Source organism: Planomonospora sp. ID67723, assembly GCF_015711605.1.
Lineage (GTDB): Bacteria > Actinomycetota > Actinomycetes > Streptosporangiales > Streptosporangiaceae > Planomonospora_A.
This window is the reverse complement of record NZ_JABTEZ010000001.1, coordinates 228763-284911: the sequence shown is the minus strand read 5'-3', so window position 1 is coordinate 284911 and position 56149 is coordinate 228763. Positions and strand designations below refer to the sequence as shown.

The 56149-nt window shown below is 71.8% G+C and carries 50 protein-coding genes and 1 pseudogene (2 of these 51 running past the window's edge); 25 read left to right on the top strand and 26 right to left on the bottom strand.

What is annotated here, in order from left to right:
* Positions 1-13: the beginning of an alpha/beta fold hydrolase gene (locus HS041_RS01295; protein ID WP_196438686.1), read on the bottom strand. The gene continues 851 nt to the left of window position 1, outside the view; only the first 13 of its 864 coding nucleotides appear in the window; it begins with the start codon at positions 11-13; its stop codon lies off the left edge, out of view.
* Positions 14-180: 167 nt separating this feature from the next.
* Between HS041_RS01295 and HS041_RS01290 the strand changes: the two genes are divergently transcribed.
* Entirely contained in the window at positions 181-1866 is a 1686-nt protein-coding gene (locus HS041_RS01290; RefSeq protein WP_196438685.1) for an RNA/DNA-binding domain-containing protein, read from the top strand.
* Between the two features lie 574 nt (positions 1867-2440).
* Positions 2441-3172, top strand: coding sequence for a 23S ribosomal RNA methyltransferase Erm (erm, locus tag HS041_RS01285; RefSeq protein WP_230878587.1), 732 nt, complete (start codon positions 2441-2443; stop codon positions 3170-3172).
* A gap of 331 nt (positions 3173-3503) precedes the next feature.
* Here the strand turns inward: erm and HS041_RS01280 are convergent, their stop codons facing one another.
* Both HS041_RS01280 and HS041_RS01275 read right to left on the bottom strand, forming a co-directional pair.
* Positions 3504-4751, bottom strand: a complete 1248-nt coding sequence (locus HS041_RS01280) for an ATP-binding protein (RefSeq protein ID WP_196438683.1) — start codon at positions 4749-4751, stop codon at positions 3504-3506.
* Positions 4752-4991: 240 nt separating this feature from the next.
* Positions 4992-5624, bottom strand: a complete 633-nt coding sequence (locus HS041_RS01275) for an IclR family transcriptional regulator (RefSeq protein WP_196438682.1) — start codon at positions 5622-5624, stop codon at positions 4992-4994.
* A 195-nt stretch (positions 5625-5819) separates the two neighbouring features.
* Between HS041_RS01275 and HS041_RS01270 the strand changes: the two genes are divergently transcribed.
* From HS041_RS01270 to HS041_RS01250, 5 genes are all read left to right on the top strand, one after another.
* Positions 5820-7601: a fatty acyl-AMP ligase gene (locus HS041_RS01270; protein WP_196438681.1), complete on the top strand. Its 1782-nt coding sequence runs from the start codon at positions 5820-5822 to the stop codon at positions 7599-7601.
* Entirely contained in the window at positions 7601-11485 is a 3885-nt protein-coding gene (locus tag HS041_RS39695) for an MMPL family transporter (RefSeq protein ID WP_196438680.1), read from the top strand. The genes HS041_RS01270 and HS041_RS39695 overlap by 1 nt, the downstream gene beginning before the upstream one ends.
* Positions 11482-12873, top strand: coding sequence for an MFS transporter (locus tag HS041_RS01260; RefSeq protein ID WP_230878380.1), 1392 nt, complete (start codon positions 11482-11484; stop codon positions 12871-12873). The genes HS041_RS39695 and HS041_RS01260 overlap by 4 nt, the downstream gene beginning before the upstream one ends.
* Positions 12870-14192, top strand: a complete 1323-nt coding sequence (locus HS041_RS01255; protein ID WP_196438679.1) for a glycosyltransferase — start codon at positions 12870-12872, stop codon at positions 14190-14192. Before HS041_RS01260 ends, HS041_RS01255 begins: the two co-directional genes overlap by 4 nt.
* A gap of 115 nt (positions 14193-14307) precedes the next feature.
* Positions 14308-15651: an ICP22 family protein gene (locus tag HS041_RS01250; protein WP_196438678.1), complete on the top strand. Its 1344-nt coding sequence runs from the start codon at positions 14308-14310 to the stop codon at positions 15649-15651.
* A gap of 53 nt (positions 15652-15704) precedes the next feature.
* Here the strand turns inward: HS041_RS01250 and HS041_RS01245 are convergent, their stop codons facing one another.
* Positions 15705-16823, bottom strand: coding sequence for an alpha/beta hydrolase (locus tag HS041_RS01245; RefSeq protein WP_196438677.1), 1119 nt, complete (start codon positions 16821-16823; stop codon positions 15705-15707).
* A 259-nt stretch (positions 16824-17082) separates the two neighbouring features.
* Here HS041_RS01245 and HS041_RS01240 point away from each other — a divergent pair, with 259 nt between their 5' ends.
* Both HS041_RS01240 and ccrA read left to right on the top strand, forming a co-directional pair.
* Positions 17083-23394: a type I polyketide synthase gene (locus HS041_RS01240; protein ID WP_196438676.1), complete on the top strand. Its 6312-nt coding sequence runs from the start codon at positions 17083-17085 to the stop codon at positions 23392-23394.
* Positions 23391-24701: a crotonyl-CoA carboxylase/reductase gene (gene ccrA, locus HS041_RS01235; RefSeq protein ID WP_196438675.1), complete on the top strand. Its 1311-nt coding sequence runs from the start codon at positions 23391-23393 to the stop codon at positions 24699-24701. Before HS041_RS01240 ends, ccrA begins: the two co-directional genes overlap by 4 nt.
* Before the next feature lie 96 nt (positions 24702-24797).
* Here ccrA and HS041_RS01230 read toward each other — a convergent pair whose 3' ends face one another.
* The 4 genes from HS041_RS01230 to HS041_RS01215 all read right to left on the bottom strand — a co-directional run bounded on the left by HS041_RS01230 (position 24798) and on the right by HS041_RS01215 (position 29478).
* Positions 24798-26051 (bottom strand): PucR family transcriptional regulator, encoded by a 1254-nt coding sequence (locus HS041_RS01230; RefSeq protein WP_196438674.1) that lies wholly within the window; start codon positions 26049-26051, stop codon positions 24798-24800.
* A gap of 118 nt (positions 26052-26169) precedes the next feature.
* A complete protein-coding gene (locus tag HS041_RS01225) occupies positions 26170-26415 on the bottom strand; it encodes an EF-hand domain-containing protein (RefSeq protein WP_196440712.1) in 246 nt (81 codons plus the stop codon).
* Between the two features lie 199 nt (positions 26416-26614).
* Entirely contained in the window at positions 26615-29008 is a 2394-nt protein-coding gene (gene secD / locus HS041_RS01220) for a protein translocase subunit SecD (protein ID WP_196438673.1), read from the bottom strand.
* 68 nt (positions 29009-29076) lie between these two features.
* Positions 29077-29478, bottom strand: coding sequence for a hypothetical protein (locus HS041_RS01215; RefSeq protein WP_196438672.1), 402 nt, complete (start codon positions 29476-29478; stop codon positions 29077-29079).
* Between the two features lie 111 nt (positions 29479-29589).
* Between HS041_RS01215 and HS041_RS01210 the strand changes: the two genes are divergently transcribed.
* The 3 genes from HS041_RS01210 (at position 29590) to HS041_RS01200 (ending at position 32403) form a co-directional block, all read left to right on the top strand.
* Complete coding sequence (locus tag HS041_RS01210) at positions 29590-31248, top strand: alpha-amylase family protein (protein WP_196438671.1); 1659 nt, start codon at positions 29590-29592, stop codon at positions 31246-31248.
* 82 nt (positions 31249-31330) lie between these two features.
* Positions 31331-31837 (top strand): SRPBCC domain-containing protein, encoded by a 507-nt coding sequence (locus tag HS041_RS01205; RefSeq protein ID WP_196438670.1) that lies wholly within the window; start codon positions 31331-31333, stop codon positions 31835-31837.
* Positions 31837-32403 carry a TetR/AcrR family transcriptional regulator gene (locus HS041_RS01200; protein ID WP_196438669.1) on the top strand — a complete coding sequence of 189 codons (567 nt, stop codon included), beginning with the start codon at positions 31837-31839 and terminating at the stop codon, positions 32401-32403. The genes HS041_RS01205 and HS041_RS01200 overlap by 1 nt, the downstream gene beginning before the upstream one ends.
* 201 nt (positions 32404-32604) lie before the next feature.
* On the opposite strand, the gene HS041_RS37985 is transcribed toward HS041_RS01200, so the two are convergent.
* Positions 32605-33372, bottom strand: coding sequence for an RNA polymerase sigma factor (locus HS041_RS37985; protein ID WP_307845122.1), 768 nt, complete (start codon positions 33370-33372; stop codon positions 32605-32607).
* 188 nt (positions 33373-33560) lie between these two features.
* Between HS041_RS37985 and HS041_RS01190 the strand changes: the two genes are divergently transcribed.
* The gene (locus HS041_RS01190; RefSeq protein WP_196438668.1) at positions 33561-34421 is read left to right on the top strand and encodes a CPBP family intramembrane glutamic endopeptidase; all 861 of its coding nucleotides are present in this window, start codon (positions 33561-33563) and stop codon (positions 34419-34421) included.
* Positions 34422-34461: 40 nt separating this feature from the next.
* Here the strand turns inward: HS041_RS01190 and HS041_RS01185 are convergent, their stop codons facing one another.
* On the bottom strand, positions 34462-35001 hold the full coding sequence (locus HS041_RS01185; protein ID WP_196438667.1) for a DUF4262 domain-containing protein: 540 nt from the start codon (positions 34999-35001) through the stop codon (positions 34462-34464).
* 77 nt (positions 35002-35078) lie between these two features.
* The gene (locus HS041_RS01180) at positions 35079-35912 is read right to left on the bottom strand and encodes an NAD(P)H-binding protein (RefSeq protein ID WP_196438666.1); all 834 of its coding nucleotides are present in this window, start codon (positions 35910-35912) and stop codon (positions 35079-35081) included.
* A 125-nt stretch (positions 35913-36037) separates the two neighbouring features.
* On the opposite strand from HS041_RS01180, the gene HS041_RS01175 reads away from it, so the two are divergent.
* Positions 36038-37006: an AraC family transcriptional regulator gene (locus HS041_RS01175; RefSeq protein WP_196438665.1), complete on the top strand. Its 969-nt coding sequence runs from the start codon at positions 36038-36040 to the stop codon at positions 37004-37006.
* Between the two features lie 22 nt (positions 37007-37028).
* On the opposite strand, the gene HS041_RS01170 is transcribed toward HS041_RS01175, so the two are convergent.
* Positions 37029-37427, bottom strand: coding sequence for a hypothetical protein (locus HS041_RS01170; RefSeq protein WP_196438664.1), 399 nt, complete (start codon positions 37425-37427; stop codon positions 37029-37031).
* A gap of 194 nt (positions 37428-37621) precedes the next feature.
* Here HS041_RS01170 and HS041_RS01165 point away from each other — a divergent pair, with 194 nt between their 5' ends.
* Together HS041_RS01165 and HS041_RS01160 are read left to right on the top strand one after the other, a co-directional pair.
* The gene (locus HS041_RS01165; protein ID WP_196438663.1) at positions 37622-37948 is read left to right on the top strand and encodes a Scr1 family TA system antitoxin-like transcriptional regulator; all 327 of its coding nucleotides are present in this window, start codon (positions 37622-37624) and stop codon (positions 37946-37948) included.
* Positions 37941-38159: a DUF397 domain-containing protein gene (locus HS041_RS01160; protein ID WP_196438662.1), complete on the top strand. Its 219-nt coding sequence runs from the start codon at positions 37941-37943 to the stop codon at positions 38157-38159. The genes HS041_RS01165 and HS041_RS01160 overlap by 8 nt, the downstream gene beginning before the upstream one ends.
* A gap of 326 nt (positions 38160-38485) precedes the next feature.
* Here HS041_RS01160 and HS041_RS39875 read toward each other — a convergent pair.
* The 4 genes and pseudogenes from HS041_RS39875 to HS041_RS01140 all read right to left on the bottom strand — a co-directional run.
* A pseudogene (locus HS041_RS39875) lies at positions 38486-38605 on the bottom strand (very short patch repair endonuclease); the annotation flags it as partial.
* A gap of 389 nt (positions 38606-38994) precedes the next feature.
* Complete coding sequence (locus tag HS041_RS01150; protein WP_196438661.1) at positions 38995-40653, bottom strand: caspase, EACC1-associated type; 1659 nt, start codon at positions 40651-40653, stop codon at positions 38995-38997.
* Positions 40650-41000 carry an effector-associated constant component EACC1 gene (locus HS041_RS01145; protein ID WP_196438660.1) on the bottom strand — a complete coding sequence of 117 codons (351 nt, stop codon included), beginning with the start codon at positions 40998-41000 and terminating at the stop codon, positions 40650-40652. The genes HS041_RS01150 and HS041_RS01145 overlap by 4 nt, the downstream gene beginning before the upstream one ends.
* 273 nt (positions 41001-41273) lie before the next feature.
* Positions 41274-41864 carry a dihydrofolate reductase family protein gene (locus HS041_RS01140; RefSeq protein ID WP_196438659.1) on the bottom strand — a complete coding sequence of 197 codons (591 nt, stop codon included), beginning with the start codon at positions 41862-41864 and terminating at the stop codon, positions 41274-41276.
* On the opposite strand from HS041_RS01140, the gene HS041_RS01135 reads away from it, so the two are divergent.
* Entirely contained in the window at positions 41842-41988 is a 147-nt protein-coding gene (locus tag HS041_RS01135) for a hypothetical protein (protein ID WP_196438658.1), read from the top strand. The two genes, HS041_RS01140 and HS041_RS01135, sit on opposite strands and share 23 nt — an antisense overlap.
* Here HS041_RS01135 and HS041_RS01130 read toward each other — a convergent pair.
* Positions 41967-42161: a hypothetical protein gene (locus tag HS041_RS01130; protein ID WP_196438657.1), complete on the bottom strand. Its 195-nt coding sequence runs from the start codon at positions 42159-42161 to the stop codon at positions 41967-41969. The two genes, HS041_RS01135 and HS041_RS01130, sit on opposite strands and share 22 nt — an antisense overlap.
* Before the next feature lie 391 nt (positions 42162-42552).
* Between HS041_RS01130 and HS041_RS01125 the strand changes: the two genes are divergently transcribed.
* A complete protein-coding gene (locus HS041_RS01125; protein ID WP_196438656.1) occupies positions 42553-42777 on the top strand; it encodes a hypothetical protein in 225 nt (74 codons plus the stop codon).
* A gap of 77 nt (positions 42778-42854) precedes the next feature.
* Here the strand turns inward: HS041_RS01125 and HS041_RS01120 are convergent, their stop codons facing one another.
* Positions 42855-43490, bottom strand: coding sequence for a flavin reductase family protein (locus HS041_RS01120; protein ID WP_307845121.1), 636 nt, complete (start codon positions 43488-43490; stop codon positions 42855-42857).
* 327 nt (positions 43491-43817) lie between these two features.
* On the opposite strand from HS041_RS01120, the gene HS041_RS01115 reads away from it, so the two are divergent.
* The gene (locus tag HS041_RS01115) at positions 43818-44408 is read left to right on the top strand and encodes a class I SAM-dependent methyltransferase (protein ID WP_196438655.1); all 591 of its coding nucleotides are present in this window, start codon (positions 43818-43820) and stop codon (positions 44406-44408) included.
* 31 nt (positions 44409-44439) lie between these two features.
* On the opposite strand, the gene HS041_RS01110 is transcribed toward HS041_RS01115, so the two are convergent.
* The 3 genes from HS041_RS01110 to HS041_RS01100 form a co-directional block, all read right to left on the bottom strand.
* Positions 44440-45006, bottom strand: a complete 567-nt coding sequence (locus tag HS041_RS01110) for a GNAT family N-acetyltransferase (protein ID WP_307845120.1) — start codon at positions 45004-45006, stop codon at positions 44440-44442.
* An 88-nt stretch (positions 45007-45094) separates the two neighbouring features.
* Entirely contained in the window at positions 45095-45430 is a 336-nt protein-coding gene (locus HS041_RS01105) for a hypothetical protein (protein WP_196438653.1), read from the bottom strand.
* An 86-nt stretch (positions 45431-45516) separates the two neighbouring features.
* Positions 45517-46419 carry a LysR family transcriptional regulator gene (locus HS041_RS01100; protein WP_196438652.1) on the bottom strand — a complete coding sequence of 301 codons (903 nt, stop codon included), beginning with the start codon at positions 46417-46419 and terminating at the stop codon, positions 45517-45519.
* Between the two features lie 77 nt (positions 46420-46496).
* Here HS041_RS01100 and HS041_RS01095 point away from each other — a divergent pair, with 77 nt between their 5' ends.
* The gene (locus HS041_RS01095; protein ID WP_230878379.1) at positions 46497-47201 is read left to right on the top strand and encodes an aspartate/glutamate racemase family protein; all 705 of its coding nucleotides are present in this window, start codon (positions 46497-46499) and stop codon (positions 47199-47201) included.
* A gap of 43 nt (positions 47202-47244) precedes the next feature.
* On the opposite strand, the gene HS041_RS01090 is transcribed toward HS041_RS01095, so the two are convergent.
* The gene (locus HS041_RS01090) at positions 47245-47616 is read right to left on the bottom strand and encodes a VOC family protein (RefSeq protein WP_196438651.1); all 372 of its coding nucleotides are present in this window, start codon (positions 47614-47616) and stop codon (positions 47245-47247) included.
* Between the two features lie 58 nt (positions 47617-47674).
* On the bottom strand, positions 47675-48646 hold the full coding sequence (locus tag HS041_RS01085; RefSeq protein ID WP_196438650.1) for an NAD-dependent epimerase/dehydratase family protein: 972 nt from the start codon (positions 48644-48646) through the stop codon (positions 47675-47677).
* Between the two features lie 319 nt (positions 48647-48965).
* Here HS041_RS01085 and HS041_RS39690 point away from each other — a divergent pair, with 319 nt between their 5' ends.
* Positions 48966-49958 carry an anti-sigma factor RsbA family regulatory protein gene (locus HS041_RS39690; RefSeq protein WP_307845119.1) on the top strand — a complete coding sequence of 331 codons (993 nt, stop codon included), beginning with the start codon at positions 48966-48968 and terminating at the stop codon, positions 49956-49958.
* A gap of 28 nt (positions 49959-49986) precedes the next feature.
* Here the strand turns inward: HS041_RS39690 and HS041_RS01075 are convergent, their stop codons facing one another.
* Genes HS041_RS01075 through HS041_RS01065 form a run of 3 tightly spaced genes read right to left on the bottom strand, consistent with a single transcriptional unit; the run spans position 49987 to position 53267 of the window.
* Positions 49987-51342 (bottom strand): sugar ABC transporter permease, encoded by a 1356-nt coding sequence (locus tag HS041_RS01075; protein ID WP_196438649.1) that lies wholly within the window; start codon positions 51340-51342, stop codon positions 49987-49989.
* A complete protein-coding gene (locus HS041_RS01070) occupies positions 51335-52147 on the bottom strand; it encodes an ATP-binding cassette domain-containing protein (RefSeq protein ID WP_230878378.1) in 813 nt (270 codons plus the stop codon). Before HS041_RS01070 ends, HS041_RS01075 begins: the two co-directional genes overlap by 8 nt.
* Positions 52148-52151: 4 nt before the next feature.
* The gene (locus HS041_RS01065; RefSeq protein WP_196438648.1) at positions 52152-53267 is read right to left on the bottom strand and encodes a sugar ABC transporter substrate-binding protein; all 1116 of its coding nucleotides are present in this window, start codon (positions 53265-53267) and stop codon (positions 52152-52154) included.
* Positions 53268-53607: 340 nt separating this feature from the next.
* Between HS041_RS01065 and HS041_RS01060 the strand changes: the two genes are divergently transcribed.
* The 4 genes from HS041_RS01060 to HS041_RS01045 form a co-directional block, all read left to right on the top strand.
* Positions 53608-54315 carry a hypothetical protein gene (locus HS041_RS01060; RefSeq protein ID WP_196438647.1) on the top strand — a complete coding sequence of 236 codons (708 nt, stop codon included), beginning with the start codon at positions 53608-53610 and terminating at the stop codon, positions 54313-54315.
* Positions 54316-54338: 23 nt separating this feature from the next.
* Entirely contained in the window at positions 54339-54791 is a 453-nt protein-coding gene (locus tag HS041_RS01055) for a phage holin family protein (protein WP_196438646.1), read from the top strand.
* Positions 54767-55435 (top strand): DUF3618 domain-containing protein, encoded by a 669-nt coding sequence (locus HS041_RS01050; protein WP_196438645.1) that lies wholly within the window; start codon positions 54767-54769, stop codon positions 55433-55435. The genes HS041_RS01055 and HS041_RS01050 overlap by 25 nt, the downstream gene beginning before the upstream one ends.
* Before the next feature lie 118 nt (positions 55436-55553).
* On the top strand, positions 55554-56149 hold the 5' portion of the coding sequence (locus tag HS041_RS01045) for a YihY/virulence factor BrkB family protein (RefSeq protein ID WP_196438644.1). 415 nt of this gene lie beyond the right edge of the window; 596 of the gene's 1011 nt are visible here — the first part of the coding sequence; the start codon lies at positions 55554-55556; its stop codon lies beyond the right edge, outside the window.

Genomic DNA, 56149 nt, shown 5'->3' with positions numbered 1-56149 from the left:
CGATCATGGCCATGCCCGCAACCTAACGCGGGGCATCTCGCTCGAAGCGGACGTTCGCCCCCGGCGCACAGCGGTGCCGGAGGGGCGGCCGGTGGGAAGACGACTGAGAGCAACTGAGAAACGTTGTTTGGATACCACTTCTCAGTTAGCCTCAGTGGCGTGATGCCGGATGAGGTGGAAATGGCCCTGCGGGTCCTTGGGCGGGGTGTCACCGCCGACGCCCTCGAGACGGACACGCTTGATTTCAAGCTCGTGGCGGAGTCGCCGAAGGCGACGCTCAACCTGCTGGCCGACGCCCTGGTCTGTTTCGCCAACGCCCAGGGCGGCACGGTGGTGCTGGGAGTCGACGACAGGGCTCGCGAGCGTGCGGACGCGCTGCGCGGCGTGCCGGTCGGCTACACCGTCGATCAGATCCGCAAAGGCGTGTTCGACCGTACGAGGCCGCACATCACTCCGTTCGTCGGGGAGAAGGTCGTTGACGGCATCCGGCTGATCCTGCTCAGTGTTCCCCCGGGGGTGCTTCCGCACAGCAACGCCGCAGGTCTCGCCACTCGCCGGCTGGGGAAGGAATGCCTGCCGTTCCCACCGGACCAGCAGCGCGAGGTGATGATCGCCCGGGGTCAGGTGGACTGGTCGGCGGACGTCTCCGTTGCCGACATCACCCATCTGAGCACGGTCGAGCTCGCCAGGCTCCGCCGCCTGCTGACCGCGAGCGGCCGGGATCACCTCGCAGATCTCGGTGACCGTGCCCTGCTGGAAGCCCTGCGGCTGGTCACCGCCGACGGGGGCGTCACCAACGCGGCGGTGCTTCTGCTCGCCGAGGAGCACGTGCTCCAGCGGATCGTGCCGAGCTACGGCTACTCCTATCAGTTCCGGCCGAGCCTGGGAGCGGAGGCGACCGGCAGGATGCGCGCCGGACGGCCGATGCTGGCGGCGATCCAGTCCCTGGTGGACGCCGTTGAGGCACGTCGCGAGGTGCACCCGCTGAATCTCGCCGGAGGGGTGCAGCTCCAGCTCTCGGACTATCCCGAGCAGGCCGTGCGGGAGCTGATCGTGAACGCCTTCATCCACCGGTCGTACGAGACCGGTGGGACGGTGGACATCGAGCACTCGCCCGAACGGCTGGCGATCATCAGTCCGGGCGGCCTGGTCAGTGGTGTGACCGCGCAGAACATCCTCACCCACCCGTCGACGCCCCGCAACCGCCTGCTCACCGAGACGGTCGCGGGCCTGCAACTCGCCGAGCGGACCGGGCAGGGTGTGGACCGGGCCTACCGTGAGATGCTCCGCCTCGGCAAGGAGCCCCCTCAGTTCGAGGACAGCGGCACCCTCGTGCGCGTCACCCTCGCGGGAGGCATAGGCAACGACTCCTTCGCCCGCTTCGTCGGCGGTCTTCCCCCGAAGGCCGCGAGGGACGTCAACGTGCTGCTGGCGCTGTCCTCCCTCCGGCACAGCGCGAGCGTCGACGCGAACCGGCTGGCCGGCGCGATCCAGCGTTCCGCAGCCGAGGCGCAGGACGTCCTGCGGACGATGGCGGACGAGCATAACCTGGTGGAGCCGACCCGCCGGACGGCGGCCAAGGCATTCCCGGCCTACCGGCTCCGCTCGGAGAGCGTGGCCGCGATGGGCCGGGCGGTCACGTACCGGCGTCGCGGCCTGGACGAGACCGATCAGAAGATCATCGACCATGTCCGGGAGTACGGCTTCGTCACGAACCGGACGATTCAGCGGCTGTTCGACATCCACGTGTTCGCCGCAAGGGACATCCTCAACTCCCTCCGGGAGCGCGAACTCCTCGGCAAGATCGGAGAGGCCCGGGGAGGGAAGGGGGTCCGTTACGGACCGGGACCGAAGTTTCCGAGGTGACCCGGTCTCCCGTGCGGTGATCGGCGGACCCCGCCCGGCCTCGTCGTACGCCGGCCTCGCCCCGTTGCAGTCGATCATGGCCATGCCCGCAACCTAACGCGGGGCATCTCGCTCGAAGCGGACGTTCGCCCCCGGCGCACAGCGGTGCCGGAGGGGCGGCCGGTGGGAAGACGACTGAGAGCAACTGAGAAATGTCGTCCAGCTACCACTTCTCAGTCGGCGTTAGTCGTGCCGGTGGAAAACCGTTTGCGAGCCGGTACGGCACTGCATAGCGTGAGCCGCATGTCCGTCACGTGCCCCGCGCCGCTGTTCTTCGTCCGCCTCCGCCGCGGCCCGGTCCTGGGCCGGTAGAGAGGCGATCCACTCGACCAGGGGACCCGTTCCGCGGGAACCCTGTCTTCGGGGAATCCGCCCCGTCTCTGCGCGTGCCCCGGGCCTTCCGAGACCATTTCCTCTCGGACCCGAAAGGGCGACACCTGTGGCGCAGTCCTTCGCTCACGGAAACTACTCGCACACCCAGAAGAAAGCCCGCGCCGGCGGCGGCAGAACCGATCGCGACCGGGCACGGCGTGTCCTGTCGCAGAACTTCCTCGTCGACCCCGGCGCCGTCGCCCGGATCGTGGCGGCCGCCGGCTCACATGACCTGGTCCTGGAGCCCGGCGCGGGGGAGGGCGTCCTGACCCGGGCGCTCGCCGGGACCTGCGGCCAGGTCGTCGGCTACGAGATCGATCCGCTGCTGGCGGGGAAGCTGGCCGCCCGGACCCGGGCCGAGTCCCGCATCCGCGTCGTCCGGGGGGACTTCCTGGTCGCCCGCGCGCCGCGCGAGCCGTTCGCGGTCGCCGGGAACATCCCCTACGCGATCACCTCGAAGATCGTCGACTGGTGCCTGCGGGCACCCGGGCTCACCTCGGCCACCCTGCTCACCCAGCTGGAATACGCGCGCAAGCGCACCGGCGACTTCGGACGCTGGAGCATGCTGACCGTGCAGACCTGGCCCTGGTACGGCTGGCGCCTGATGGACCGCATCGGCGGTGAGGCGTTCCGGCCGGTGCCCGCGGTCGACTCCGCCGTCCTGCGGATCGACCGCCGCCCGCACGGGCCCGACCTGCCCGGCTACCAGGAGTTCGTGGCCTACGGCTTCACCGGGCTGGGCGGCTCGCTGCACGCGACCCTGCGGCTGCGCCACCCGGTGGCGCAGGTCGACGCCGCCTTCGCCGAGGCCGGGATCGACCCCGCGACGGTCGTCGCGCACGTCCACCCCGACCGCTGGCGGATCCTCTTCGACCGTCTCCACCCCACCATCTGACCGCACGGCCGGGGGCCGCACCCCGCGGCTCCCGGCCGTACCCGCTTCCCTGATATCACCACATCAAATATCTTGATATCGAGATAGAGGTGGGGAGTCGTGATGCTGCATCATGTGCAACTGACCTGCCCGCAAGGCCAACCCCGGCCTCCTGGTCCACGACCTCGACGCCTGGGCCCGCCGCCTGACCGACGCCGGCCACCCGGGCGCCTTCGCCGGCGACATCCCCGGTATGCGCCGCTTCCACAGTGAGGACTGCCACGGCAACCGCCTGGAGTTTCTCGAGCCGCTTTCCTGATGGGCGGATCGGTGGCGGCGGACCGGCAACGGGTTACGGGCGCGGGGTGGTCCAGAGGGCGGAGATGGGAAGGCAGGTGAGGCCGTCTCCGAAGCTCAGCGACTGCGACCCGCAGTGCAGGACGAACCCCGCCAGGAACCGTGATCCAAGACGGCCCTGGAGCAGACGCAGTCCCTTGAAGTCTGCAGATCGTACGGTCTCCGACGCTTTCACCTCGATGCCGATGACTCGGCCGGCGTTGTCCTCGATGATCGCGTCGACCTCGTGTTTATCGCGATCACGATAGTGATAGATGCTCGCTCCGAGGTCAGACCATGAGAGCTGCCGGGCGATCTCGCCGAGCACGAAATTCTCTACCAGTCCGCCGACGGAGAGGTCCGCCAGCGGTCCTGCGGTGAGGTGGGCGGCGAGGCCGGTGTCGATGAAGGTGACTTTGGGAGTCGCCAGCGCACGGGTGGTCGCGTTGGTCGACCATCCGGGGATGAGGCGGATCAAATAGATCGTCTCTAGAATCTCCAGATATCTCTGGACGGTTGAGCGAACGATGCCCAGTTCGTTGGCAAGTCGGTTGGCGCTCAGCAGCCCTCCGGTCTGAGCCGCGAGCAGCGAGATCAGCCGCCGCATGTCTCCGGCGCGCTGGATGTCCGCCACCTGCTTGACATCATGCGAGATGAGATCGTCGATGTAGTTCTGGAAGAAACGATGACGCTGCCGCGGTGTTTCCCGCTGGACCGCTTCGGGGAACCCCCCTCGTTCCGCTCTCGTCAGGTAGTCCTTCCGGCGCAGGTCTTGGGATTCCGCCCGGAGGTCGGCGCCGTGCGTGAACGCTGCATCAACGAAGCCGTCCGGTTCGCCGTCGATCTCTCCTTGGGAGAGCGGCCAGAGCTCGATCGTCTCAGATCTGCCCGGCAGGCTGTCGGGCAGACTGCTCAGGCTGAGTAGCCGTGCGGACCCCGTCAGGAGAAACCGCCCCGGGCGCGGGTCCCGGTCGACCAGGTACTTGATGGCAAGCCAGAGATCTGGAACGCGTTGAACCTCGTCGATGAGCATCAGTCCGTCGTGGTCGATGAACCGGATCGGGTCTTCCACCGCCGCGCTGCGCGTCAGAGGGTGGTCCAGGAACCTGGCTGCTGCATCGGGATGCTCCCGGACGACGAGTTCGGCGAGCGTGCTCTTTCCCACCTGGCGGGCACCGTTGACGACGACGACGCGCGTGTCGAGGAGCGCTTCCGTGACAAGATCGAAGGCCCTACGAGGACGGTAGTCGATGGCTCTCCGCATCCTCCCATCCTCGCTGGATCGGCGATTTGCCGCTGTGTCTGTGCGCAATCTGCCGATAAGATCACGAGCAATTTGCCGATGATCGCATGCGCAGATTGCCGACAAGACAGTGCGCAGTTTGCCGATGGGCGCGTGGTCATCCTGCCGACGGTCGTGGTCGATCCGCCGAAGATCCATGCCTGTCCCATCGGAGAATCCGCGGACGATCTACCACGGGCGCCGGTGGTAAACGGAGCGGGGTCAGGACAGGGAGAGCGAGAGGGATCCGGCGGCGGCGGTGATGAGGGGACCGACGTCGGCGGGATCGAGGGGGGTGAAGGAGATGACGCCGACGGAGGCCTCGAGCCAGGGGAGGCCCGGGACGGGAGCGGCGATGCCGTGGGCGCCCTCCTGGAGCTGGCCCTCGGTGGCGACGTAGCCGGTACGGCCCTCGCGGAGGGCGAGGATGGCCAGGCCCGCGGCGCCCCTGCTCAGGGGGTGCCGGGAACCCTCGCGGTAGGCGACGTGCATGTCCGTCCAGGAGGGCTCGACCACCGCCACCGCGAGCCCGTCGTCGCCCTCGGCGATGGTGAGATGGGCGGTGGCCCCGACCTCCTCGGCGAGCCGGCGCAGGGCGGGCAGCGCCCCCTCCCGGAGCAGGGGATGGACGGCGCGCGCCAGGACGAGCACGCCGAAGCCGAGATGCGCCCGGCCCTCGCCGTCCCGGCGGACGAACCCCCCGTCCTGCAGGGTCGTGAGCAGCCGGTAGACGGCAGGCCGGCTCAGCCCCAGCTCGGCCGCGAGCTCGGTGGGGGTGCGCCCCCGGTGGCCGTCGGCGAGCAGGCGGAGCAGGCGCAGGCCGCGTTCGAGGGTCTGCGAGGACTCGGCCGCCATCAGGACGTCCCAGGGGTGTGGCGCATGCTCCTGATTATCGAGGACGACGGAAGACGGCCGTCTGACCGGCCGATTGTCAGTTGTCATGCCGGTAATAACCGGCGACGAGGAATGTGCAGGTGTTTGGCAAGAACTACGCGGATCACCTGCCGTAGGTTGCTAGGTCCCTGTACTCCGGCGAGGGGACCTCCGAGCATGAGCGAGCCGCTGATCGTCCGAGTCGCGCGGTGGGCGAGGGAGATCCCGGACGCCCCGGCCTACACCTTCCTGGACTACGCGGACTCCCCCGAGGGGACCCGGAACACGCTCTCCTGGGCCGGGGCCGACCTCAGGGCGAGGGCGCTGGCCGTACGGCTGCGCGAGGTGGCCCGGCCCGGGGAGCGGGCGGCGATCCTGGCGCCGCAGGGGCTGGAGTACGTGGTCGCGATGCTCGGGGCGATGTACGCGCGGGTGATCGCGGTGCCGCTGTTCGCCCCCGACCTGCCCGGCCACGCCGATCGGCTGATCCGGGCCTACGCCGACGCCGACCCGGTCTGCGTGCTCACCACGAGCTCCGCGCTGGAGAGCGTCAGGGCGTTCATCGACGGGTGCCCCGCACCCCGGCCCAAGGCGGTCGTCACCCTGGACACGGTCTCCGGCCTGCTCGCCGACGAGTGGGAGCCCGAGCCGGTCGGTCCCGGCGATCTGGCCTACCTGCAGTACACCTCGGGCTCCACCCGCGCCCCCGCCGGGGTCGAGATCTCCCACGGAAACTTCACCGCCAACGCCGAGCAGCTCTGGAAGGCCTTCCGCGCCACGCCCCGCACGTCCACGGCGGCGCTGTGGCTGCCGCTCTTCCACGACATGGGGCTGATCGCGACGATCGCCGCGCCGATGGTCGGCGGCAACCACGCGGTGTTCATGGACCCGGTGGCCTTCGTCATGCACCCGGTCCGGTGGCTGCGCATGCTCAGCGCGTACGACGACGTGTTCACCGGCGGCCCCAACTTCGCCTACGAGTACACGGCGAGCCGGGTCACCGAGGAGGAGAAGGCCACGCTCGACCTGTCCGGGGTCACGGTCATGCTCAACGGTGCCGAGCCGCTCCGGGGCAGCACGATCAACCGGTTCTCCGAGGAGTTCGCCGTGTGCGGGCTCCGGCCCGAGGCGCACACCCCCGCGTACGGCCTGGCGGAGGCGACCGTCTTCGTCACCGCGATGGACCGGGACCTGCCCGCGCGGGTGACCGTCTTCGACCGGGACGAGCTCACCGCCGGGCGGGCCGTACCGGTCGGCGGAGCGTACGGCGGGCACCCGCGGGCCAGCGAGCTGGTCTCCTGCGGGGTGCCGACCGGTCAGGACGTGGTCGTCGTGGCCGCGGACGGCACGGTCAGGCCGGACGGGGAGGTCGGCGAGATCTGGGTGCGCGGGCCGAACGTGGCGCGGGCCTACTGGCGCGACGCGGAGCGCACCGCCGAGACCTTCGGCAACGTGCTGGAGGGCGAGGAGGGGACCTGGCTGCGCACGGGGGACCTGGGCGTGATCCACGAGGGCGAGCTCTACATCACCGGACGGATCAAGGACCTGATCATCGTCGACGGGCGCAACCACTATCCACAGGATGTGGAAGTGACCGTGCAGGAGGCCGACGCCGCCGTCCGCCGGGACCACGTGGCGGCGTTCGCGGTGCCGGGTGAGGAGACCGAGCGGCTGGTGGTGGTGGCCGAACGCTCCCGCAAGGCCGCGGGCCGGGACCCGGCCGAGGTCGAGGCCAGGGTCAGGGCCGCCGTCGCGAAGAACCACGACCTGAGCCTGCACGAGTTCCTGCTGGCCGAGGCCGGTGCCGTACCGCGCACGTCGAGCGGGAAGATCGCCCGGCGCGCGTGCGCGCAGGCGTACCTGGACGGGGTCTTCGGTACGGCGGGGGCGGGACGCCCCGAAGGGGCCGTCGCGGGGAACGACGCCGCGGAGAGCGCCGTGGCGGGTGCCGGGGCCTGATGTTCGAGTCGCTTGGGCGGATGGTCTACCGGGGCCGCTGGTCCCTGCTCGTGCTCGGGACGGTCTTCGCGGTCCTGGCCGGCTACTTCGGGCTGGGGTTGTTCGGCCGGATGGCGGACGGCGGGTTCGAGGATCCGGGAGCCGAGTCGACCTCGGCGGCGGAGTGGGGCGGGAAGTGGTTCGGCGGCAGCTCGCCGGACGTGGTCGTGCTCTACACCAACCCGAAGATCGACGCCGACGACGACCGGTTCAGGGACGCCGTGCACGCGGCTCTGAAGGCGCTGCCGTCCGAGCACGTCGGAAAGTTCTCCACCTACTGGACGACCGACGCCGGGGAACTCGTCTCCACCGACAGGCACTCCACCTACGCGCTGGTCAGCCTGCGCGGCGGGGAGATCACCGCACGACACGGCTACGAGGCGATCAAGGACCGGCTCCGGCAGGCCCCCGCCGGGTACACTGTCCAGGTCGGCGGGCGCATCCCGCTGCTGAAGGACCTCAACACGCAGACCGGCCTCGACCTGCAGCAGGCCGAGGCGATCTCGATGCCGGTCCTGCTCGTCCTGCTGGTCCTGGTCTTCGGCAGCCTGGTCGCCGCCGGCCTCCCGCTCGTCGTCGGCCTGCTCGCGGTGATCGGCGCGCTCGCGCTGCTCCGGCTGCTCACCGAGGTCACCGAGGTCTCGGTCTTCTCCCTGAACGTCGTCACGATGCTCGGCCTCGGCCTGGCCATCGACTACTCCCTCTTCGTGCTGAACGCCTTCCGCGAGGAGATGCGCCGGGGAGCGCCGGTGGAGACGGCGGTCGTGCGGACCATGGCGACGGCCGGGCGCACGGTCGCCTTCTCCGGGCTGACCGTGGCGACCTCGCTCTGCGGGCTGCTGCTGTTCCCGCAGATGTTCCTGCGCTCGATCGGGCTGGGCGCGGCGGCGGTGGTGCTGGTCGCGATGGCGGCGGCGCTGGTCGTGCTCCCCGCGCTGCTGGCCGTACTGGGCCCGAAGGTGGACGCGATCAGGATCGCCCCCGATTTCGGCACCCGCAGGGGCGGGACCTGGCACGCCATCGCCTCCAGCGTGATGCGGCGTCCGGTGCTCTACCTGGTCGGCGTCAGCGTGCTGCTGCTCGCGCTGGCCGCGCCGTTCACCGGGGTGCGGTTCGGCAGCGTGGACCACCGGGTGCTGCCCGACCGGTTCGAGAGCCGTCAGGTCGCCGAGCGCATCGACCGGGACTTCGCCAGGAACGCCATGGCCCCCATCGACGTCATCGTGCTCGTCGAACGCGACCTGGTCGGGCCGATGACCGCCACCGCGCCGGGGGCGCTCACCTCGGAGGTGGGCGGGCGCATCGGTCCGGTGGGGGTCGGCGACTCCGGGATCACCCCGGTCACCGAGGTCGGCCCGCTGGACGTCAAGCCCTTCATGGACCGGCTGAAGCGGCTCGACCACGTCACCGGGGTCGACGTCACGGGCGTCTCGCAGAACAACGGCGCGGTACGGCTGGCGGTCCGCTACGACAGGGACCCGATGTCGGACGAGGCCCGCGCACTGGTCGAGGAGATCCGCGACCTCACCCGGGAGCCGAACTTCCAGGACGTCGTCGTCGGCGGCCCCACCGCGGCCCAGCTCGACCTGGAGGCCAGCCTCACCGCCACGCTCCCGTGGACCGCGCTCGTCGTCTGCCTGATGACCGGGCTGCTGCTGTTCGCCGCGTTCGGTTCGATCGTGCTGCCGGTCAAGGCGATCCTGATGAACGTGCTCTCGCTGGGCGCGTCCTTCGGCGTGATCGTCTGGGCGTTCCAGGACGGGAACCTGGCGGACTTCCTCGGATTCACCCCGACCGGGAGCATCGAGGCGACCATCACCGTGCTGATCCTGGCGGTGGTGTTCGGCCTCTCCATGGACTACGAGTTGTTCCTGCTCAGCCGGGTCCGGGCGGAGTGGCTGCGCAGCGGGGACAACACCGCCGCGGTCGCGGCCGGCCTGGAGAGGACCGGAGGGGTGATCACCAGCGCCGCCCTGCTGCTGCTGGTGGTCATCGGAGCCTTCTCCACCGCCGGGATCACGATCGTGAAGATGCTCGGCGTCGGCATGTTCGTGGCCATCGTGGTCGACGCGACCCTGGTCAGGGCGCTGCTGGTGCCCGCGACCATGCGGTTGATGGGCAACGCCAACTGGTGGCTCCCGGACGCCCTGAAGGGCTTCCACCGGCGCATCGAGATCCGGGAACGCGATCTGAACCCCGTCGGGGAGCTCCCCCCCGGCGGCACCTACGTGACGGTGGAGCGCGAGGGCGGCGCCGTCGGCTCGCACCGCGCCTCCCGGCATCTGACGGCTTCCTCGCCCACCCCGCAGATCTCCGCCGGGACCGCCTCCGCACCGCGCCAGGAGACCGCCGCGCCCGCACCGCGCCCGGAGGTCCCGGCCCGCCGCTCCCGGCCGGAGACGCCGCCCCACCAGGCCCCGGCCCGACCGCGCCGCCCGGAGACCCCGTCACGTCCTCCGCAGGTCCCCGCCCCCGAACCGCCCCGCCCGGCGACCGGGGCGCCGGTCCGTGTGATCCGGGCCACTCCCGACGGCACCGGCTGGCAGTGGGCCGAGGAACCGGCCCCCGCACCCCGCGACCGTCCCGCACCCGCGTCCGCCAACGGCGCCTCGCCTCCCGGGGTCACCGGCGTGCCCGCCACCCCTCCGGCCGCCGGTCCTCCCGTCGTGAACGGCGCGGGCGTTCCTCCGGCCGTGAACGGCGCGGGCGTCCCCCCGGTCGCCGGTCCTCCCGTCGCGAACGGTTCGGCCGCTCCCGCGACCGGCGGCGTCTTCGCTCCGCACGCCCCCAACGGCGCCCCGGCTCCGCCGAAGCCCTCCTCCCGCCAGCACCGGTCGAACCCCTACCCCCGGCCTCCGCTGGACTTCCCGCCGCCGGTCCCTCCGGCCTCGGGCCCCACCCGGCCCTCCCCGGAACCCGCCCCCGCGCCCCCTGCCACGCCCGAGCCCGGCCGGGCGCCCGCCGCACCGGCCGGCCCGCAGGGTCCGCCGCGCAAGCGCAAGAAGGTGGTCAAGCCCAATCTGAACGGCCCCGGCTGGCACTGGGCCGAGGAGGACGAGGAGCAGCCCTCCCCGCCGCCGCTCCCGGCCGGCCCGGATCCGGTACGGCCTGCGCCGCCCGCTCCGGTACGGCCTGCACCTCAGCACCCGGTACGGCCTGCGCCGCCCGCTCCGCCTCCCCAGGTGTCTCCGGCTCCGCAGGCTCCGGCTCCACAGGTGTCTCCGGCTCCCGCCCGCCCCTCGGAGCCGGTAGCGCCGGCCGTTTCCGCGGCACGGGCACGGCCGCCCCTTCCCGCGGCTCCCGCCCGGCCGGTCCCCCCGGTCCCGCGGGACCCCGCGCCCGCACAACGGGCCCCGGTGGTCAGCAGCCATCTCATCGACCAGCTGGAGCCGCCGGTACACCGCCAGGACAGCCGGCCGATCGTGCCGATCACCGGACACCCGGAACCCGTCACGGAGCCGATCGAGGAGGTGACGGCCGCTCTCCCGGTGGTGCCCCCGGTCGTCCCCCCGATCGTTCCGCCGATCGTGTCCCCGGTCGTCCCTGCGGCCCCGCCGGTGACCGGTCCGCCGCATCACCGGGAGCCCGCGCCGGCCGCACCGGTTCCGGAGCCCGTGCCGCAGCCGCGGGCCGTACCGCGTCCGGAGCCGCCGCGGCCACAGCCGGAGCGACGGCCACCGCCACAGCCCGCACGGCGGCCTGCGCCGGAGCCGGTTCCGGAACCCGTCTCCGCGTCACGGCCGGAGCGGGCGGGCGGCTGGGTGCCCGTCGAGCGGCGGACCACCCGCGTCGTGCGGCTCCGGCCGGACGGGTCCGGGTGGATGTGGGTGGAGGTGGAGGATTGAGCGAGCTCGCCGGGACGGCCGTGGCCGGTCCCACCGGCACGACGCCGGTCCGGGCCGGGCCCGAGCGGCGCGGCCTGCTGCTGCTGGTCGTGGGGCTGGCGGGGTTCGTGACGACCCTGGACAACACGGTCGTCACGGTCGCGCTGCCCACCATCCAGACGGAACTGCGCGCCTCGCTGGCCGCGCTCGAATGGGTCGTCACCGGGTACGTCCTCACCTTCGCCGGGCTGATGCTCGCCGGAGGCCGCCTGGCCGACGTCTACGGGCGCCGCAGGGTCCTCGTCGCCGGGCTCGCGGTCTTCACCGCGGCCTCCCTCGCCGCCGGACTGGCCGCCTCGGCCGGGATGCTGGTCGCGGCCCGCCTGGTCCAGGGAGCCGGTGCCGCGCTGATCCTGCCCGCGATGCTGGCCGTGGTCTCCGCCGGCGGCGACGACCGCCGGCGCTCGGTCGGCGTCGCCGTCTGGATGGCCTCCGGCGCGGGCGCCCTCGCGCTCGGCCCGGTGGTCGGCGGCTATCTCACCCAGCACGCCCACTGGAGCTGGGTCTTCCTGATCAACGTTCCCCTCGGCGTCCTGGTGATCGCTCTCGCCGCCGTCGCCGTACCCGAGTCCCGCGACGAGACCGCCGCCCGGGTGGACGTCCCGGGGGTGGTCGCCTCGGTCGTCGTGCTCTCGGCCGGCACGTTCGGGCTGACCTTCGGCGCCGAACTGGGCTGGACCTCACCGTTGATCGTGGCGGCGCTGACGGTGTCCGTGGTCGCGGCGGCCGTCTTCGTCACCGTGGAGCGGCTGGGCCGGGACCCGATGATCCACATGGCGCTGTTCCGGGCGCGGGCGTTCACCGGCGGGGTGGTCGCCCAGGTGCTCTGGGGGCTCGGCGTCAACGGTGTGTTCTTCTTCACCGCCCTGTTCCTCCAGGGCGTCCTCGGCTTCGACCCGACCGCGTCGGGGCTGGCCTTCGTACCGCTCGCCCTGCTCGTCGTCGTGGTCACACCGCTGGTCCCCGCTGTGGAGACCCGCCTGGGAGCGGGCCGTACGGTCGCGCTGGGACTCGTGCTGGTGGCGGCGGGCATGGTCGCGGTGGCGTTCCTGCGGCCGGGGGACGGCTGGGCCGAGCTGCTGCCCGCCGTGTCGGCGATCGGGATCGGCTCGGCGCTGACCATGCCGCTGGGCTCGGCCGTGCTGGGCGCGGTCCCCGAGGCGCGGGCGGGCGTCGCGGGAGGGGTGTTCAGCGTCGCGCGAGAGGTCTCCGGCCTGTTCGGCATCGCGGTCATCGGAGTGATCGTCAGCGGCTCGGCGAACTTCACCGCGGGCTACTCCGTCGGTCTGCTCACCGCCGCCGGGCTCGTCGCGGTGGGAGCCGCTGTCAGCCTGGTGAGCCTCCGGTGAGGGTCGCGATCCTGGCGTTCGGCTCGCGCGGGGACACCCAGCCCTGCGTGGCGCTCGGCGCCGGGCTCGCGGCGCGCGGCCACCGGGTGACGGTCGTCGCGGCCGGGCGGTACGGCGGGCTGGTCGAGGAGGCGGCCGGGAGGCGCGGCGATCTCCGGGAGGCCGGGCGGGACGGCGCGGCGGCGCAGGGCGCCGGCCGCCCGGACGGGGGAGAGGCCGGCGGCCCGGGCGCGCGGGGAACGCTGGAGCTCAGCCCGATCAGCGTGGACCCGCTGCGGATCGTGGAGTCGGAGGAGGGTCAGGCGTGGCTGCGCAGCGGGCCCGCCGGGTTCGTCCGGGGGTTCCGCCGGATCGTGGAGCCCCTCGCCGAGCGGCTCGTCACCGAGGTGGACGCGGCCTGCGCCAGCGCCGACCTGGTGCTCTCCCCGGCCCTGGGCGGGCTCGGGCACCACCTTTCCGAGCGGTACGGCATGCCGTACGCGCTCCTGCACTTCCAGCCCGGCGAGCCCACCCGGGCCTTCCCCAACCCGCTGGTCCCCTTCCGCACGCTGGGATCGGCGGGCAACCGGGCCAGCTACACGCTCGTCGAGGGGCTGAGCGGGCTGCTGCTCGGCCGGATGGTCGACCGCCTCCGCGGGCGGGTGCTCGGGCTGGGGCCCATGCGGGGCGGCATGTTCCGGCGGGCGCGGGCCGACGGGGTGCCGGTGCTGTGCGGGGTGAGCCCCTCGGTCGTCGCCCGCCCGGCGGACTGGCCGGACTGCGTGGACCTGACCGGCTACTGGTTCATGGACCGCCCGTGGAGCCCGCCGGCGGAGCTGGAGGACTTCCTGGACGCCGGACCGCCCCCGGTTTATGTGGGTTTCGGCAGCATGGTCCCCGCCGACCCGGCCGCGACCGCCCGGACGGTGGTGGCGGCGCTGCGCGCGGCCGGGATGCGCGGCGTGCTCCAGGGCCTGCCCTGCGACGGGGCGGACGACATGCTCGTGATCGGCGACGCGGACCATGCGCGGCTGTTCCCCCGGATGGCCGCCGTGGTGCACCACGGCGGCGCGGGAACGACGGGGACGGCGCTGCGGGCCGGGGTGCCGGGGGTGGTCTGCCCGTTCTTCTCCGACCAGCCGTTCTGGGGTGCCCGGGTGGCCGCGCTGGGCGCCGGGCCCGATCCCCTGCCGGTGCGGCGGCTCACCGCGGAGGGCTTGGCCGGCAGGGTGGCGCGGGCCGTACGGGACGCCGGGATGCGGGCGGCGGCGGCGCGGCTGGGCGAGCGGCTGCGGGCCGAGGACGGCGTCGCGCGGGCGTGTCAGACGCTGGGAGCCTGAGGTCCGGGCGCCGGAGGTGAGCCGTTGATCTCCTGACAGGCCCTGTTCGGGGAGTTGCGATCTAGGTAAAGTTCAAAAGATTGTTTCTGCCGCCTTTACCGGGAAGTTTCAGAACATGCGACTTACTCTGCGGCGGGCTGTCGCCGTCGGCTCGATGCTCACGCTGATCGGTGTCGTCGCCCCCGCGGCGGCGGCCCATTCCGAGGACGACCCGCGCAGCTGCAGGGACCTGATGGGGGCCGACGCGCCGGCGTTCATCCAGTGCCGGTGGCTGGCCAAGCCCGACGAGGCCTTCGACGTCGTGAGGTTCTGGGCGGAGAACGACAACGCCCGCCTCAAGGAGGCCGGTCCGTACGACGGGCTGTTCTTCGACTGCACGGCTCCGGGGAACTCCTGCCCGGAGGCGGACGGCGACGGCACCGTCGGCGACGAGAACACCCCGCTGCCGGAGGGCGCGGAGGACGGCGGCGCGCCGGAGTGCGAGACCGGTCAGGAGTGCGCGGTCGACGGGCACGCCGAGGGCGGCGACGGCACGGTGAGCGAGCCTGAGCCGGGCAGCCCCGCCGACCCGGGATCGGGCACCGGCAAGACGGTGACCCCGCGGGGTGCCGTCCCCGCGGCGGAGATCGAGGCGGCGGCGCAGACCCCCGCCGGGCAGGCCGTCACCGCGGCCAAGACCACCGGGCTGCGGGTCTGGCTCGACACCGAGCTGGCCGACGACTGGAAGGCCGGTCCCGAGGCGTTCGCGGCGGCCGTCAGGCGCGTCGGCGCGCTGGCCGCGCGGCCCGAGGTCGCCGGGATCCGGTTCACCGCGCAGCTCGGCTACAACGCGACCTTCACGACCGGTGAGGAGATCACCTCCTTCGTCACCGCCGCCTCCGCCGCGCTGCGCCAGGCGGCCCCCGGCAAGCGGCTGGGGGTGCACACCGTCGTGCCCGTGTTCGCCTGCGGCGCGGACGAGGCGTGCAAGACCGAGATGGCCAAGCGCCACCCGCTGCTCGCCCCGGAGAAGATCGAGCCCCACCTGGTGGCCGGGCGGGTCGACCAGGTCACCCTCGACACCGGCCTGCTGTACGGCGGCTACACCGACTGGGACATCGACGCCGCGGCGGCCCACCGCAACCAGTGGATCCAGGTCCGCGCCCGCGCCTGGGACGTGCTGGCCCAGGTCGCCGCGGAGGAGACCGGCCTCGTCGGCGACGTCACCGCCGAGCAGGTCGCCACCCGGGTCTCCACCCCGGTCATGGACGGCGCCGCCCAGCAGATCAACCTGTGGACCCGCGTCCAGGACGCCCAGGGCGTGAAGCACCTGACGGCCTGGGACGAGCTGGCGAAGCTCGGCCCGATCCAGCGCCGCATGGCCGCCGTCTACAACCCCGCCACGCCGGAGAAGGACCTGGCGACCGACCTGAAGAAGATCCGCGAGGCGTTCGGCCAGATCTACCTCACCGTCGCCTGATCGCCCGCCCGGTCGCGGGGACGTCCCCGCGACCGGCCGGTCCCCGTCTCCGGCTAGTTCACCAGGCCCCAGTCGCCGCCCTCGTCCTCGGCGGGCGGCGGGGGAGCCTGCGTGTCCTGCTCGGCCGGGGGAGCCGAGGCCCGTGCGCCGAGGGCCTTGAGGATCATGGGGAAGGAGCGCTTGAACTCGCGCTCCCAGTACGGCCAGCTGTGGGTGCCGTTCTTGTAGAGGTTCACCACCGGCTTGATCCCGTACAGGCGGAGCTTGGCGACCAGGTGCCTGGTCGTGTAGGCCGAGACCGGCTCGCCCAGGTGGGCCGGGTGCCACGGGGTGCCGGGCGGGTCGAGCTCGCCGTTGAGGCTGGTCGTGCCGCTGGAGATGTAGATGCTCACGCCGCGCAGGTTCCTGGCGTGGGCGGAGGGGTCGTTGGCCTTCCAGACGTCCCGGTTCTTCAGCGGGTCCCCCCACATGGCCTTCGGGTCCTGCTTGGCGTTGGCCTGGGCGCTCATGATGATGTCGGGGATGCCCGGCAGCCGGGTGGACATGATGCCGCTGTGGGCCCCGACGAAGCGGAACATGCCGGGATGCCGCGCGGCGTACTTCATCGCCCCGTAGGCGCCCATCGACAGGCCGGAGACGGCCCGGCGGGTCCCGGCACGGTAACCGACCTCCAGCAGGCGGCGCACCTCGTAGGTGTGGAAGGTCTCCCACCCGGGCGGGCCGCCCTTGCCGTAGTTGTACCAGTCGGTGTAGTTCCCGGCGCCGCCGGCCTCGGGCATCACGACGATGGCGTCGACGTTCTCGGTCAGCTCCTCGACGCCGGTCATCCTGGTCCACGCGGTGTAGTTGTCCACCCCGCCGTGGAGCAGGTAGAGCACCGGCCAGGTGCGGTTCGCCTGCTTCGACCAGCCCCTGGGCAGCAGCAGCCGGACCGGCAGGATCGCGTCGACCGACGGGGAGGAGACCATGACGTCGACCGTGCGGGAGTCGAGCCACTTCTCCTGCACCACCTGCGCGCCGCCGGGCAGCGCGGCCGGCCAGGGCCCCGACGGGCTCCTCCCGGCCGGGGAGGCCGCCTCCGGCTGACCGGTCGGGGCCGCGTGCGCCGCCGTCGGCAGGCCGACGGCCACCGCGGTCGCGATCGCCAGGAGTCCGCGTCGGACAGCTCGCATGGTCATTCCCTTCACCCGGCCCGACGACAGGAGGGCCGTGGCAGGCGACCCTAGAGCGGGTGACCGGGCGGTCGCTACACGCGTTCACAACGAAACGGCGGGCGCCGCTTGAGCCCCGCGGACAAATCCCCTCCCGCCTGTGGCCGTTATCACAACCATGACAAAACGCCCTGGTGGATTGTGGTCTGCCAGGACTCCTTAACAGCGATGAGGGTCGGTAAGTTAACCGGTCACTTCGGCTGTTGTTGGGAGTCACCCCGTGGACCTGCTCGGCGAAGACGAGATCCGCCGCTTCCTCACGGAACGGATCGCCACCCGTTGCCGCCTTCCCCTCTCCGGCGTCGACCCGGACCGGCCCCTGGAGGAGTTCGGGCTCTCCTCCCGGGACGCGGTGGCCGTCGCCGGAGAGCTGGAGGCCCTGCTGGGCAGGGAGCTGGGGCCCACGCTGGTCTGGGAGTACCCCACGATCAACCGTCTGGCCCGGGGACTCGCCTCGTCCCCGGCCCCCGCTCCGCGGGCCGTACGGCCGGCCGGCCCGGACGAGCCGATCGCGGTGATCGGGGTCGGCTGCCGCCTGCCCGGATCCGTGCACGGGCCCGAGGAGTTCTGGCGGCTCCTCATGGCGGGGGGAGACGCGGTCGGGCAGGTGCCCGAGGGGCGGTGGGAGGCCTTCGACGACGGCTCCCCGCACACGGCCGAGGCGCTGGCGGGCGCCACGAGGCACGGCGGCTTCCTCGACGACGTGGCGGGGTTCGACGCCGACTTCTTCGGGATCGTCCCCGGCGAGGCCGAGACCATGGACCCGCAGCAGCGGCTGCTGCTGGAGACGGCCTGGGAGGCGCTGGAGCACGCCGGGGTCGCGCCCCGCTCGCTGCGCGGGAGCCGTACCGGGACGTTCGTCGGCATCTCCGGCAACGAGTACGCCTACCTGACCACCGCGGACCTCACCGGCGTGGACGCCTGGACGGCGACGGGGGCGGCGTTCAGCATCGCGGCGAACCGGCTCTCGTACGTGCTCGACCTGCGCGGGCCGAGCATGTCGGTGGACACCGCCTGCTCGTCGTCCCTGGTCGCCACGGATCTGGCGGTCCGCAGCCTGCGGTCGGGGGAGAGCGACCTGGCGCTGGCGGCCGGGGTCAACCTGCTGCTCTCGCCGGTGGTGACGATCGCGTTCGACCGGGGCGGGGGAACCGCGCCCGACGGGCGGTGCAAGGCGTTCGACGCCTCCGCCGACGGGATGGTCCGGGCCGAGGGCTGCGGCGTCGTGGTGCTCAAGCGGCTGTCGGACGCGCGGCGCGACGGGGACCGGGTGCTCGCGGTGGTCCGCGCCACCGCGGTCAACCAGGACGGCCGCTCCAACGGCCTGGTCGCGCCCAACCCGGAGGCGCAGGAGGAACTGCTGCGCGCGGCCTACGCCGGGCTGGAGCCGCCGGACTACATCGAGGCCCACGGCACCGGCACCTTCCTCGGCGATCCCATCGAGGCCCGGGCGATCGACGCCGCGCTGCCCCCCGGGCACCGGGTGCTGCTCGGCTCGGCCAAGAGCAACCTCGGCCACCTGGAGGCCGCCGCCGGGATCACCGGCCTGATCAAAACCGTGCTCGCGCTCCACCACGGGGTGATCCCGCCGAGCATCCACTTCCACGAGCCCAACCCGCACATCCCCTGGGAGCGGCTGGAGGTCGTCACCGCCCCCACGCCGTGGCCGGGCGCGCGGGCGCGGGCCGGCGTCTCCTCCTTCGGATTCGGCGGCACCAACGCCCACGTCGTCCTCGACCGCGCCACGCACGACGCGGCCGGTGGCGGGACGGAGCCCGCGCCCCGGGACGGCGCCCGGGTGTTCCTGCTGACGGACGTGTCGGCGGAGCGGGTGCGGGCCCACGCCGGGGTGCTGGCGGACTGGGCCGGGGACGGCGCGCCACGGGTCGGGGCGGCGCAGGGCGGGACGGGCCTGGACGGGACGGCGCTGGAGGACGTCGCGCACACGCTCGCGCGGCGGGCCGGGCGGGGGCGGGTCGGGGCCGCGGTGGTGGCCCGGGACGCCGGGGAACTGGCCGCCGGGCTACGCGCCGTGCACGAAGGGAGGGCCGAGACCGGTCTGGCCGTCGCGGGCGGACCGGGCCCGGTCTGGGTGTTCTCCGGGTACGGCTCGCAGTGGGCGGGGATGGGCGCGCGGCTCTACGCGCAGGAGCCCGTCTTCGCCGCCGCGATCGACGAGCTGGACCCGATGTTCCTGGCCGAGGCGGAGATCCCGCTGCGCGAGATCGTCGCCGGGGGCCGCGACGCCGGAGGCGTGGTCACGGCCCAGCCGGTGGTCTTCGCGGTGCAGGTGGCGCTCGCCCGGCTCTGGACGGCCCGCGGCGTACGGCCCGCGGCGGTGATCGGCCACTCGATGGGCGAGGTCGCGGCGGCCGTGGTGGCGGGCGGGATCGGCCTGGCGGACGCGGTCCGGGTGATCTGCCGCCGGGCCCGGCTGCTGGGCACCCTGGGCGGCGGCGGGGCCATGGCCGTGCTGGAGGTGGCCGCCGAAGAGGTCCCGGAGGACCTGCACGTCGCCGTCCACGCCTCGCCGAGGCAGTGCGTCGTCACCGGGGACCCCGGCCGGGTCGCGGCGTTCGCGGCGGAGGTGGAGGCGCGCGGCCTGCTCGCCCGGACGCTGACCGCCGAGGGCGCCGGACATTCGCCGCAGGTCAAGCCGCTCCTGCCGAAGCTCCGCGAGGCGCTCGCCGAGATCGCGGGCGGCAAGCCCGACATCCCCTTCTACTCGACCGTGTTCGACGACCCCCGGGAGGTCCCCACCTTCGAGCCCGCCTACTGGGCCGCCGGGGTGCGCCGCCCGGTCCGGCTGATGGCCGCGGTCCAGGCCGCCGCCGAGGACGGGCACGGCGTCTTCACCGAGATCAGCCCCCATCCGGTCCTGGCCGCCCCGCTCCGCGACACCCTGCCGCGCGGCACGGTCGTCACCCACTCCCTGCGCCGGGGCCACGACGAGGAGTTCGCCGTCCAGCTCGCCGCGGTCGCGGTCGCGCTGCCCTCCCCGGCCCTCGCCGCGGCGGGCGCGATCGTCGACGTGCCGGCGGCCCCGTGGCGGTACGAGCGCCACTGGGTCCGCTCCTCCCGCCGCTCCATGCTCCCGCCCGGCACCCACCCGCTGCTCGGCACGCACGTCGAGAGCCCCGCGGGGCACGTGTGGAGCACGACCGTCGAGGACCTCTCGGACGCCCCCTGGCGGCTGGACCCCGCGACCTGGCGGCTGCACGGCCTGCCGGTGCTGCCGCTCGCCGCGGTGGCCGCGCTCGCCCAGGCGGCGGCGGCCGAGGTGTACGGCGGGGCCGAGCTGACCGACGTCACCCTGGACGCGCTGCTGCCGCTGCCCGCCACGGTCACCACCACCCTGACCTCGTCCGGCGGTGTCGAGATCGACGCCGTGAACGCCGCGGGGATCTGGGTCCGGTACGGCACCGCGACCGTCGCCGTCGACTCGCCCCCGGCCTCCGCGGTCCCGGCCCCCGCGGAGCTGGCCGCCCGGCTGGCGGCCTTCTCCCCGGCCGGCCGGCCGGAGGTCCCGGTCGAGGTCGAGCACCTGGCCGCGGACGGTGCCCCCACGGGCGTGCTGACCCGGCGGATCCCGGCGGCGGAGGTGCCGGTCCCCCTGGCGGGCAAACTCGTGCGGCGCGTGTGGACCACGGATTCCGGGGCCGGGACGCCGGACGGCCGGGACACCGGTGGCGGCTCAGCGGACGCCACGGGTGTCGATCTCGCTCAAGGTGGGAATGGACCAGGTCGGCGCTCGGCTCGCGGCTGGCTGATCGTGGCTGGTGAGGGGGATCCGCGAGCCGAGCTTCTCACCACCGGGCTCGCCTCCGCCGGGCACGCCGTCCGGCGCGCGGCCCTGCCCCGGCTGCCCGCGTTCCGCGCCGAGCCCTCCCTGGTCCCGGCCCAGCGCCCGGCACCCGCCGACGGCCCGGTCCAGGCCCCGGAGCCCGTCAGAGGCGTCGGAGGCGTCGGAGGCATCGGGGACGTCAGGGATCTCGGGGAGGCCGGGGAGGTCGTGGTCCTGGTCCCGGGCGGGCTGCACCCGGCCGGGGCGGAGGAGCTCCTCCTCGCCGTCACCCGCGTCGTCCGCGACCTCGCCGGGACCGGGACGCGCCTGCGACTGGTCACCGAGCGGGCGCAGGCCGTACGGGAGGGGGAGCGGGGCGATCCCGGAGCCGCCGCCCTGCGCGGGCTGGTCCGCGTGCTGGCCTTCGAGCACCCCGGCCTGCGGGCCCGCCTGGCCGACGTCGACGGCCCCGAGGCGCTCCTCGCCGAGCTGGCCGACGACCGCCCGGACGACGAGGTCGCCTGGCGCGGCGGCGTCCGGCACACCGCCCGCCTCACGGTCCAGTCCCCGCCCGCGCGGCGGCCGGGCAGGCCGGTCGTACGGCGCGGCGGGGGATACCTGATCACCGGTGGGTACGGCGGGCTGGGACTGGTGGTCGCCCGCTGGCTGGCCGAGCGGGGAGCCGGGCGGATCGTGCTCGGCGGGCGCTCCGGGCCCTCCCCCGAGGGAGCCGCGACCATCGAGAGGCTGCGCGTGCTCGGCACGGACATCCGGGTGGTGACCGGGGACCTGGCCGAGCCGGGGACGGCCGCCCGGCTGGTGGCGGCGGTCACCGAGGGCGGCCTGCGGCTGCGCGGGGTCGTGCACGCGGCCGGCGCGCTGGACGACCGGCTGGTCGCCGAGGTCGGGGCCGAGGACCTGCGCCGGGTCTGGGCGGCCAAGGTCCACGGCGGCCTGGCGCTGCACGAGGCGACCCGGGACTCCGGCCCCGACTGGTGGGTGGCCTTCTCGTCCGCCGCGGCACTGCTCGGCTCGCCGGGGCAGGCGGCCTACGCGGCGGCGAACGCCTGGCTGGACGCGCTCTGCGACCTGCGCCGGGCGGAGGGCCTGCCCGCCACGACGATCAACTGGGGTACCTGGGCCGAGGTCGGAGGCGCGAGCCAGGCGGTGCTGCCCGCGGTCACGCCGATCACCCCCGGAGAGGGCGTGGAGGCACTGGAGGCCCTGCTGGGCGGGGGCGCGGCCGCGGCGGGCGTGGCCCGGCTGGACGCGGCCGCGGCGGCGGCGGCCTTCCCGGGCATCGCGCGCATGCCGTACTTCGCGGAGCTCGCGGAGCTCGCGGGCGCCGGAGCCGGTGCCGCCGGCGCCTCGGGGTGGGCCGGGGCCGGGGCGCTGGGCGCGATGGACCCGGACGAGGCGCTGGCGGCGATCACGGCCAAGATCAGGGAGCGGACCGCCGCGGTGCTGGGGTTCGAGGAGGCCTGGCTGCGGGAGGACACGGTGCTGACCGAGGCGGGGCTCGACTCGCTGGCGGCGACCCGGCTGCGCGGGACGGTCGAGCACGACTTCGGGGTGAGCCTGGCGGCCGCGCTCCTGCTCCAGGGCGCGACCCTCGGCGACGTGGCCGCGGCCGTGGCGGCCGGGCTGGGCGTCCGGGGAACGGCCGCCCGGGTCCGGCCGGTGGGGCCGAGGGACGCGGCGGAGCGCCAGGTCGTGGCCGCGCTGGCGCGGGTGCTGGGCCGCGAGCCCGGGATCGACGAGGAGATCCCCGCGGACGTGCTGCCGATCGTGCTCGGCGTGCTCGGCAGGGAGGCCGGCCGGGAACCGGCCGCCGAGGGCGTGCTGACCGGGGCGCGGCTCGCCGACCTGGTCCGGGCGATCGACGAGGAGGAGGCGGCCCGGGGCGTCGTCCGCCCGCTCACCGAGGCGGCCCGCGCCTACCTGGCCGGGGGAGGCGGGACGCGGACGCCGCTGTTCCTGGGGCATCCGGCCGGGGGGACGACGGGGGTGTACACGCTGCTGGCGGGGGCGCTGGGCGCGGAGCGGGTGGTGTTCGGGCTGGAGCGGCTGGAGGAGGTCGGGGGACTCGGGACCGAGCTGGGGGTGGTGGAGCGCGCGGCCCGGTACGTGGAGGAGATCAGAAGGGTGCAGCCGGCGGGCCCCTACCGGCTGGGAGGATGGTCGTTCGGCGGGATCCTCGCCTTCGAGATCGCACGGCAGCTCGGGGCGGAGAACGTCGAGCTGGTCGCGATGATCGACTCCGGGCTGCCGGACGAGAGGGACGCCGCGGAGCGGGTGGAGATCACCGCCCGCAGGTACGCGGACTTCGCGGCCTACCTGCGCGAGACCTACGGGGTGGAGGTCGAGCTCGGCTACGACGAGCTCGCGGCTCTGGACGAGGCCGGGCAGCTCGCGCTCGCCGGGGCGCGCATCGCCGAGTCGGGGGTGCTGGACCTGCTGGGCGAGGCGATCCTGCGCCACCAGATCACCTCGCACGAGGACACCCGCGCCCTGGAGGGGTACCGGGCGGGGGCCTACGAGGGCCGCGTGGTGCTCTACCGCTCCACGGACCCGACCCCGTGGGCGGTCGAGGACGCCCGCTACACCCACGCCGACGACCCCACCAGAGGGTTCGGCCCCTACAGGCCGGGCCTGGAGATCGTCACGGTCCCCGGCTCGCATCATCTCAACCTGCTCGACCCGCCCCACGTGGAAGTCATCGCCGCTCACCTTGGAGGCCAGCTATGACCCTCGCCCAGGCCGTCATCGACGGTGCCGACCCCGAAGAGCTCGCCCGCCTGGAGGTTCCGACGACCTTCCGGGCGGCCCACACCCGCAAGGGAGAGGTCGGCATGTTCGGCCGCGTCCCGCACGGCGTCGACGGCGTGGACAAGGACATCACCCGCTCCGTCCACGTCGGCGAGGTGCCGATGCCGGAGCTCGCCCCCGACGAGGTGCTGATCGCCGTCATGGCCAGCGCCATCAACTTCAACACCGTGTGGACGGCCATGTTCGAGCCGATCCCCACCTTCGCCTTCCTGGAGCGGTTCGGCCGCACCGATCCCCGGCACGACCAGGACTTCCACGTCCTCGGTTCGGACGCCTCCGGAGTGGTCGTCCGCATGGGTGCGGCGGTGCGGCACTGGAAGATCGGCGACCGGGTCGTCACCTCGCCCGCCTACGTCGACGAGCAGGACCCGATCACCCATTCCGACTCCATGCTCGGCGCGGACCTGCGCGCCTGGGGGTTCGAGACCAACTACGGCGGGCTGGCCGAGTTCGCCGTGGTCAAGGCCACCCAGCTGCTCCCCAAGCCCAGGCACCTGAGCTGGGAGGAGGCGGCCTGCAACATGCTGTGCGCCTCCACCGCCTACCGGATGCTGGTCAGCGGGAACGGCTCCCGGATGAAGCAGGGCGACGTGGTGCTGCTCTGGGGCGCGACCGGCGGGCTCGGCGCGTACGGCGTGCAACTGGTCAAGAACGGCGGCGGCATCCCGGTCGGCGTGGTCAGCTCCGAGCAGAAGGCGGACCTGCTGCGCCGGATGGGCTGCGAGCACATCGTCGACCGCTCGCAGTTCGAGCACCTCGACGACGAGAAGGCCTGGCGGGCCTTCGGCGCCGAGGTCCGCCGCCAGGTGGGCGAGGACCCGCACATCGTCTTCGAGCACACCGGCAAGGACACCTTCGGCGCCTCCGTCTACGTCGCCAGGCGCGGCGGCTCGGTCGTCACCTGCGGCTCCTCCAGCGGGTACGCGCACGCCTACGACAACCGGCACCTGTGGATGAAGCTCAAGAGCATCATCGGCTCGCACGGCGCGAACTACCAGGAGTGCCACGAGGTCAACCGGCTGCTCTCGCTGGGCATGCTGCAGCCCACCCTCTCGACGGTCTACCCGCTGGCGCGGACCGGCGAGGCGGCCCGCGCCGTGCAGCGCAACGAGCACGTCGGCAAGGTCGGCGTGCTGGGCCTGGCCCCCGCCGAGGACCTCGGGATCGAGGACCACGCGCTGCGCGAGCGCATCGGCGAGGACCGGATCAGGCTGTTCCGGAGCTGACGGAGGCGGTCGGCGAGGAGGGACCGGGGACCCGGGCGCGCGGGACCCGGTCCGGGCGCGGGCGTCGCGGGGGCCGGCGGGCCAGAGGACGGGGGTTCAAGAGAGCGCGAGGCCGGTGGACCGCCGGGCGCGCAGCACGATCTCCAGCTCGAACCGGATGTCGGGATCGGCCAGCTGGTCGCCGTAGAGCTCCTCCAGCTGCCGGAGCCGGTAGCGCACGGTCTGCGGGTGCACGTGCAACCGGGCGGCGACCTCCCCGGCTCCCCGGCCGTGCCGCAACCACGCCAGCAGCGTCTCGGCCAGGCGGTCCTGCTGGCTGGGGCGCAGATGGGACAGGGGCGCGAGCCGTACCTCGGCGAGGGCGTTGACCAGGTTCTCGTCCTTGAACACGATCAGCGTGGCCATGTGGTCGGAGCAGCGCACCAGGCCCCGGTCCTCGGTGAGCACGCCGCGCCGGTTGAGCTCCAGCGCCTCGCGGGCCCAGCGCAGCGAGGTCGCGGCGGCGGAGAGCGGTACGGCGGGGCCGACCGCGGCCTTCCAGCCGCGCAGCCCGGTCTCCAGCGTCTGCGCCTGCCCGGGACCGCTGGGGTCGGGAACGATCAGGCAGGGGCTGGGCCGGTCGAGGCCGACGAGCACGTCCGGTGGGAGCGACGGGGGGCGGTAGCCGCCCGTGTGCTCGTCCAGCGCGACCCCGGCGACGGTCTTGGGCAGCCGCCACCCGGCCGCCTTGGCCAGGTCCGCGATGGCGTCGGGGGAGGCCGGCGAGTGGCTGAGCAGCAGGTCCATCAGCCGGTGGCGGCGGCGCTCCATCTCCCCCGCCGCGCGGGCCCTGGCCTCGTCGAAGCCCTCGGCGGCGGCGTCGGCGAGCTGGTCGAGGTAGACGAAGATGGCCTCACCCAGGTCGTACAGGTGCTGCGGGGTGAGGCCGAGCCGTTCGGACTGCTCGGTCAGCCGCCGCCAGGCCACCCGGGCGCCGAGCCGCATCGCGGTCTGCAGCGGGTCGAGGTTGCGGCCCTCGTTGGCCTCCCCGCGCCCGATCGTGCGGAACACCTCCGGGTCGAGGGGGCGGTTGGGGGTCTCGATCCGGTCCACGAACTGGCGCAGCGCCTCGTCCACGGCCAGCCGTACGGCCTTGACGTAGATCTCGTCGGACGGACGGGAGTACTCCGGGATCCGCTGCGTGATCTCCTCGATCACCTGGTCGGCCACCGCGGAGAGGCCGGGCCGGAGCAGTTTGGCGACGTCCGACGGAGTCGACCGCCACAGCCGCTGGTCGGAGAGATCCTGAGACCTTCCCTTGCGGGGGCCGAAGCCGGTGGTCGCGACCCGGGTGTGTTCCTTCGTCCGCATAGACCCTCCCGTCGGAGCGCGCCTCATGTTCTGACGTGTCAACACTTTGAGCTAGTAGCAAACGCTTGTTCTTGTCTCAAAGGCAACACCTGGTGCGCCCGGCAGGAGGTATTGAGACCTATCCGAGATAAGCGGCGAACTCCTCCAGCGAGATGAGGCCGTCGCCGTCCTTGTCCATCCGGGAGATCGCCGCCGACGCGGCCTCAAGAGTGATCGGCTGGCCGAGCACCTCCATCAGGCGGGTCATCTCGGCGGCCGAGATCAGGCCGTCGTCGTCGGCGTCAACGATCTTGAAGGTCGTCGCGTAGTCGTTCGGCACGGGTGCATCCGCCTTCCGGTGCAGGAAAAGAGACGAGCAGCACATTAGCCGGAGAACGGTGAGAGGTGGGGCTTCACGTCGCGACCATATGTCCAGCAGTATCGACATATATCAGTGCTTTTGTGAAGCCCCGCTTCTCCTGCCGGCTCACCGTTCCGGAAGCGCCCGTCTCCCGGCGGTCCGCAGCTCCGGAACCTCCCGCCGGGTCGGCGCCGCGGAACCCCTGCCGGGCACCGGGCCGCCGTCAGACGACCGCCCCGGAGCCCTCGCGCTTGCGCGTGACGCGCTGCTTGGGCTGCGGCGGCGCGCCGGGGTTGCGCTGCTCGAACACGATCGCCAGCGGCGCGGCCACGAACGCCGAGGAGAGCGTGCCGACGACGATGCCGATCAGCAGCGCCACGGCGAAGTCGGTCAGCGAGGCGCCGCCGAGCACGGCCAGCGCGGCGAGGATGAACAGCGCGCCCAGACCCGTGTTCACGGTGCGCGGCACGGTCTGCAGGACCGCGGCGTTCGCGACGTTCGCGAACGTCTCCTTCGGCCGTGCCCCCCACAGCTCGCGGACCCGGTCGAAGACCACCACCTTGTCGTTGACCGAGTAACCGATCACGGTGAGCATCGAGGCGAGGAAGACCCCGTCGATCGGCTTGCCCATCCACGCGAAAGCGCCGATCACGACCGAGGCGTCGGCGGCCAGGGTCAGCACGGCCGCCAGACCGAAGGTCCAGCGGAACCGGAAGGCGAGGTAGAGCAACTGGGCGGCCAGCGCGACGGCCAGCGCGATCAGCGCGTTGCGGCGCAGTTCGTCGCCGAGGCTCGGGCCGATGAGCTCGTCGCGGACCTTGGAGACCTGCCCGGCCTCGCGCTCCAGCGCCGCCTCGATCCGGTTCACCTCGGCGTTGCCGATCTGGCCCGCCCGCACGGAGATGCCCGAACCGCCGGGACCCGAGGCCTGCACCACGGCGCTGGGGAACCCGGCGTCACTGACCAGCTCCCGGGCCGCGTCGGCGGTGATCGGCTGCGTCGTCGCGTACTCGACGACCCGGCCGCCGGTGAACTCCACGCCGAAGTTCAGCCCGCGCAGCGCGACCCCGGCCAGGGAGACGGCCACCAGGACGCCGGTGAGCACGAGGTAGGCCGTACGGCGGCGCATGACGTCGGGAGCGTGCTCGTTGAGCCACCTGCGGACCCGCCCGATGTCGGACAGGCCGGTGACCCGCGGCCGGGCCGACACCGCCCGCCGGTTCACCGCCCACTGGGCCAGGACGCGGGTGACGACCATCGCGGTGACCAGCGAGGCGATCACGCCGATGGAGAGGGTCACGCCGAAGCCGCGGACCGGGCCGGAGGCCAGGAAGAACAGCAGCCCGGCGGCGAGCAGGGTGGTGATGTTGGAGTCGGCGACCGCGCTCCAGGCGTTGCGGAAGCCCTTCTCCAGGGCCTGCCGGAGCTTCGTCCCCCCGCCGGCGGCCACGGCGTCCCGGGAGCCCTTCGGGTCGCCCGTCCGGGAGCCCTTCGCCCCGCCGGTCGAGCCGGATCCGGAGGCCGCGCCCGGCGCGGCCCCGGTGCCCCGGTCGGCTGCGTACTCCTCCCGGGCGCGTTCGAAGACCAGCACGTTGGCGTCGACGGCCATGCCGATCGCGAGCACGAAGCCCGCCAGGCCGGGCAGCGTGAGCGTGGCGTCCAGCGCCACCAGCGTCGCGTAGGAGATGAGCGCGTAACTGGCCAGCGCGAAGGCGGCGATGAGGCCCACCAGCCGGTAGATGACGATGATGAACAGCGCGGTCAGCGCGACGCCGATGACGCCGGCCTGGGCGCTGGCCGAGATCGCGGCGGCGCCGAGGGTCGGGCCGACGGTCCGCTGCTCGATGACCTCGACGGGCACCGGCAGCGAGCCGCCCTTGATCAGCACGGCCAGGTTCTGGGCCTCCGCGGAGGTGAAGGAGCCGGTGATCTGGGTGGAGCTGCCGGGCAGGCCCACGTTGCAGGCGATGCCCTCGTTGACCTGCGGGGAGATGATGACCTTCTCGTCGAGCACGATGGCGACCCGGCGCTTGGGATCGCCCGGCTGGTTGCAGGCCGCATCACCGGTCAGCTCCGCCCACGCCTCGCGGCCCCGGTCGCGGAAGTCGACGGTGACGAACCAGCCGGTGCCCGACTGGGGGTCGAGCCCGGCCTCGGCGCCGCTGACGCCGTCGCCGGTCAGCCGGGCCGGGCCGATGAGCAGCATGCCGCCGTCCTCGTCGGCGATGACCCGCTCACCCTGCTTGGGCCTGGTGTTCTGGTCGGCCAGCGCGAGGACCTGGTGGAAGGTCAGCTGGGCGGTCTTGCCGATGACCTCGGCCGCCTTGGTGGGGTCCAGCACGCCGGGCAGCTCGACGATGATCCGCCGCTCGCCCGAGCGGGACATCGGCGCGTCCGCCACACCCAGCGCGTCGACCCGGCGGCGGAGCACCTCCAGGGTGCGGTCGGTGGTCTCGGAGTCGGCCTTGACGGTCGGGGAGTCCCTGGTCTCCAGCACGATCTGGGTGCCGCCGCGCAGGTCGAGACCGAGGCGCGGGGTCATGGTCAGCGCTATGTAGAGCGAGGTCGCGATGACGGCGAACGCCGCTATCGCACGTACCACGGGGGCACGCGACATTGAAGCCTCCACGGGCTTGAAGGGATGTTCGCGGGGACGGCGAAGCTCCCGGAGCGGGTCCGGGTGCCTCAGGCGCCCGTGGAGGGAGGGGCCCGGCCCGGCCTGACCAGCAGGGCCGCGAGGGGGCGGGGGCCGTCGTCGCGCGCGGGGCCCGTGCCGGAGCCGGCCGGCGGGGGCAGGTGCCGGCTGCCGGGCGGGACGGCCGCGACGGGGTGTCCTCCGCCGGAGCCGCCGGTCCCGGCGAGGCCCGGGGCGAAGAGGTGGAACCGGTCCCCGGCGTGGGCCTGGCGGGAGAACGGGTGGTGCTCGCCGGACGCCTTGGCGACCGACGGGGCGTGCAGCAGGGCCGAGGCGGCGCCCGGCCCGAGGCCGCCGGAGACGAGCAGCGGGAGCAGCAGGGCGAGCAGCCAGCCGAAGGGCGCGCCGCGCCTCGGCTGCCGCATGGTGCCCTCCGGTGGGTCGTCGGTCACCCCTGGGTGATTCCTCCCACCCTAGCCGGAGGCGGATTCGCCCACCGGAACACACGCTGTTCCCCCTGCCCATGTCCTCATAAACCTCCCGCGGGCGGGTAGTGCGGACCCATGCGACTGACCAACACCGCCGATCTGTGGTGGAAGAACGCCGTCATCTACTGCCTGGACGTCGAGACCTACAAAGACGGCAACGGCGACGGCATCGGCGACTTCCGGGGCCTGACCCAGCAGGTCGACCACCTGGACAGGCTCGGGGTGACGTGCATCTGGCTGATGCCGTTCTTCCCCACTCCCGACCGCGACGACGGCTACGACATCACCGACTTCTACTCGGTCGACCCCCGCCTGGGCACCCTGGGCGACTTCGTGGAGTTCATGCGGACCGCCAGGGACCGGGGTATCCGGGTCATCGCCGACCTGGTGGTCAACCACACCTCCGACGAGCATCCCTGGTTCAAGGAGTCCCGCTCCAGCCGGGACTCGCCCAAGCGCGACTGGTACGTCTGGAAGGACGAGCCGGAACCCGACGATCCCAAGGCCATCGTCTTCCCCGACAAGGAGGACAGCCTCTGGGAGTTCGACGAGGGAACCGGCCAGTACTACCTGCACAGCTTCTACCGGTTCCAGCCGGACCTGAACACGGGCAACCCCGAGGTCCGTGACGAGATCGCGCGCATCCTCGGGTTCTGGATGGAGCTGGGCCTGTCCGGTTTCCGGGTGGACGCGGTGCCGTTCCTCCTGGACGGCGTCGGCGGTGATCCGCACGAGTTCCTCGCCGACCTGCGGGCCTTCCTGAACAGGCGGGACGGCAGCGCGATCCTGCTGGGCGAGGTCAACCTGCCCTACCCGGACCTGATGAAGTACTTCGGCAACGGCAACGGTGACCAGGTCACCATGTGCTTCGACTTCATCGGCATGCAGCGCTTCCACCTGTCGATGGCCCGGCAGAACCCGCGGGCGCTCGCCGAGGCCCTGCGCGAGCGGCCCCGGCCGCCCAAGGACTCGCAGTGGGCCAGCTTCGTCCGCAACCACGACGAGCTGACCCTGGACAAGCTGACCGACTCCGAGCGCCAGGAGGTTTTCGACGCATTCGGCCCGGACAAGGACATGCAGCTGTTCGGGCGCGGTCTGCGCCGTCGCCTGCCGCCGATGCTGGGCGGCGACCTGAGCAGGCTCAAGCTGGCCTACAGCGTGATGTTCTCCCTTCCGGGCACGCCGGTGCTCTTCTACGGCGAGGAGATCGGTCTCGGCGAGAACCTGGAGGCCGAGGGCCGGATGGCGGTGCGGGTCCCCATGCAGTGGGCGCCGAGCGGCGGCTTCTCCGAGGACCCGAAGGTCTCCGTCCCCAGTCCCGCCGGCGAGTACGGCCCGCGCAACGTCAACGTGGACTCCCAGCGCCGCGACCCCGACTCGCTGCTGCGCTGGGTGACGATGCTGATCGAGCGCTACCGGGAGTCGCCCGAGCTGGCCTGGGGCGACTACGAGGTGCTGGACGCCGGTGACGAGGCCGTACTGGCCCACCGGGCCGACGCCGAGGGCGGGACCGTGCTGGCCGTGCACAACTTCGCCGACCGCGAGGCGCAGGTGGAGCTCTACCTCTGCGGAATCGACGACTCGCAGGTCCTGGTCGATCTGCTGGTCGACGGGACGCAGGACGTGCCGCCGGACGGGCGCGTGCGCTTCACCATCGGCCCGTACGGTTGCCGCTGGTTCCGGGTGGCCAAGCCCGACGAACTCCCGGAGGACGCCTCGGCCAAGGGGTCCTGACGCTTCCCCGGTCCGATCCCTTGCGAAGCTAACGCTGTTAGCCTACTGTTGTGGCTAACAGCGTTAGCCCGTGGAGGAAGTCATGCTCGCCTGGATCCTGATCGCCGTCGCCGTCCTGGTCGCCGTGCCCGTCGCCGCCTTCCTCTGGACCCTGGCCCGCCCGCACAGGATCCGCACCGAGGCCGAGATCGAGGCCCCGCCCGAGAAGGTGTGGCGGGTGCTGACCGACTTCGCCGCCTACCCGGAGTGGAACCCGTTCATCGTGAGCGCGGAGGGCGAGCCGCGCGTCGGCGCGAAGCTCACCAACAAGCTCTCCAGCGACGGGAACGTCATGACCTTCTCCCCGACGGTCCTGGCCGCGACCCCGGAGCGGGAGCTGCGCTGGATCGGCCGGTTCGGCATTCCGGGGATCGTGGACGGCGAGCACTATTTCCTGATCGAGGACCTCGGCGGCGGCCGGAGCCGGCTCGTCCAGGGCGAGACCTTCACCGGTGCGCTCGTCCCGTTCGCCGGGAAGGTCCTGGACGTGGCGGGCAACTTCGCCGCGATGAACGCGGCGCTGAAGGTCCGTGCGGAGAAGACGGCCTGATGAGCGGTCGGCCGGAACTGAGTCCCCTCACCCCCCGCGCGGCGCAGATCGCCTCGGCGGCGCGGGAGCTGCTGGAGGAGGAGGGCCGCGACGCCCTCACCATGCGGGCGCTGGCCGACCGGCTCGGCATCCGGGCGCCCTCGCTGTACAAGCACTTCCCCGACAAGGCCGCCGTCGAGGCCGCCCTGATCGAGCAGGGCCTGGCCGAGATGGGCGCCGTCCTCCACGCGGCGCTGGAGGGCACGGCGCCCTCCGAGGCGGCGGACGGGACCGGGGCGATCGGGGCCGTGCTGCGGGCCTACCGGGCGGCGGCGCTCGCCCGTCCCCGCCTCTACCGGCTGACGACCTCGGGGCCGCTGGCCCGCGAGCGCCTCGCCCCCGGGCTGGAGGAGTGGTCGGGCACCCCGTTCTTCCTCGCCGCGGGCGAGCCGTACCTCGCGCAGGCCCTGTGGTCCTTCGCCCACGGCATGGTGATCCTGGAGCTCGACGGCCGCTATCCCGACGGCTCCGACCTGGACCGCACCTGGGCCGAGGGGGCGCGGGCCTTCGCCGCCCGCCGCACCTGAGGGTCTCCCGCGCTCCCGGGGCTCTCCGGAGCACGCGACCCTTTGAGCTGCCGATTCCCTTAACCCCATATGCTACGGGCCGATACTTTTGTCGACTCAGTTCGTCTCAGAGAAAGAAGTGCGCCGTGTACAAGGAGTTCGCGATCGAGGCCGTCGTGTGGCTGATCCCCGTCGTCGTGCTGCTCGCCCTCGCCTGGATGATCACCGCGACCGCCTGACCACGACGCGCACCAGGGGTCCCGGGCCCGGCCTGCCCGCCCCGCTGCCGCGTCCGGAGCGACTGCGGCAGCAGGGCGCGGAGGGCGAGTTGATCCAGGGTGGCGGAGGCCGGAGAGGGCCCCAGCGTGCCGGGGAGCGCCCAGCTCGCCACCACTCCCGCGACCGTCGCCGTGACGACCGCCGGCAGGACGGTCCAGCAGCGGAGGGGGAAGGCGAACCGCAGGCGGTGAGCGGGTGCGGCGGCCGGGGCGGTGGTGATCTCGTCGAACAGCTCCCGGGCGCCCGGTGCAGCCGGAGCCGTACGGCCCCGCGCGAGCAGCCCAGTACGGTCGCGATCTCCGCGCTGTCCAGACCCTTCCAGCTCACCAGGGACAGCAGTTCCCGGTCGTCGGGGCCGAGCCGCCGGAACGCCTCGCGGACTCCGCCGGGGTCGTCTTCGACACCGCGCCCGGCGGATTCCCCGGCCCACACGGCGAGCTCCGTTCGGAGCCGCACGGCGAGCTCGGTCCGGCGGGTCTCGGCCCGGCGGTCGTTGGCCAGCACGCGCCGGGCCACGCCGTACAGCCACAACCGGGCGTCGTGCCCCTCGGGGACGTCGTCCAGGCGGCGCCAGGCCGTGGTGAACGTCTCGGCGAGCGCGTCGGCGGCGTCGTCGGGAGAGTCGGTGCGCCGTCGCACGTAGGCGAGCAGATCCGGATAGTGCACGGTGTAGATCTCCTCGAAGCGCCGCTTGGGATCAGGGGAACCCACGCGGCTTCCTTCCGCCAGGGATGTGATCACCTGGTACTTGTCCGGTAACGGCGCTCTGTTTCTTGCCCTTTCAGATTTTTTCGGGAAACGGAGGGGAAGGTCACTCCGCCGCGTACATCGAAAGGATGACGCCGGTCCGGCACCGCCGCAGGATGGCGATCACCCGGCGGCGCGGGATGATCGCAACCATGGTGAGAACCGATGTGCCGAGGACTTCTTATGCCGTCGTGACGGCCGCTGGGCTGGCGGTCTTCCTCCTTGCCTACCTCTGGCTCGCGGTGACCGGGAACGCCGAGGTCACCGCCTCTGCCGACCCCGGCGCGGCCAAGGCCTCCCTCTGGGCGGCGGCGCTGCCCGCCCTCGCCGCGATGGCGCTCGCCCGTCTGGTCCCGCCGGGCCGGGCCGTACCCGGACCGCTGGCCGGCCTGCCGAGACGGCGGGTCGCCCGGGAGAGCCGTGCGCTCGTGGCGGCGGCGGTCGCGTTCCCGATCGTGATCATCATCCAGCCGGGGGACCTGTGGTACCCCCTGATCAAGGTGCTGCTCCTGCTGGCCGTACCCCTGGCGGCCTTCCGGCTGCTGCGCGACGGCGGGCCGGCCGCCCGCGCGATCCCGGCCCCCGTCGTCTGGCTGGCCCCGCTCCCCGCGATGGCGGCGTGGTTCCTGCTGGCGAAGGTCAGCCCGCTCGCGCCGCCGCTGACCCAGGAACTGCCCGACCCCGTCACGCTCGCGGTGATATCGCTGATCACACTGCTGACCGCGAGCGTGCTGGAGGAGATCTTCTACCGGGGATGGTTGCAGACCCGTCTGGAGACGCTGTACGGCCGCTGGCCCGCCATCCTCGCCTCCTCCCTGTTGTTCGCCGCGATGCACGTCAGCCACCTGGAAGGGGACCTCGGCCCGGGGCTCGCCTCGATGGTGGCCTTCCAGGGCGTGTTCGGCCTGATGCAGGGATACCTGTGGTCGCGCTACCGCAACATCTGGGCGGTCATCGCGATCCACGTCGCGGTCAACCTCGTCTACATCGACATGCTCTTCCAGGGGAGCTGAGGAGCGGCCGCCGCGGAGCGGAGCGGGCTTCCACGCCGCCTCAGGGCAGCTTCGACCAGTACCCCGGGGCGTGGTCGTCCTTGGGGACCCACAGCATCGGCTGGCGTTCGGCCAGGCCCGGCACGGCGTCCCTGTCCCAGGGGAACCGCCCCCGCGCGTCCGGCCAGACGATCTCCATGAAGGGGAGCGGCGGACGGCGGTAGAAGTACAGGGCCGTGCCGAACAGCGACCGGTACCAGCTCTGGTGGACCTCCCGGACGGCGACCGGGTAGTCCTTGATGACGTCGTGGCGCTCCTGTCCGGCGGCCACCGCGTGCCCGGCCGCGATCTCGGCTCCCAGCGTGTTGAGGCAGTCGCGCATCACCTCGACGCGCAGGCCGAGCATGGCGATCTCCGGTGACCGGAGCGTGTGCCAGAGCCCGACGGTGAACGCCCACCCCGGCCCGTCCTCGTCCTCCGGGATCATGACGACCCCCCACCCCTGCTCCCGGACGCTCCGCATCAGGCGCAGGTCGACGTCGTCGGGCGTCACGTCGTGCTCCTCGCAGAGGAGGCAGTGGCAGGCAGACTGGTCGGACATACTTCGAGCGTAGTGGTGCTTTTGTCACTAGATGTCCAAGCTTCAGGTGTCACTGCCACTGCAGCGGTCGCAGACCGTCAGGCCCACGCGCCTGCGGCCGCGGCCCGGGCGGCGTAGTCCTCGAAAGCGGCCGGCTCGCGGCCGAGCACCCGCCGCACCCCGTCGGCGACCCCGGCCAGGTGCCCGGCCCGGTGCACCTCGAACAACGCCCCGAGCGCCCGGGCGGCGGCCTCCGGATACCCCTCGGCGAGCAGTTCCCCGCGATACTCTCCCGGGGTCAGCTCCACGTACTCGATCGTCCGGCCCGCCGCCCGCGCGATCGTCTCGGCCGCCTCCTCGAAGGTCAGCCCGCGCGGCCCCGACAGCTCGTACACCCGCCCGGCGTGCCCGTCCTCCGTCAGCAGGACCGCCGCGACCTCGGCCACGTCCTCGACGTCGACGAACGGCTCCGGCACGTCCCCGATCGGCAGGGCGAGGCGGCCGGCCCGCAGCGGCTCCCGCCAGAGGTCCTCGTCGAAGTTCTGGTCGAAGTTGTTCGGCTGGATGATCGTCCACTCCACGCCGGATTCGCGCACGGCCCGCTCCGCGGCGACCATGCCCTGGCCGAAGTCGTCGCCCACGTGCTCGATGCCCCGCCCGGACAGCGCCACGAACCGGCGCACGCCCGAGGCCGTCGCCTGCTTGACGAAGTCGTGGACGGGCGCGGGGTCGTCCGGGGCGACGAGGTACACCGCCGAGGAGCCCTCCAGCGCGGTGGCCCAGGTGTCCGGCCGGTACCAGTCGAACCGCACCTCACCCGAGCGGGACGCCGCCCGCACGGTCCGGCCCGCCTCCCGGAGCCGCCTTGCCACCCGCCGCCCGGTCTTGCCGGTGGCGCCCAGTACGAGGACCTGATCCCCATGTGTCGTCATGACATGGAGTCAACCGGCCGGCACCGGGACCGGGCCATGGCCGTCCGTACGGCGTGCATGCGCGATCGTCCGTCCGGGGCGTCCGTACGGCGTGCGGGCCGTACGGCGGGCATATCTTGACGGTCATGGACCCCTTCGACGATCTGCTCCGGGGCGTGCGCGCCGACGGCGCCGTCTTCGGCCGGTCGGTGCTGTCGCCGCCGTGGGCGCTGCGCTTCACCGACGGCGCATCCATGACGCTGTGCGTGCCGCTGCGCGGGGAGGGAGGATGGATCATCCCCCCGGGAGACGGCGGCCGGCCGCACGCCGTACGGCTGGGCGAGGTGGCGATCGTGCGCGGGCCCGAGCCGTTCGTGTTCGCCGACGAGCCCGGCGCCGCCGCGCGGCCGCATCCGCCGCTCGACGTGCGCTGCGGCGGCGTGGTGAAGGCCGGGCCGCGCACCGCCGGGACCGGGGACGGCCGCCGGGGAGAGCCGGGCGGGCCGGGGGAGCTGGAGGGCCGCACGGTGATGATGGCCGGGGCGTACCACGTCCGGGGCGAGGCACCCAGGCGGCTGCTGCGGGTGCTGCCGCCGGTGCTCGTCGTGGCGGACCACCACGACTGCGGGCCGCTGCGCGACTACTTCGAGGCGCAGCTCGCCGGGGAGCGGCCGGGCCGGCAGATCGTGCTGGACCGTCTGCTGGACTGGTTGCTGGTCTGCACGCTTCGGGAATGGTTCGACCGGCCCGAGTCCGTCCCGCCCGCCTGGTACCGCGCGCTCGGCGACGACGTGGCGGGACCGGCGCTGCGCGCCATGCACGAGGCGCCGGACCGGCCGTGGACGCTCACCTCCCTGGCCGCGGAGGCGGGGGTCTCCCGCACCACGCTGGCCAAGCGCTTCACCGAGCTGGTGGGCGAGTCCCCGCTGGCGTACCTGACGGAGTGGCGGATGGCGCTCGCCGCCGACCTGCTCGCCGAACCGGCCACGACGGTCACCTCGGTGGCCCGCCGGGTCGGCTACGCCGACGCGTTCGGTTTCAGCACGGCCTTCAAGCGGATCCGGGGGATGAGCCCCAGCGCGTACCGCAAGGAGGTCTCGGCCGTCGGCGCGTAGCAGGCTCCGCCGGGGCCGGGATCTAGCGGCGTCCGTCCAGCGACTCCCTGATCAGTTCCAGGATCCCGCGGTCGAGATCGCGTGAGGAGCCGGAGCTCTCCCAGCGGTAACGGCGGTCGTCCTCGTCTCCGCCGCTTTCGCAGTTGCGGCCGTCGACGACCAGGTGCGTGCCGTCGGACCGCTGTGAACTCGTGTCCACGCACCGAGCGCTCTCCTGGTCGGAGGACGGGGAGGAGAAGCGCATCCCCCGCAGGGAGACTCCCAGCACGGCGGCCATGACGGTGAACAGGAGCACCAGCAGGAGGACGCGGACCCAGCGGTTCATCGGGGGACGAGGTGGTGGCGGCGGGTCCTCGGCGGGGTCGCGGAGTCTCCTGGGAACGAAGGGCTCGTCCTCGGCCCCGCCCTGGGATGCGGTCATGGATCCTCCTTCAGACACCGCAGGGGAGCGGTGGCCCTCCCCGGCAGGGTTCTCAGCCTGGTACCGATCACTTGGGGATCACTTGTCTCCGGCAGGAACGCTCCTTCCAGCCCGCTCGAAGGAAGCCGGTCACATACTGCGAACAGCCCCGCCGTCGGGCGCGGCGGCGCGGAGGAGGGGCACGGAGGAGGGGCATGGTGGTGGCCGAGCCGTCGTCGATCACCTCCACGGGGGCCAGGCCGTTCGCGGCCCGGCGGTCCAACGTGACGATCCGCGTCCTGCCGTACAGCGTTGGAGCGCACGCCGGGCTGGAAGGGGCGTTCATCCTGTTGTCTTTTCCCGAGGAAGCCGATCCTGACGTGGCCTATGTGCAGGGCGCGGCAGGTGACATATATGTCGAGAGCTCGGATCAGGTGGATCGCTATACGCTGGCGTACGCCCACATCTGGGACGTGGCTCTGGCCCCGGAGGACTCCACGGGGTTGATCACCAAGGCCAGGGAGCGTCTGTCTCATGACTGATCTGTCGAGCGCCGTCTGGCGCAGGAGCAGCCTGAGCGGCAGCGGCAACCACTGCGTCGAGGTGGCCGACAACCTCCCCGGCATCGTCGCCGTCCGCGACAGCAAGGACCCTGGCGGCCCGGTTCTGACGTTCTCCCCGGACCAGTGGCGGGCCTTCACCGGCGGCATCAGGAACGGCGAGTTCGACGAGGACCGTGTCGGAGAGGCTTGATGGGATCGTGCGTTTGATCCGGTTGGTCGTCGATCGATTAAGCGACTCGAAAGTATGGGGAACCCGCGGTCACAGCCGTCGTGTCCGTACCTGTTCGGAGATCCGAATCGCGGCCTCGCCAGGATCATCGTGCTCCCACACGCGGACGACCAGCCAATCCGCCTCTCTGAGCAGTCTGTCGGTCTCGGCGTCCCGCTCGCGGTTGCGAGTGACCTTCTCGGCCCAGTAGCCGGCATGGTTGCTGCCTTGGTGTGGTGTTCAGGGCACCCGTGCCAGAAGCAGTCGTCGAGGAAGGCCGCGACCTTGGCCTTAGCGAACATCAGGTCGGCCGTGCGACGGATCTTCGGAAGCGGCCGAACCGACACCCGGTAGCGGAGACCGAGCGCGTGCACCGCGCGCCGTAGGGCGAATTCGGGCTTGGTGTCCCGCCCTGTGCCCGTCCGCATGCTTTTTCGCACAGACCTCAATGAGATGGCCGGAATCGCTCCAGAAGCCGCACGCTGGGCTAGTTAGAGTGTGACCAGCGAGATGTACAGGTTAACAATGAGCGCGCTATCCATGGGTAATGTCTCCTACCTGCTGTGATTTTAGAAGGAGTTCTCTTTGATCGAAAATAAGAGTAGACGCGTCAAGTATGAAAGTTACCGGCAAGTAGGATTTTCCAAAATGGCCAAAACTCGTTGCGAAGGATCTGGCGGATTCGCAATTCATTTGCGCGACGCTATCCAGCATAAAAAATTGATCATCGTCGACAACTAATTTTCGTGCCACTTGGTTGGTATGCAGGGTCGCCCATCGTTTCCGGAAATATCTCTTTGGAGCCGAGTGTCGGGCCCTAGTTCAGTTCATCGCGAAGTTTTCGGTGACCGAGGGTGTGGTGCTGGCGATGGTATTGAATGTGATTACGATCGATATTGTGCTTCAGTGTGAGCTTGCTGACCGGCTCGCCATCCGTCTGATCTATGACGCTGAAATCATCCTCAATGGTGATTGCTCCATACTTAAACAGGTCTCGATGATTAGGGCAGAGGCATAGCATGTTGGATTTATCGTCGGGCCCTAAGTGAGGCTGCTCTATCCCGCGGATGTGCACGGTGGCAGCGAACCTCAGACCCCCTGGTACTTCGAGCACGGTGTCGCACACCTGACAAGCGTGGTTATATAGCTGCTTGAGTTCGAGCGCCAGTAACCTGTCTGCGTAGACGCCGGGAGCAACCTCTTCCCGCCGCCCAGGGGGAAGTTTGCGACTCAGATGGAGTTCCGCGGTTTTCTTCGGAGAGCCATCGTCTAGCTGCTCAAGCCGAAATTGAAGCACTGTAGGACCATCGGTGCCAGGCTTAGTCCAGTAATCGGCGACTCTGAAGAGTCCGTCGTAGCTATAGCCAGCCGGTGGAGAGAACCTATTATTTCCCCCAGAACCGCGAATTACCCGAACGGGCAGGCCGGTCATAATGCTCTTGATGAGAGCAGCGTTACCTGGATCGTCGGCTGATTGATCTTTGGTCTGTTCGCCAGTATTGGGATCGCGCCCACCATGACCGGTGTAAATGATCACGTCCCCGTAGTCTTCATCGTCCTTATAGCCACCTGAAACGACGATGGACTCCGCGCCGCCCCGATCAGCAGTGCCGCAGATGCCTGCCTGGAGCGGTCGGTGCACACCTGCGTCGTGCAATGCTCGACGGTTATCGAAAATGGTGCCCGTCCGGATTCCTTCGATAGGGCCATAGAACTCCTTGACTTCGAAGCGCTTCTGACTCTTGTGTGCACGGTTACGTACCAGAGGGATGTGAGCTGCAAGATTCGACTCACGTTTTTGCGGAGTGGGGAGGCCTTTGTCTCGCAGCGACTCGCGGGCATGCTTAAAGATTGTATCCAATTCCAGAAGCTCGGGCTGATCTGGAATTCCTTCGCGAATGAGGTGGATTAGCTCACCGGTAAAAGCTGTATAGGTATCCAGGCCACCGAGTGCCGGCCTATTTTCGGCCGTCGCCGTCATTAGGTACGTGCCAGTGACGCGAGCACTATTTGCGACACGCTCAGTAGGATCGTCGGTACCCAGCAGCCCGAGGGCAAGCCCACTGTAGCAGCAGTCAAGGATTACGATTTTGCGTTGCGCAAGGCTTTCGCGAAGCTCGTTTCGTACGGTGTCATAAGCCACGGCCCTGTATATTCGATCCTTATGTGAATCAACCAGGGCGAGGTATAGATCGCTCTCCATGCTGTGCATCAATCCATGGCCAGCGAAGTACACAATGAGGGTGTCCTTGGCCTCTTCTCGAGCCTGCCACAACGGATCCATCATGGCGTTTACCGATGTAGGATTATGCACAACCGTGCAGTGCTCTGCTGGCAGACCCCATAGGTCGGACTGCTGCAGGAGATTACTCAAGGCTTGAAGGTTGTTGGCGACGGCAGGGAGAGAGTCGAGATGGGTATACTCGCTCGTGCCAATCAATACAGCACGTGAAGTTAATGGATCAGGAAGGCTCACTCGTGATCCTCTATCGCCTTGAGAATTTGAACAACGAGTTCGGAATTTGCCTCAGAGACTACGACAGTAGTCCCGCCACGCTCAATGGTGACCTGTGGAAGATGACGTCGTGTACCGCGCCACTGTGATAGCGCTTCGATAAATGCCGGCCATTGTAAGGTGCTTGTCACAATCAGAGCGATGAGATCAAGCGTGTCACCCATCTCGCCAGGTTCTGGGGCCCTCGACTGCAAGCGAACATCCATGTAGTCAAGAGCGTCGAGGTCTCTCTTTAACCAGCTGTAGAGCGACCGTAGCTCCTGCTCGGCGAAATCTCCACTTATGCGAAGATTGACCGTTTCAGTCATTATAACCCCTATCAATTCTCTATGAATCTGCGCTGTGAATGATACAGTCATTTGCCTCACATGGGCGTGCAAATATAGAGAAAGTGGACTTCTTGTGCATCTCTTCTCGCCTTGTGTCGTAGTTCCTGGTAGAGATCCATGCTTGTTCGCTGGCTAATGAGCCTGTGATGTCCGTATCGATCCCAATCGATAGGAAGGAGGAAGGGTGTTCGCTGGGTCGGTTGTGGATCCGGTCGGCCTGACGCAGGTCCGGCGGGCGTTCGGGGCGAGGTCTCAGGCGGCGGCGGGCCGGTAGGAGTGCAGGACGTTGCCGGAGCCGCAGGTCCTGGTCCCGAGCAGTTCCAGATCGATCCTGCCGGCCGTGTCCCCGAAGGTCGTGTCCCCGAAGGTCGTGTCCCCGAAGAGCGGGGTGCCGCCCCCGAGGACGACCGGATTCACCATGATCCTCAGCTCGTCGAGGAGCCCCATCCGCAGAACGCTCGCGGTCAGCCTGGAGCTGCCGAGGATGGCGATGTCCTTGCCGGGCTCCTGCTTGAGCTTCGCGATCTCCCCGGCGACGTCACGCTTGATGAGCCGGGTGCGGGCCCACTCGGCCCGGTCGAGCGTCCGCGAGACGACGATCTTGTCTGTGCCGTTCATCCGCTCTGCGACCGCCGGATCGGCCTCCTTCCCCGCGGGGGTCGGCCAGAACTGCGCCATCATCTGGTAGGTGAGGCGCCCGAACATGAGCGTGCCGGCCTCGTCGAGCTGGCCCGAGGAGAACGCGTTGAACTCCTCATCGGTGTTGTGCCAGCCGAGGTCATGGTTCCGGCCCTCGAAGTACCCGTCCAGGGTCACCATCATGAACGAGAAGATCTTCCTCATGGACGCCTCCCGGGATCGTTGCCCTGCGACCACTTTTGATCATCAGGTGGGCCGCTGGCAAGCGAAGGAGCCCGGCGTCGAATCCGGCGCGATCGGCTCCGGTCAGGCGGTGCTGCTGAGGTAGGTGCTGACCCGGCGGAGCCAGGCGGTGTAGCCGGCGGTGACCAGCCTGTCGGGGAGCAGACGCAGCAGGGCCGGCGGCCGGTACTTGTCGGTCTTCTCGGTGGCCGCCAGGTCGGCCGCCCGGGCGACTCGGCGGGAGCGGATCCGTTCGTAGCGGCGCAACCGCTCGGTCACCGGACCGGCTTCGCGTCGGCGGGTTAGCGCCCCACCGGGGCTTCCTCAGGGTCCTCACAGCGAGGCCCGGAGATGATCGGACGCACGCCGCGGACCGGTGCGAGTCGCGGGTGCCGAGACGGTCCCCGCCTCGCTCACGTGAGAGGGCCGTCGCACGGGGAGGGGACTTCGGTGCGGATTCCACACGCGGCGGAGGTCTCCGGGACGGTGCCTGGAGTGCGTTGAACTGGGCGGCGATCAACGGCATGACCGTCGGCATGGCGGGGGCGGCGATCCTGATCGCCCTGGCGCTGGGCCGGCCGTGGGGCATGCGGGTCCCCGCAGGGCTGCTGCTGTCGCCCGCGTGGATCGGCATGGGCTTCCTGGTCTCGATGATCCCCCTCTTCCCGCCATGCCGCTGCTGGCGCGGGAGGACTGGGACGCGGCGGGGAGCGCGTCGCCGCCGTCGTGGGAGCTTCCCCTGATCGGCTTGTCCTTCGCCGGGTTCGGACTCGGGCTGGCGGTCGCGGCCCCCCTCTACGCCAAGCAGAGATGGCCCGACGCGTTCGCCGGCCTGCTGCTCCTGCTGCTGCTCCTGTTGGTGCTCGGCGACCGTGAGCGCGCATCACGTCGGTGAGCCCCCGCCGCCGATCGTGCCGGGCGGTGCGGATGACGACGCGGGACCGAGGCGGGCCGGACAGGTCCGGCCCGCGGTCACACCGGCTGCCGGAGGTCGTGAGGCATGTTCCAGCCCTCGGCGAGCCTGGACGGGTGGAGGTTGTCCCCGCCGCCGAAGAACTCGCAGAACTTCATGATGAGCGGGTCCCACGCGACCGGGTCGATGTAGTCCGTCCCGGAGATGATCAGATCCTCCTCGACGTGGACCCGCACGATCTCCACCTGGAAGGCCGTGGCGTGTCCTTCGGGGGAGCCGAACGGGTGCGCGGCGATGACCCGGCACTCCAGCTGGATGGGGCACTCGGCCGCGCGCGGCGCCCGGACCAGCTCCGAGGGCTGCTCGGTCAGCCCGGCGGCCGGGAATTTATCCGGCTCGTACCGGTAGCCCTGCCGTACCTTGTGCGGCGGCACCACCGGTGACCCGGTGAGCAACGCGAGCCGGTCGACGGCGTCGACCATGGCCGAGGACGGCAGGTTGAGCACGCACTCGCGCTCGCGCAGCAGGTTCTCCGTCGTCCGGGCGCTGTTGCCCAGGCCCAGCATGCAGCACCGCCCCAGCCACCAGGCGGAGGACATCGGGGCGAGGTTGGCGCTGCCGTCCTCGTTGCGGGAGCCGATCAGCACCACGGGCGTTCCGAAGTACATCACCTTCAGTTCTGGGGTTCTGTGCACGTGTGTCCTTCCGGATCGAACCGCGGAGCCTCTGGCCGGGGTTCGACTCTGGCGGAACGGCGTGCGGTCCACCGGCGCTGATCGGACGTGGCATTCGCCCGTCGTCCGGGACCCCGTCGCCGGGGCAGGTGTTGAGTACACCGGCCTTCCCTGGGCAGGGGACCGTGGCAGGGGCGGCAGCACGGGGCCGTCGCCTTTCCGCAGGACTGCCGAGGGAGATGCCGCATGATGTCCGCCAGGCCTTCTTCTCCGGCCGCACGACACCTCACGTCTGTCCCGCCCGTCCCGTCCACGGACGAGGAGTCCCCAGGACACCGTCCCGGCGACGTGCGGGCGTTCGTGAGCGCCGCCGTACAGCGGCCCTCCACCATCGGCGCCATGGCGCCCACCGGCGCGCGCCTGGCCCGCCTGCTGGCCACGGTCGTCCCGGGCGCGCGCAGCGCCGTCGTGGTCGAGCTCGGCGCCGGGACGGGCCCGGTCAGCGACGCCGTCCAGGCCCGGCTCCGGCCGGGGAGCCGGCATCTCGCCATCGAGATCGACCGGGACCTGGCCGACCATCTGCGGGCCACCCGGCCCCGGCTCGACGTCGTGCACGGCGACGCGGCCGACCTGCGGCGGCTGCTCCGCTCGGTCGGCGTCGGTGAGGTGGACGCGGTCGTCAGCGCGCTGCCGTGGACCCTGTTCGACGGGGCCCGGCAGGAGGAGATCCTGGACCAGATCTGTGCCGTGCTGCGGCCGGACGCGGCGTTCGCCACCATCTCCGCCCATCCTTCGAGCTTCTTCCCCGCCGCCAAGGAGTTCCGCCGCCGCCTGCACGAGCGGTTCGACGAGATCGTCGCAAGCCGTACGGTGTGGCGGAACGTCCCGCCCGCCCGCGTGCTGGTCTGCCGCCGCCCCAAGCTCCGGGCCCTTCCCTAGAGGCGGCGCGGGACGGCCGCCGGGAGGCGGATCAGACCGGATCCCGGCGGTGGCACCAGGTGAGCAGCGTGACGGTGTCGTCACCGCGGTCCCGGACGACGGGCTCGTCGTCGGTGAGGCGGAACCCGGCGGCCCGCGCGACCGCGGCGCTGGCCTCGTTGCCCGGCGCGATGCGCAGCAGCACGCGGCTCGTCGCCAGGGCGTCGTAGGCGTATCCGGTTATCAGCCGGACGGCCCGGGTCGCCAGGCCCTGCCGCCGGTGGCGGGCGCCGATCACGTAGCCGAGCTCCGCATCGGGGTCCTCCGCGGAGGCGCGGAAGAGCAGAACCTCCCCGCGAGGGCCGCCGTCGTCACCGGTGATCGCCAGGTGGATGCGGAGGCCGGCGGCCCGTCCCTCGCGGCCCTTGGCGAGGTAGGCCCGCGCGGCCTCGAGCGTGAAGGGCGAGCGCAGCGGGGTCCAGCGATCGACCTGCGGTTCGTCGAAGAGCTCGACCATCGCGGGGAGATCCTCGTCGGTCCATTCGCGGAGGCGGATGCCGGGTCCCGACAGGTCGACGGGGGATGCGAACGCGGCGCCGGGGCCGTCCGATGTCGTCACCCGGATCATTGTGCTCCCTCGGAGCGGGAGGCCGGACTGTGCTTCCTCGGAGCGGGAGGCCGGAGCCGGCTTCCGGCCGGGGCGCGGGTCATCCGGCACCGGTGGGCGGGGGAGCGGCGTCCGGATCCGGATCCGGCCCGGACAGGGAGAGCCGGCCGATGCGCTCCTCTGCGCCCAGCATCCGAAGCGCCCGCACGAGGGGCTCCCGGTGGATCTCCTTCTCTGCCCTGTCGTACATCGACGTGAGCGCTTCGCGTAGCCCGGCCGCCTCCGTCACCAGGGCCTGTGCGGCCCTGACGCCGGTATAGGTGTACTCGGCGGAGGCCGGGTTGATCCGGCCCAGGAGTTCGACGATCCTCAGGTAGTGATGGAGGAAGTCCTGCTCGGCCCGGGTCAGGGCCGGAAGCGGTCGCTCGGGCTGCATCGACTGGCCATCCCTGGGATCGGTTCCGGAACTCGAGCATTCAGGGTACTGATCCCGTCCGCGATGATCCCGGCCCGTCCGCCCCTTCAGGCCGGGGCCGCCAGGGTGTCGCGCAGGGCCCGTACGGCGGCGCGGACCGCGGGGATCTGGTCGGCCTCGCGGGGATGGGCCAGATGGAGGCGCCGGGGGCGGAGCCCGGGCACCGGGTGGACGGCGACGCCGGGGGCGGTGAAGGCGTCGAGGGCGAGTCTCGGGAGCAGCCCGACCCCCAGGCCCCGGGCGATCAGCGCCTGGGTGACCACGTAGTCGTCGGTGCCGTGCCGCACGTCGGGGACGAACCCGGCCTCCTCGCAGGCCCGGCGGAGGCCCGCCGCGCACCGCTCGCAGCCCGCGATCCACTTCTCCGCCGCGAGCGAGCGCAGCTCCACCGGCCGGCCGGCGGGAACGGCCTGCGGGTGGGAGCGCGGCAGGACCAGCAGGACCGGGTCCTCGCCCACCGCCTCCCGCACCAGCCCGGGGCGGTCGTCCGGTTCCTGCCCGGCGTGAGAGAACGTCACCGCCAGGTCCGCCTCCCCGGCGGAGAGCAGGTCGAGCGCCTCGGGCGGCTCGGCCTCGCGGAGCCGTACGTCCACCCCGGGGTGGCGCCCGCCCAGCAGGCTCATGGCGGCCGGGACGACCGTGGCGCTGGCCGAGGGGAAGGCGGCCAGCCGTACGGTGCCCTCGCGCAGGTGGGCCAGGGCGTCCAGGGCGTCGGCGGCGGCGTGCAGCCGGGTGGCGACGGCGTCGGCGTGGCGGAGCAGGACCTCGCCCGCCTCGGTGAGCTGGACGCCGCGCGGGCGGCGCAGCACGAGCGCCATCCCCGCCCGCCGTTCCAGGTGGCGAAGGTGCTGGCTGACGGCCGGCTGGGTCCAGCCGAGGGCGCGGGCCGCCCCGGCGATCGATCCGGCTCGGGCGATCTCACGGAAGACGAGCAGGCGGTGCGGGTCCATGCCATAAGTATTGCTTTGGGGTCGTCCAAGAAAGCCAGGTCTACCTAAGGGCTCGCCGCCGGGGACAGGATGCCTGCATGATGCGAACGATCGGCCTGATCGGCGGTATGAGCTGGGAGTCCTCGGCGGAGTACTACCGCCTGCTCAACGAGGAGGTCCGCCGCCGGCGGGGCGGCCACCACTGCGCCCGGAGCCTGATGCTGACCGTGGACTTCGCCGAGGTCGAGGCCATGCAGCGCGCGGGCGACTGGGCGGCGGCCGGGCGGCTGCTCGTCCGGGCGGCGAGGACCCTCCAGGAGGGCGGGGCGGAGCTGGTCCTGCTCTGCACGAACACCATGCACCGGGTCGCCGGGGAGATCGAGGCCGCGATCGAGGTGCCGTTCGTGCACATCGTCGACGCCACGGCGGAGCGGATCACCGCGGCGGGCGTCACGACCGCCGGTCTGCTGGGCACCCGGTTCACGATGGAGATGGAGTTCTACCGCGACCGGATGCGGGGGCACGGGATCGAGCTCCTGGTCCCCCACGAGCCCGACCGCACGCTGGTGCACGACGTCATCTACCGGGAGCTGACCCGCAACCGGATCGAGGAGTCCTCCCGCGCGGCCTACCGGCGGGTCATCGCGGACCTGGCCGCCCGCGGGGCCCGGGGAGTGATCCTCGGCTGCACGGAGATCACCCTGCTCGTCGGCCCGGAGGACAGCCCGGTCCCGGTGTTCGACTCCACCCGGATCCACGTCGAGCGCGCCGTGGACCTGGCTCTGGCCTCACCGGGCGCGTGATCCGGCGGCGAACGGTGCGACCCCGGCGCCTCCCCCGCCGGGGTCAGTGGGTCGGGTCGATGACGCAGAAGCGGTTGCCGTCGGGGTCGGCCAGGACGACGAAGTCGGGGTCCTCCGGATAGAGGTCCCAGTCGACCCTCTCGGCGCCGAGGGAGACCAGCCGCTCGACCTCGGCCGCCTGGTCGGCGGTGTCGCGGGCGTAGAGGTCGAAGTGGACACGCGGGTGCTCCTGGACGGGCGAGACGCTGAGGTCGAGCGCCAGCGCGGCCCCGGCGCCGGCCTCGGCCGGTTCGAGCACGGCCCAGTCGTCGCGCACCTCGCCCTCGCGCGGGACGTAGCCCAGCGCCCGGGTCCAGAAGGCGATCGCCCGCCGTACGTCCCCGACCCCCAGCACGATCGTCCTGATCTCCAGCATGCGCCGATTCTGGCAGGCGAGGCGGGACGCGGCGCACACGGGCGCGGGCAGGGTCCGGTCAGCGGGCGTGCCAGGCGGCCAGGATCTCGGCCTCCCGTTCCGGGGTGATCGTGGTCTCGACGGAGAAATCCGCCTCGGAGGCGCGGATCTCCCGGATCGACTGCGCGAGCGGGCGCGGGGCGAGACCGGCGGCGTAGGCGGCGGACGGGTCCGCGGTGTTGATCGCGGTGCTCTCGCCGTCCTCGCCCCACAGGGGGAGTGAGCGGCCGTTCTGGCCCTCCGCGCGCAGGAAGTCTCCGGCCGCCCATGTCAGCGTGGTCCCGGGCGGGGCGACCTCGGCCGCGATCGCCTCCAGCATGTCCCCGAAGGTGAACGGCGGCCGCGGGCTGACCGCGTGGAAGGTGCCGCCGTCGGCCTTCTCCGTCATGGCGACGATCCAGGAGGCCATGTCACGCCCGTCGATGACCTGGATCGGGGCTGAGGGGTCGCCGGGGGCGAGGACCTCGCCGCCGCGGGCGATCCGGTTGACCCAGTAGGTGAAGCGGCCGGTGTAGTCGTAGGGCCCGATCACGTAGGTCGGGCGGACGACGAGCGTGCCGGGGCCGAACCGCTCGACCGCGGTCCGCTCGCACAACACCTTCAGCGGGCCGTACGTCGCGCCGGTCACAGTGCCCGGGACCGGACCGCCGGTCTCGTGGAGCGGGGAGTCCTCGGTGAAGCCCGGTGCCCCGGGCGCGGCGTAGACGGCCGTGGTGGAGACGAAGACGTACCGGCCGGTGGCGACCGCGTCCGCCAGCGTCTCGACCTGGGACGGAAGGTAGGCGCTGACGTCGATCGTCACGTCCCACTCCCGCCCCCGCAGGACCGGCAGGCCGGTGTCGCGGTCGGCGATCAGGTGCTCCGCCTCGGGGAACAGGCCGGGGCCGGTCCGCCCCCGGTGGAGGAGGGAGACCTCATGCCCGGCTGCGAGCGCGGCCTCGGTGATGTGCCGGCCGACGAACCGGGTGCCGCCGATGATCAGAATGCGCATATCGGACATCTTTCCCTATGTCGGCTGGGTTCTCGTCAGCGACGGGCAAAGGGAGGGCTCTCGTGGTCGGCGGCGCGTCGGGAACCGGCGAGAGCGCGCTCTCCCGCCCTCCGACGCGGGGCCGGGGACCGATGATCCGCCTGTGCCGGAAGGCGGCCTCACCGCCGGTGACCTGCCCCTCCGGCGTTGCGGGGACGTGCGCCGGAGATGCGAACATTTCTCGAGTTGTGCCCATCTCATTTGAGTGGATGCTTCTCCTGGAAATCGGGGCAGAGGGTACGTTGGAAGAGTCGGTTGGGCTATTTACGGGGCGGTCAGCGTGACGATTCAGCCAGAGGCGGGGCTCCACGGCCCGTCTCGGAGCACGCCCGCCGACCCGTTCGTGCATCCGGCGTTCTTCTACCGGGGCGCCGACGACTACATCGCGGGCACGACGCGATTCGTCCGGGACGGCCTGGCGGCCGGGGAACCGGTCGCGGTGGCCGTGCCGCGGCGCAACCTGGAGCTGATCCGCGGCGAGCTCGGCGCGGACGCCGGCCGGGTGCGCATGCTCGACATGGGCGAGGCCGGGCGCAACCCCGGGAGGATCATCGCCGCCGTGCTGCGGGCTTTCGCCGACCTCCACCCGGACAGGCACGTACGGATCATCGGCGAGCCGATCTGGCCGGGCCGCTCGGAGGCGGAGTACCCCGCCTGCGTCCAGCACGAGGCGCTGATCAACCCGGCGTTCGCCGGCCGGGACGTCACGATCCTGTGCCCCTACGACCTCGACGGCCTGGCCCCCGAGGTCATCAAGGACGCCGAGCGGACCCACCCCGTGCTCATGGACGCCTTCGGCGCCCGTTCCAGCCCCGACTACGCGCTGGAGCGGGTCCTGCGGGAGTGCAACCTGCCGCTGCCCGCCCCGCCCGGCGCCGCCGAGATGGGCTACGGCGCCGGCTTCTGCGACGACCCGCTGGGCCGGGCCCGCGCCTTCGTCGTCGAGCACGCCGCCCGCATCGGCCTGTGCGGCGAGCGCCTGGAGGACCTGCGGCTGGTCGCCAGCGAGCTGGCCGCCAACAGCCTCGACCACGGCGGAGGGTCGGGAACCCTGCGGATCTGGTCCGAGGACGGCCAGGTTCTCATGTCCGTCAGCGACGCCGGCCACATCGTCGACCCCCTGGCCGGAAGGCGCCCGGCCGACCCCCGCCAGCTCGGCTCGCGCGGCCTGCTCGTGACCCACCTCCTCAGCGACCTGGTCCGCGTCCACACCGGGCCGCAGGGCACCACCGTCCGGGTCCACTTCGACGTCGACGGCGCCGCGGGCGCCTGACCGGTCCGCCCCGGCCGCGCCCGGGATCTCAGGCGCGGCCGGCGGCCTTCTGGCTGCGCCGGGAGATCGAGTCGATGACCACGGCGGCGAGCAGGACGGCCCCGGTGACCATGAACTGGATCGAGTTGCTCACGCCCTGCAGCGCCATGCCCGAGGCGATCGACTGGATGACGAGCATGCCCAGCAGCGCCGAGTACGCCGTGCCGCGCCCGCCGAACAGGCTGGTGCCGCCGATGACGGCCGCGGCGATGGCCATCATCAGCACGTTGCTCTGGCCGGTCGCCTGGCTGGCCGAGGCGATCCGGGAGGCGGCGAAGATGCCGCCGACCGCGGCCATCGCACCGGAGATCATGAAGACCGAGATGCGGATCGCGGCCACGTTGACGCCCGCGCGCCGGGCCGCCTCGATGTTGCCGCCGACCGCGAAGACGCTCCGGCCGTAACGGGTGCGGCGCTGCACGAAGTCGGCCGCGACGACGACCGCGAGGAAGATCAGAAGAGCGAGCGGGAGGCCCTTGTACTGGTTGAGGACGTAGGCGGCCCCGAACGCCACGATCGCCAGACCGGCGGTGCGCAGGATGACGTCGCCGGTCGTGCGGAACGGGATCCCGGCGGCGCGGCGGCGGGCGTTCCCCACCATGGAGACGGTGAGGAAGCCGGCCACGGCGAGGGCGGCCAGGCCGTAGGCGGCGATGACCTGGTTGAAGTAGGTGCTCGTCAGCTGGGCGATCAGGCCGTCGTAGGGGAGGTTCACGGTCCCGTTGGGACCCAGCACCCAGAGCTGGAGGCCGGTCCACGCCAGCATCCCGGCCAGGGTGACCACGAACGACGGCACACCGATCTTCGCGAAGAACAGGCCGTGGACGAGCCCCAGTGCCGTGGCGACCGCCACGGCCGCGGCGACCGCCGCCCAGGGGCTCCAGCCCTCGTTGACGTGGAGTACGGCCAGCACCGCGGCGCACGCCCCGCTGACCGCGCCCGCCGACAGATCGATCTCCCCGAGCAGCAGCACGAAGACGATGCCGACCGAGATGAGGCCGGTCGCCACGATGTCCACGCTGAGGTTGGACAGGTTCTGCGGTGACAGGAACTGGCTGTTCAGGCTCTGGAAGATGACCCAGATGACGGCCAGGCCGACCACGACGGGGAGCGAGCCGAGCTCACCGCTGTGCATGCGACGTTTGAACTCGCCGACGTATCCGGCGAAACCCTGCTCGCGGACCAGCAGGCGCGGGTCGATCTGGGCCTGCGCGGCGGGCCCGGCCGGTCCGGGCGTGTCCTTGGGGTCCGCGCGGTGCTTCGGGCCCGTGGCCCGCCTCGAACCGGCGGGACCGGCGGGATCCGCCGCGCCCGGAGGGGTCTGCCCGCTCGTGGGATCACTCATCGGTGGCCTCCTTCGGGGAGTCCGAGCGGGCACGCCGCCGCGAGACCGCGTTGTCGCTCGCCCCGGTGATCGCGGAGATGATCTCCTCCTGCGATGTTCCCCGGGCGTCGAAGACACCGTTGTTGCGGCCCAGGCGCAGGACGGCGACGCGGTCGGCGACGGCCTTCACGTCGACCATGTTGTGGCTGATCAGGATGACCCCGAGCCCCTGGGAGCGGAGCCGTTCCACCAGGTCGAGGACCTGGGCGGTCTGCTCGACGCCGAGGGCGGCGGTGGGTTCGTCGAGAAGCACGATCTTCGGCCGGCCCAGCAGCGACCGCGAGATCGCGACGGTCTGCCGCTGGCCTCCGGAGAGCGACGCCACCGGGATCCGGACGCTGGGGATCCTGATGGAGAGTGTGTGCAGCAGGTCGCGGGAGCGCTTCTCCATCGCCACCTCGTCCAGGACCCCGAAATGCCGAAGTTCCCGGCCGAGGAACAGGTTGCCCACCACGTCGAGGTTGTCGCAGAGCGCGAGGTCCTGGTAGACGGTGGCGATGCCGAGGCCTTGGGCCGCGCCGGGGCTGGTGACCGTGACCGGGCGGCCCTCCCAGCGGATCTCGCCCGTGTCGGCCGGGCCCACACCGGCGATCACCTTGATGAGGGTCGACTTCCCGGCCCCGTTGTCGCCGACCAGGGCGACCACCTCGCCCGCGTGCACCTCCAGGTCCACCTCCGACAGGGCCTGGACCGCGCCGAACCGCTTGGAGATGCCCTCCAGCGCGAGGACGGGCGTCCCCGCCGTTCCCTCCGGCATGGCGGCCATGGCGTCAGGAGAGCCCGGCGGCCTGGCATGCGGCCTGGACGTCTGCGGTGCAGATCTCCTCGACCTTCCAGAAGCCGTCCTTGACGACGGTGTCCTTGATGTTGTCCTTGGTGACCACGATCGGCTGAATGATCATCGCGGGGACGGGGGAGCCGCTCCCGTTGTCCACCGTCCCGGTGCCCTGGACCGCCTTGCCGGAGCCGAGGTCGACGGCGAGCTTGGCGGCGTTCTTCGCCTCGGGCCTGATCGGCTTGTAGATGGTCATCGTCTGGGTGCCGAGCAGGATGCGCTGGATGCCGGCGAGTTCGGCGTCCTGGCCGGTCAGCGGGGTGCCCTTGGCCACTCCGGCGTTCTGCATCGCACGGGCGATGCCTCCGGCCATGCCGTCGTTGGCCGAGTAGATCCCGATGACCTTGTCCGCGCCGAGCGAGGTGAACGCGCCGGTCGCCTGGGTGTTGGCCTGGTCGGGACTCCAGTCGGGGGTGTCGTACTCCTTGCCGATGGTCACCTGGCCGTCGAGGACGGAGTGGGCGCCCTTCTTGAAGTCGCCCGCGTTCGGGTCGGTGGGCGAACCGTTGATCATCACGATCGGGCCGCGCTTCGGGTCGCCGCCCGCCTTGAGCGCGTTGAGCAGCGCCTCTCCCTGCATCTTCCCGACCTGGACGTTGTCGAAGGAGGTGTAGGCGTCGACCGGCCCCGAGGCCAGCCGGTCGTAGGCGACCACCTTGGCGCCCTGGTTCTTCGCCTTCGCCACCGACGACGCGATCGCCTTGGCGTCCACCGCGTCGAGGATGAGCACCTTGACGTTGTTGGTGAGCATCGAGTCGACTTGCTGCTGTTGCTGGTTGGGATCCTGGTTGGCGTTGTTGTAGACGACCTCGCAGGTGGGACAGAGGGCCGTGATCTCCTCGGTGATGTAGGGCCGGTCGAACTTCTCGTAGCGCGCCGTCTTCGACTCCGGCAGCAGAAGGCCGATCTTGAAGCCGTCCGTGGCACCGGGTGCGGCGGTGCCGGTGCCCTGCGTGGCGGGCGCCCCGGACTGTCCCGCCGTGCCGCAGGCCGTCATCCCGAGCACCACGACGAGCGCGACGGGGCCCACCACCCAACGAACCGTCTTCATCGCGAACCCCCCGATACGCGGTCAACTCATGTCATCAGCGACAGCCGTACCCGGAACCAGAAAAGGGACGCCGCGTCAGAGCCGATCATGGCGAGGTCTTGGCGGGGAGGGGGTTCCGCTGGAGCCTGCTTGGGCGCTCCGTGGGGCTCCGTTCGCGGAAGGGGGTCCGGCGGGACATTTTCTGGGACGTGTTGCGGCGGCCTTCCGGCCGAGGTCGAGGCGGCAAAGAAGTAGTCCTGAAAGGAGATCATTAACGCTATTTTGGGCGGTTTGTGAATGCAGGGACCCGGTGGGGGTAGCGGCGCAGGGACCGAAGATGCACGACCGTTGGAGGCATTCGGTGAACGAGTACCCAACCGGGATGGGGGCGAGCCCGGGACAGAACGGGGAGCTCCAGAAGCCGTCCCAGCCGGCCGGATCGGCCATGGGAGAGGCGGCCCAGCAGGCCAAGTCGGCTGCGGGGGAGGTGGCCGGAGTCGCCAAGGAGCAGACGCGCATGGTGGCCGGGCAGGCCAAGGACGAGGCGCGTCACGCGGTGAACCAGCTGCGGGAGCGCGCCGGGGAACAGGCGCGCTACCAGAGCCGGCGCGCCGCCGAGAGCATCCGCCAGTGGGCCGACGACCTGGCCTCGATGGGTGAGGCGGCCAAACCCGACTCGCCGGTCTCCGGCATGGCGCACCAGGTCGCCGAGGGAGGGCGGCGAGCCGCCGACTACCTCGAGCAGCACGGCCTGGCCGGGGTGCTGGAGGAGGTCCAGAACTTCGCGCGCCGCCGTCCGGGCGTGTTCCTGGCCGGTGCGCTGGCCGCGGGCTTCCTGGCGGGCCGGATGGCCAAGGCCACGACGGGAACGGAGAGTGGCGCCGCGAGTGGCACGACGACCACCCCGTCCACGCCCTCACCCGCGACTGCGCCCTACACGCCTGCGACCCCGGCGCAGCCGGTGACGCAGCAGGGCGAGTCCCAGACGCAGCCGGTCTTCTCGGGGGAGAGGCTGAGCGGGGGCATCCCCACGTCCGCGCCGAGAACCTGGGACGGTGACAACCGATGAACTGGCCCAGCCGCGGAGACACGATGAGTTCGTCCGGCCAGACGGGCCGGGTGAGCGCTCCCGCGCAGCGGGACGGGGCGTCCCCGGCCGGCCGGTCCACCGAGCCGTCCCTCGGGCAGCTGGTGGGTGAGATCGGCAACGACCTGTCCAAACTGTTCCGCCAGGAGGTGGAGCTGGCCAAGGCCGAGGTCCGCCAGGAGGCGGTCAAGGCCGGCAAGGCGGCCGGGCTGCTCGGCGGTGCCGGGTTCGCCGGCTACATGGCCGCGTTGCTGCTGACGCTGGCCGTCATGTTCGGCCTGGGCAACGTCATGGACCTGGGCTGGGCGGCGCTCATCGTCGCCGCCGTGTGGGCGGGGATCGGCGCGGCGCTGTTCGTGAGCGGGCGGGCCCGGATGAAGCAGGTCTCTCCCAAGCCGGAGCAGACGATCGAAACGCTCAAGGAGGATGCCCAATGGGCGCGGAACCTGACGAAATAAGGGCAGAGATCAACGCCACCCGGGCGGAGCTCGCCGCCGACGTGGACCGGCTCGCCGAGCGGACCAGCCCGACGCGGATCATGCAGCGCCGGCGCGACCGTATGCGCCAGAAGGTGCGCACGGTCCGGGAACGCGTGATGGGCACGCCGACGTACGCCGCCCACCAGGTGCGGGACCAGGCGGGGCACGCCGCCCACGCGGTCCGCGACACCGCCACCGGGGCGGCGGACACCGTGCGCAGCACCGCCTCGGAGGCCGCCGAGACCGTCAAGCACGGCGCCCAGCAGGCGGCCGGGGCGGTCCGCGAGGCACCGGAGCAGGCGCTTCGCAGCACCCAGGGCAACCCGATGGCGGCAGGTCTGATCGCCTTCGGCGCCGGGCTGCTCGCGGCGACGCTCATCCCCAGGACCGAGGCCGAGCAGCGGGCCGCCGAGCAGCTCAAGGAGCAGGCGGGCGACATGGTCGCGCCGGTCAAGGCGGCGATCCAGGACTCGGCGCAGCACCTCGGTGAGGAGGCCAGGGGCATCGCCCAGGAGACGGCCCAGCACGTCAAGGAACGTGCCACAGAGGCGGCTCGGACCACAGGTGAGCAGGCCAAGGAGCACGCCCACCAGGTGGCCGACCAGACCCGCTCCCACCGTTGACCGCTCGGAGACCGTTGCCGCCCCGGCCCCGCCGGGGCGGCGGCCTCTCCCCGCAGGGCGGTGTCCGCCAGACCTCCTCCCCGGACCCCACGTCCGGGACCCACGCTGGAGCAGCTTCATGACAGACCACGACGTCCGACGTCTTGCCGGTGCCCGGCGCCGCTCCGGTGCCGCTTCCGGCCGCGGGGCGGAGGCCGGCGCCTCCCCCGACGGCCCGACAGAGCTGCCCGGACACTCGTGGTGGGGGGTGCTCAAACGCACCGCCAAGGAGTTCCAGCAGGACAAGCTGACCGACTGGGCCGCCGCCCTCACCTACTACGCGGTGCTGTCGATCTTTCCGGCGCTGCTGGCCGCGGTCTCGCTGCTGGGCCTGTTCGGGGAGTCGGCGACCCAGCCGCTCATCGACAACCTGGGTGCGCTGGCCCCGGGCCCCGCCCGGGAGATCCTGCACACCGTGCTCGTGACCCTGCAGAACAGCCAGCGGGGCGCCGGCGTCGCCACGATCATCGGAATCGCCGTCGCGCTCTGGTCGGCCTCCGGCTACGTCGCGGCGTTCATGCGGGCCGCCAACATCATGTACGAGATGCCGGAGGGCAGGCCCATCTGGAAGACCCTCCCGCTCAGGCTGGCCATCACCACCGTCCTGGTGATCCTGACGGCGGCCGGCGCGGTGGCGGTGGTCTTCACCGGCGACCTCGCCCGGCGGGCGGGGGA

What these genes read in the sequence shown, in the direction of transcription:
- HS041_RS01270 (WP_196438681.1), top strand. Translation starts at nt 5,820, where the DNA reads ATGAGCGAGCCGCTGATCGTCCGAGTCGCGCGGTGGGCGAGGGAGATC.
- HS041_RS01180 (WP_196438666.1), bottom strand. Translation starts at nt 35,912, where the DNA reads ATGACGACACATGGGGATCAGGTCCTCGTACTGGGCGCCACCGGCAAG.
- HS041_RS01105 (WP_196438653.1), bottom strand. Translation starts at nt 45,430, where the DNA reads ATGCAGCCCGAGCGACCGCTTCCGGCCCTGACCCGGGCCGAGCAGGAC.
- ccrA (WP_196438675.1), top strand. Translation starts at nt 23,391, where the DNA reads ATGACCCTCGCCCAGGCCGTCATCGACGGTGCCGACCCCGAAGAGCTC.
- secD (WP_196438673.1), bottom strand. Translation starts at nt 29,008, where the DNA reads ATGTCGCGTGCCCCCGTGGTACGTGCGATAGCGGCGTTCGCCGTCATC.
- HS041_RS01095 (WP_230878379.1), top strand. Translation starts at nt 46,497, where the DNA reads ATGATGCGAACGATCGGCCTGATCGGCGGTATGAGCTGGGAGTCCTCG.
- HS041_RS01075 (WP_196438649.1), bottom strand. Translation starts at nt 51,342, where the DNA reads ATGAGTGATCCCACGAGCGGGCAGACCCCTCCGGGCGCGGCGGATCCC.
- HS041_RS01100 (WP_196438652.1), bottom strand. Translation starts at nt 46,419, where the DNA reads ATGGACCCGCACCGCCTGCTCGTCTTCCGTGAGATCGCCCGAGCCGGA.
- HS041_RS01290 (WP_196438685.1), top strand. Translation starts at nt 181, where the DNA reads ATGGCCCTGCGGGTCCTTGGGCGGGGTGTCACCGCCGACGCCCTCGAG.
- HS041_RS01230 (WP_196438674.1), bottom strand. Translation starts at nt 26,051, where the DNA reads ATGCGGACGAAGGAACACACCCGGGTCGCGACCACCGGCTTCGGCCCC.
- HS041_RS01210 (WP_196438671.1), top strand. Translation starts at nt 29,590, where the DNA reads ATGCGACTGACCAACACCGCCGATCTGTGGTGGAAGAACGCCGTCATC.
- HS041_RS01190 (WP_196438668.1), top strand. Translation starts at nt 33,561, where the DNA reads ATGGTGAGAACCGATGTGCCGAGGACTTCTTATGCCGTCGTGACGGCC.
- HS041_RS39695 (WP_196438680.1), top strand. Translation starts at nt 7,601, where the DNA reads ATGTTCGAGTCGCTTGGGCGGATGGTCTACCGGGGCCGCTGGTCCCTG.
- HS041_RS01055 (WP_196438646.1), top strand. Translation starts at nt 54,339, where the DNA reads ATGAGTTCGTCCGGCCAGACGGGCCGGGTGAGCGCTCCCGCGCAGCGG.
- HS041_RS01200 (WP_196438669.1), top strand. Translation starts at nt 31,837, where the DNA reads ATGAGCGGTCGGCCGGAACTGAGTCCCCTCACCCCCCGCGCGGCGCAG.
- HS041_RS01245 (WP_196438677.1), bottom strand. Translation starts at nt 16,823, where the DNA reads ATGCGAGCTGTCCGACGCGGACTCCTGGCGATCGCGACCGCGGTGGCC.
- HS041_RS01135 (WP_196438658.1), top strand. Translation starts at nt 41,842, where the DNA reads ATGAACGAGAAGATCTTCCTCATGGACGCCTCCCGGGATCGTTGCCCT.
- HS041_RS01065 (WP_196438648.1), bottom strand. Translation starts at nt 53,267, where the DNA reads ATGAAGACGGTTCGTTGGGTGGTGGGCCCCGTCGCGCTCGTCGTGGTG.
- HS041_RS01175 (WP_196438665.1), top strand. Translation starts at nt 36,038, where the DNA reads ATGGACCCCTTCGACGATCTGCTCCGGGGCGTGCGCGCCGACGGCGCC.
- HS041_RS01250 (WP_196438678.1), top strand. Translation starts at nt 14,308, where the DNA reads ATGCGACTTACTCTGCGGCGGGCTGTCGCCGTCGGCTCGATGCTCACG.
- HS041_RS01090 (WP_196438651.1), bottom strand. Translation starts at nt 47,616, where the DNA reads ATGCTGGAGATCAGGACGATCGTGCTGGGGGTCGGGGACGTACGGCGG.
- HS041_RS01280 (WP_196438683.1), bottom strand. Translation starts at nt 4,751, where the DNA reads ATGCGGAGAGCCATCGACTACCGTCCTCGTAGGGCCTTCGATCTTGTC.
- HS041_RS01160 (WP_196438662.1), top strand. Translation starts at nt 37,941, where the DNA reads ATGACTGATCTGTCGAGCGCCGTCTGGCGCAGGAGCAGCCTGAGCGGC.
- HS041_RS01145 (WP_196438660.1), bottom strand. Translation starts at nt 41,000, where the DNA reads ATGACTGAAACGGTCAATCTTCGCATAAGTGGAGATTTCGCCGAGCAG.
- HS041_RS01225 (WP_196440712.1), bottom strand. Translation starts at nt 26,415, where the DNA reads ATGTGCTGCTCGTCTCTTTTCCTGCACCGGAAGGCGGATGCACCCGTG.
- HS041_RS01275 (WP_196438682.1), bottom strand. Translation starts at nt 5,624, where the DNA reads ATGGCGGCCGAGTCCTCGCAGACCCTCGAACGCGGCCTGCGCCTGCTC.
- HS041_RS01140 (WP_196438659.1), bottom strand. Translation starts at nt 41,864, where the DNA reads ATGAGGAAGATCTTCTCGTTCATGATGGTGACCCTGGACGGGTACTTC.
- HS041_RS01050 (WP_196438645.1), top strand. Translation starts at nt 54,767, where the DNA reads ATGGGCGCGGAACCTGACGAAATAAGGGCAGAGATCAACGCCACCCGG.
- HS041_RS01205 (WP_196438670.1), top strand. Translation starts at nt 31,331, where the DNA reads ATGCTCGCCTGGATCCTGATCGCCGTCGCCGTCCTGGTCGCCGTGCCC.
- HS041_RS01125 (WP_196438656.1), top strand. Translation starts at nt 42,553, where the DNA reads ATGCCGCTGCTGGCGCGGGAGGACTGGGACGCGGCGGGGAGCGCGTCG.
- HS041_RS01185 (WP_196438667.1), bottom strand. Translation starts at nt 35,001, where the DNA reads ATGTCCGACCAGTCTGCCTGCCACTGCCTCCTCTGCGAGGAGCACGAC.
- HS041_RS01165 (WP_196438663.1), top strand. Translation starts at nt 37,622, where the DNA reads ATGGTGGTGGCCGAGCCGTCGTCGATCACCTCCACGGGGGCCAGGCCG.
- HS041_RS01070 (WP_230878378.1), bottom strand. Translation starts at nt 52,147, where the DNA reads ATGGCCGCCATGCCGGAGGGAACGGCGGGGACGCCCGTCCTCGCGCTG.
- HS041_RS01085 (WP_196438650.1), bottom strand. Translation starts at nt 48,646, where the DNA reads ATGCGCATTCTGATCATCGGCGGCACCCGGTTCGTCGGCCGGCACATC.
- HS041_RS01170 (WP_196438664.1), bottom strand. Translation starts at nt 37,427, where the DNA reads ATGACCGCATCCCAGGGCGGGGCCGAGGACGAGCCCTTCGTTCCCAGG.